Genomic DNA, 57,380 nt, shown 5'->3' with positions numbered 1-57,380 from the left:
ATCAGCCACTTTCAAATCTCCATCTTTGATGTAGTTTTGGTCAAGAAGGGCTTTCTCTTGGTCAAGTGAAGTGTTATCGCTGATGAATCTTTGCAACTTACCAGGTAAGATTTTATCCCAGATTTGCTCTGGCTTACCTTCAGCTTTCAATTCAGCTTTAGCATCTTCTTCTGCTTGCTTCAATACTTCTTCTGATAATTGAGAGTAAGAAACATATTTAGGTACATTTTTCAATGGCTTACCAAGACGCACCAATTCCTCATTATCTTTCTGGATTGTAGCGATACGAGCGTCTGTCTCTGCTGCTACAAACTCTGGAGAAAATTCTTTGTAAGAAAGCACCTCAGGGCTCATAGAAGCCACTTGCATAGAGATATTTCTTGCAGCCTCTGCACCACCTTCTACATTAGCAGAAAGAGCGGTAATAGCAGCAATCTTGTTTCCTGCGTGGATGTAAGCACCCAAGAAAGGTCCTTCGATTTTTTCAAAAGCACCGATTTCAATTTTCTCTCCGATAACTCCTGTTTGCTCGATAAGTTTTTCAGAAACAGAAATTCCCTCATAGTCAGAAGCCAATAATTCTTCTTTTGTAGAGAACTCAAGAGCTTTTTCAGCCAAATCATTAGCCAATTTGATGAAAGCTTCTCCTTTAGCTACGAAATCGGTCTCGCAGTTCAAAGAGATGACAGCACCTTTGGTGTTATCAGCATTTACTTTTGCAATTACAGCGCCTTCAGAAGACTCTCTATCAGCTCTGTTAGCAGCTACTTTTTGTCCTTTTTTTCTAAGGATTTCAATTGCTTTGTCAAAATCTCCCTCTGCTTCTACAAGAGCTTTTTTGCAGTCCATCATCCCTGCACCTGTTGTGTTTCTTAGTTTTGCTACATCTGCAGCTACTGGTGTGTACATATTTTTAATGTTTTTTATTAAAAAAGATTCTATTATGCCCCTTTTTTGAGCCTTGCAAAGATAATAAAATCTATGTAAACTAAAAATGGAATTTCTGCGTTAGATAACCATAAAATTTTATTGGTGATGAAAAAGTTTCTTTTAATACTATTGTTGGGAGCGAGTGGTCTTGTTTATTCTCAGAATTATACGGTAGAGCAAGTAGAAAAAACTAATGATGTAAAGGTGGTTGCCAACTTTATCAAGAATAATCCCAACCATCCTAAAACGCCTGAATTTAAGAGGAAACTCTATGCAATGCTGAATGGTGGCAATCCAGAAATAGCAAAGCCTACGATAACTCTGATGCAGAAAAAAACATCTGCTGCAAGTGCCAAAGGTGATGCTAAAAATAGAGGAGAAGTAAGTGGTGAGAATAAAAAAACAGCAGAGCTACTGACGCATTTGTTCAATAATGACCCAGCAAAGAAAGAAGCTTATATCCATATCAAAAATCTTTCTAAATGTAATCTTTTAGTGAAAATCAGTGGGAAAAAGTTTTATAATCTGACGGTTCCAGCAGCTAATAGCAACTATATCTTACTTCCCAAAGGGTCTTATACCATTACCACTATGGTATGCGATGCAAAATACTCTGAGGTGAAAAACCTCCAAAAAGATATGGAAATCGCCCTCAATGCTGTTAGTACTCATAGATAATAGAGAAAGGACTGAATAAAAAAAGCAGAAATCTTAATTAAATTGGTTAAGAATTTCTGCTTTCGTGTAAAAAATGAAAAAGGTTAGCCTTTAAACTCACCCATTGCAATGAATTTCTCTTGTCTTTGGGCAATGAGTTCTTTCTCTGAAAACTTACTAAACGCTTTGATGTTTTGTAAGATAGATTGTTTTACATTATTATACGCCACCTGCGGTTCATAATGAGCCCCGCCCAGAGGCTCTTCTATAATGCCGTCTATGATTTTTTGTTTCAGCATATCCTTAGGCGTTAGTTTTAGAGCATTGGCAGCATCTTCTTTGTGGTCCCAGTTTCTCCAAAGGATAGAAGAGCAGCTTTCTGGTGCTATTACAGAATACCAAGTATATTGTAGCATATAGACCTTGTTGCCTACCCCGATGCCCAAGGCACCACCGCTGGCACCTTCCCCTATGACATAGGAAAAGATAGGCGTTTTCAGCTGGGTCATATCATAGATGTTTCTAGCAATGGCCTCTCCTTGTCCTCTTTCCTCTGCTTCCAATCCTGGGTAAGCACCAGGCGTATCCATAAAGGTAATCACAGGGATTCTGAATTTCTCAGCTAGTTTCATCAGTCTATTGGCTTTTCTGTAGCCATCGGGATTGGGCATTCCGAAACGGCGTTGCTGGCGTTCTTTGGTGGTACGCCCCTTTTGGGTTCCAATGAACATTACCGTTTGTCCATCTATTTTGGCTAAGCCTCCTACCATTGCAGCATCATCTGCATAGGAGCGGTCGCCGTGTAGCTCTAGGAAAGAGCCTTTGTCTGCAATACCATTAATATAATCTAAGGTATAAGGACGCATAGGGTGTCTGGAAAGCTGTACCGTTTGCCAAGGCGTTAGGTTGCCATAGATTTCCTTTTTCTTTTGGATGATTTTGTCTTCTATTTGGCTACAAGCCAATTTAACATCTACGCCACTTTCTTCACCCACCAAGGAGCAGGTCTGGTATTGCTCCATTAATTCTTTTATAGGTAATTCAAATTCTAAATATTCCATATTGAGGTTTCATTCAAGTTTGTTAAGCCACCAAATTTATAAAATATTGTGGACTTATGAGATATGATTGATGGCATTTTTTATACGAGCCAAACTTTCTGCCTTGCCCAAGATGGCTAAAATGTCTGGTACATCTGGGCCTTTCAGCTCCCCCACTAAGGTTAAACGCAGGGGCATCATCACTTTGCCCATTCCCAGAGATTGGCTTTCTGCAAAGGTGTGAATGGCGTTTTTAAGGGCATCTGCGGAGAAATCGGTTTGCTCTAAAACATCGCAGAGTGCAGAGAGATGCTGGGTGGTATCTGCATTCCAAGCTTTTTTCAGAGCCTTTTCATCGTAAGATTTAGGAGCTTCAAAGAAGAAAGTACCATTGCTATAAATATCTTTCACGAAGGTGGCTCTTTCTTTCATCAGGGAAATAATGGTGAGTAGGGTTTCATCTGATAGGTTGGTAGCCTGCACTTCGCTAAGGTCTTTCAGTAGTGGCAATAGCTCTTCATTGGTTTTCTTTTGCAGGTATTGCTGGTTAAACCACTCTGCTTTTTCTTTGCTGAATCTGGCTCCTGCTTTGTGTACTTTGTAGAGGTCAAATTCCTGAATCATTTCTTCCAAAGAGAGAATTTCTTTGTCTTCGGAAGGCGACCAGCCTAGAAGGGTGAGAAAATTGATAAACGACTCTGGAAAGTAGCCTTCTTCTCTATAGCCTTTGGATACGCTTCCTGTGGCAGGGTCGGTAAAATTGAGTGGAAATACTGGAAATCCAAATTTATCTCCATCTCTTTTGCTGAGTTTTCCTTTGCCTTCTGGCTTTAGAATCAGGGAAAGGTGGGCAAACTGTGGTGCTTCCCAACCCATAGCTTCATAGAGTAGAATGTGCAAGCCTAAGGAAGGTAGCCACTCTTCACCACGGATAACGTGGGAGATTTTCATCTCGTGGTCGTCTATAATGTTAGCAAAATGATAGGTCGGCATTCCGTCATTTTTTACTAAGACCTTATCATCTAATGTATCGGTATTCACAGAAAAGGTACCGCGGATGATGTCTTCCAAAGTAAGGATTCTATCCACGGGCATCTTAAAACGAACCACATAAGGGGTATTTTCAGCCAAAAGTTTTTTCACTTCTTCCTCGGGAAGGGTAAGGCTGTTTCTTAGTCGGTTTCGGGTATAGTTGTTATAGGCAAACACTTCGCCTTTGGCTTCGTATTCCTTTCGGATGGTTTCCAATTCCTCTGGGGTATCAAAGGCAATGTAGGCATAATCTGTTTTTAGGATTTGTTCGGTATATTGGTTGTAGATAGCTCTTCGCTCACTTTGGCGATAAGGGGCGTATGGGCCGCCGTGTTTAGGGCTTTCATCTGGAATGATGCCACACCACTCTAAGGCTTCCATAATATAATCTTCTGCACCTTCTACATATCTTGTGGTATCGGTATCTTCTATTCTTAGAACGAAATCGCCACCTTTATTTTTAGCAAATAGATAATCGTACAGGGCGGTTCTTACCCCTCCTAAATGAAGAGGCCCCGTAGGGCTTGGAGCAAATCTGACTCTTACTTTACTCATTGTTTTTATTTTTTGAAGGTACAAATTTAAGGATTAAAAATAATTTGATAAGCCTAGTGATGAGGAATGTATGCAAGAAAGGGAAGAACGCGGGATTAATGAAGCTGGGTAAAGCGATGTGGAGCTTCTATGTTTATTGAAAAGAGTATATTAAACAGTTAGTGATTTTAGCCAATTTATAAAGCTATATTTTTGTACGATGTCATCAGATGGTTTGATATAAGGTTTTTGTAGGAAATTTATGATAGTCTCGTAATTGAGTTGGTCAATAGTATTGAAAACGAGATGGTTATTTTCGTGGTAAAAGTCCATATTCTTTACCGTTTCATTATTGGTGATGATTTTTTGTGAAAAATGTAGAGCCTCGAAGAAACGAAGCGATAATCCGTTGTGACAGCTCGTTTTTAGGTCAATAAGGACATTGAATTCGCTGGAGTTCTTCAAGATTTCTTTATACGATATTTCTCTATGAGTAATGTTTATGTCGGGGTGCTTTTTGCTTTGTTTTCCTGTAATGTCAAATAAAGTAAAAGAATTATTAAACTCACCTTGCTTTAGCATATTGGATATTCTAGTAATTACTTCTAGACGGTCATCTTGTAAAGTCCCAATATAGTAAAAATCGTATTTTTTTGCAGGAATAGGAAGATAATCAAAGTAAAAATTATTGGTGGAGATGAGATGGGGATACTGTGTAGAATATTGTTCAAAGTCATCATTGTCAAATACAGCAAAGGTATCATAGCTATTGATGATATTGTCGGTTAATTTAAACCTAGAAAAGCCATCCCATTGGTAAGCGATGATTTTTTTGCAGATTTTTTTTAGATATTTAGGAATATTTTCCCCGTATAAATCTGGGCGAATGACCAATGCGAAATCAAAAATGGGTTGAGAAGAATAAATATCTCTGACGAAAGCTTGCTCTCGATATTGCATTTTTAGGCGGTCTTTGTAATCTTTTTGTCCTAAAAAGGTTTTTCTAAAAAAATTATCTAATCGCTGACCAATACTTTTATACTTAAAATCTGGTTCACTAAAAAACGTAACATTGTAGCCTACATATTCTATATTTTTTATAATCAGCTCGTGTATGGAGGCGTGTTTGGGCATTATTAAAAGAACATTTTTTTTCATTTTATAATTCCATTTTTTGCTTTATAATTGCTGTCTTTCAGGGCTTTTTCCATAAGGGTATGATTGGCTTCTAGATTATCTTTAGAGTGTTCTTTATGATAGAGATGGTACTGTACAGCCGCTAATTTAACTTTTTTTCGGAAACACCCTTTCTTGATTAGTCGGATAACGATGTCTGAATCTTCTCTACCCCAACCTACAAAATCTTCATCGTAGCCGTTGATTTCCATTAAGTCTTTTTTCCAAAAACTCATATTACAGCCTCGTATTCTGCTGGTCATTTTTTCTATTGGGCTATTTTGAGGCTTGGAAAAGACATTGAAAAAAGGGCAATATATTGCATTAAATCTATTGCTGATACCCTTTGTAAACAGATTGAAATGAATGTTTTTTTTCTGAAAAGCGATAGCCGTAGTTTCTGGGCTTAAAAGTACTCGGGAACCTGTGATGAAACAATCTTTCTGTGCGAGTCTCTTGTGGTCGCCCACAAAATTAGGATGTAAAACCACATCACCATCTATCTGGATGATGTACTCATATTTTGCCTTTGCTATTGCTTTGTTTCTAATCGCAGATAGACGAAAACCCTCATCTTCGTGCCAAATATGATGAAGTGGAATAGGGAATATGTTCTGATAAGCCTCTATTAGCTGTCTGGTGTCCTCTCTGGAGCCATCATCAGCAATAAGAACTTCGTTGGGAAGTATTTTTTGTTTTAAAACACTTTTTAGGACTAATTCTAGAGCTTCTTTCCAATTATATGTGGCAATGATAAGGGAAACTTTCATTTAAAATGTCTTTTGGCAAAAATATGTATTTTTGTAAGAATATGGAAACTAAGTTATATGGATAGATACAGTAATGCTAATATAGGATTTTTCATCATAGATTATTCCTCGGGCGGGGGAGTAGAGCGTGTTACAGCCAATCTGATGCGAGAGTTTTCAGAACAAGGATTTCAACATCTGTATTTGATATCATTAAAAGCGGACAACCAGCAGCCAGCGATGGGTTATCCTGCGGTAAAAGATTTGAAAATTTTAGGTCGGAAAAAAGGCTTCGCGGAGGAATTTGGGAATTATTTGAAACAACAAAATATCCAGCACTTGATTTTTCAAGGCGATAATATGACCATTGGTTTGGAAGTTTTGAAAGCAGCAAAATTGGCAAACTGTAAAGCGTATCCGCAATACCACGGCTCGCCGTATGCTTATCTCAGAAAGTACCCCGATGCGGAACACGCTAATCTTTTGAAAAGACTATTGGCTAGTATTGTGTACCCGTTTAAAAAGAGCAAGCTTAGAAAATTTATTCAATCTTCCCCGCAAGGTCTATTCTGTGTAAGCAATGGCTCTGCTGATGAGCTGAAACATCTTTTCCGAGGAGAAAATACCATTGTCAATAAGATTAAAGTGATTCACAACCCGATATTGTTGAATGAACGGATAGCATCGAACAAGCAAAATCGGATTACTTTAGTTTCCAGATTAGAAAGTAGGCATAAAAATGCTTTCTTAGCATTAAAGGCTTGGGAATTGATAGCAGAAAAATATCCTAATTGGCGATTGGTCATCTTAGGAAGTGGTGGTTTAGAGTCTAAGATGAAAAGATATTGCGAAAGGTATAATGTTAAAAATGTTGATTTTAAGGGGTTTGTGAAGAATGTGGAAGCAGAATTGGCATTGAGTAAAATTTCCATCAATGTGTCCAATTGTGAAGGGTTTTCTATGGCTATTGCTGAAGCAATTACCCAAGGTAATGCTATTGCGATAACAGATAGCGATGGAGGCATCAGAGATATGGGAATACACTATGAAACAGCACTAGTATCTCCTAAAAACGATGCCCAAGATTTGGCAAAACATATTGCCCAATTAATCGAAGATAATAACCTTATGAAAAGGTTGTCAGAAAATGCCTACGAAAATTTAAGGCAAATGACATTAGAAGAAAAACCGTTTTCTTTATGGATAAAGATGTTTGCCAGTTAAAAACTTTCCCCCTTTCTAAAAGAAAGAGGGAAAATGTTGTTTCTATTTACCAAACTCTAAAATTGTTTTTTCAATAATAGCAATGCATTCCATCAGTTGCTCCTCTGTGATTACCAAAGGAGGTGCCAAACGGATGATATTGCCGTGGGTAGGCTTGGCTAATAAACCATTCTCTTTCAGAGCTACGCAGAGATTCCACGCTGTAGGGCTGTCTTGGCTATCATTGATGATAATGGCATTCAGCAGTCCTTTTCCTCTTACAGAATGTACCAAATCGGTTTTAGCGATGATTTTATTCATCTCTGAACGGAAGATGTTCCCCAGTTTTTCTGCTCTCTCGGAGAGTTGCTCTTCTTCTACCACATCTAGAGCTGCCATTGCCACGGCACAAGCCAACGGATTACCACCAAAGGTAGAGCCGTGCTGCCCTGGATGAATCACCTTCATAATGTTGTTATTTGCCAATACCGCAGATACAGGATACATCCCTCCAGAAAGGGCTTTTCCTAAAATAAGAATATCTGGCTGAACCTCCTCGTGATGACAAGCGATGAGTCTTCCCGTTCTGGCAATTCCCGTCTGTACCTCGTCTGCAATGAACAGAACATTGTGCTTTTTACAAAGCTCTGACGCACCTTTTAAGAACCCTTCATCTGGAACATAGACTCCCGCTTCACCTTGAATAGGCTCTACTAAAAATGCTGCAATATGTTCTGCATCGCCTGATAAAACCTCTTCCAATTCTTTCAAATCATTGTATTGAATTTTGATGAATCCTGGTGTGAAAGGGCCGTAATTGTTGTGAGCATCAGGGTCATTAGAGAAAGAAACGATGGTGGTAGTTCTTCCGTGGAAGTTATTTTCGCAAACAATGATTTTAGCGTTATTTCCTTTAATTCCTTTCACCTCATACGCCCATTTTCTGGCTAGTTTGATGGCGGTTTCTACCGCTTCCGCTCCCGAGTTCATCGGAAGTACTTTATCAAAACCAAACAATGAAGTGATTTTCTTTTCGTATTCTCCCAATTTAGAATTGTAGAATGCTCTAGAAGTAAGGGCTAGGGTCTGTGCTTGTTCCACCAAAGCATTCACAATTTTAGGATGAGAATGCCCTTGGTTTACAGCAGAGTAAGCGGAGAGAAAATCAAAATATTGTTTTCCTTCCACATCCCACACATACACGCCTTCTCCTTTGTCTAGCACTACAGGAAGAGGGTGGTAGTTGTGAGCACCGTGTTGGTCTTCAAGGTCTATGAAATACTGAGAATTTTTAGTCTTTTTTGTTGACATTTGTATGATATTTACTGGATTTAAATCTTTTATTTGATAAAAAACCGCCTCAAAAAGACGGTTTTAATGATTTTACATATCGTAATTTTTATCCATTTTAAAGGACTCCATAAATTTGGTGGTATAGTTACCTTCCACAAAATCTGGGTCATCCATCAGTTGTCTATGGAACGGAATAGTAGTTTTAATACCATCGATATAAAACTCTTCCAATGCTCGTTTCATTTTTGCAATTGCCTCTTCTCTGGTCTGTGCCGTAGTGATGAGTTTTGCAATCATAGAATCATAGTTAGATGGAATGGTATAGCCAGAATAAACGTGGGTATCAATTCTAATACCGTGCCCTCCTGGGATATTCAGTCCACTGATTTTTCCTGGGCTTGGACGGAAATCTGCATAAGGATCTTCCGCATTGATTCTACATTCTATAGAGTGCAGTTTCGGAAAATGGTTGATGCCAGAGATTGGCGTACCAGCTGCCAGTAGAATCTGTTCTCTAATCAAGTCGTAATCAATAACTTGTTCAGTGATAGGGTGTTCTACTTGGATTCTGGTGTTCATTTCCATAAAATAGAAATTTCTGTGTTTGTCCACCAAGAATTCAATAGTACCTACCCCTTCGTAGCCAATAAATTCAGCCGCTTTCACCGCAGCATCTCCCATTTTTTGACGAAGTTCATCGGTCATAAAAGGTGATGGCGTTTCCTCCACCAGTTTCTGATTTCTTCTTTGGATAGAACAATCTCTCTCCGAAAGGTGACACGCTTTCCCAAATTGGTCTCCCGCGATTTGAATTTCAATATGGCGAGGCTCTTCGATGAGTTTTTCCATATACATCCCACCATTGCCAAAGGCTGCCGTAGCCTCCTGAATGGCAGAATCCCAATGATCTTTCAGATCCTCTGCTTTCCACACCGCACGCATTCCTTTACCACCGCCACCAGCAGTAGCTTTTATCATCACAGGATAGCCTATTTCTTCTGCTATTTTTGCAGCTTCTTCATAAGATTCTATCAATCCATCAGAGCCAGGTACGCAAGATACACCTGCTGCTTTCATTGTAGCTTTTGCATTGGCTTTATCTCCCATTTTCTCTATTTGCTCAGGGGTAGCACCAATGAACTTGATACCATTTTTCTGGCAAATTCTGGAGAAATTAGCATTTTCAGACAAGAAGCCATACCCTGGATGGATGGCGTCTGCATTGGTGATTTCTGCAGCTGCAAGAATGTTAGGAATATTAAGGTAAGAATCCTTACTCATTGCAGGTCCTATACAAACGGCTTCATCTGCAAATCTCACGTGGAGACTATCTTTGTCTGCCGTAGAATATACTGCAACCGTTTTGATTCCCATTTCCCTGCAAGTGCGTAGAATACGCATTGCGATTTCACCACGATTGGCTATTAATATTTTTTTGAACATAATTTTAATTAGTTAATCTGATAATTAGTTAATTTAGTAATGTTTACCTTTTGAATTTGAGAATTTAAAATTATCTAATTAGCTCATTTTCAAATTACTAATTTCTAAGATGGATCTACCAAGAATAACGGTTGATCGTATTCTACAGGCGTTGCATCATCTACTAAAATCTTCACGATTTTTCCAGAAACCTCAGATTCTATCTGGTTGAAAAGTTTCATAGCTTCTATCACGCAAACCACTTTTCCTTCAGAAACAGCATCTCCCACATTTACAAAAGGGTCTTTATCTGGGGACGGTTTTCTGTAGAAAGTTCCAATCATAGGAGATTTAATGGTGATAAATTTACTATCATCTGCCGGAGTTTCTGCTTTTTCTGTAGCTACCGGAGTTGCAGGAGCTGCCGCTACTGGAGCAGGAGCTACTGGAGCCGTTTGGAAAACTTGTGGCTGAGGTACAAAGTTTACAGCTTCATTACCCGCCAATGGCGTTTTAATGGTAATTTCAAAATCTTTTGTTTTGTATTTAACTTCTGATACTTCAGCTTTAGATACAAATTTGATCAGGTTTTGTATTTCTCTAATGTCCATAATACTTATTTGAATAGTGCCCAAAAATACGAAAAAAAACAAAAAGCCACTCAATTTTTTAGAAAAATGAGTGGCTTTTGTATGAAAATGAAGTTTAACCAATGATTTTTAGTTCTCTTCAGTAGTTTCAGTTTCTTTTTCCATTACTACTTTTCCTCTGTAGTAAAGTTTACCTTCGTGCCAATGTGCTCTGTGGTAAAGGTGTAATTCACCTGTAGTTGCATCTTTAGCCAATTGAGGAACTACTGCTTTGTAATGTGTTCTTCTTTTGTCTCTTCTTGTGCTTGATTGTCTTCTCTTTGGATGTGCCATTTCTAATAATTTTTTTGATGAGCGATGAGATTCATCATCTCATCATATTTAAACTATTTATTTTATTTTTTTAATTTCTTTAATGCTTCCCACCTAGGGTCTATATGGTCTTCGGTGGAGTCTTCTTGCTCTTTGGGGCTGTACTGTTCTATTATTTCTAAATCTTCCTCTTTCAGGTTAGGTGAAAGTTTTTTCATCGGGATAGATAATATGATGCTTTCATAAATCATCTGGGCAATATTGAAAGCGTAGTCCGTACTAGGTATGGTAATCACTTCTTCATTGCTATCGTCATATTCTTCACCGAATTTTACCAAAAGTTTCATTTCGTTCTCTACATTATAGTCAAACGCATCATTGCTGATGTCGCATTGTAATGTAACCCAGCCTTTGGTGCTAATCCAAAACTCAAGAAAGGTAGAGTGTTTGTCCATTAGGATATTGGCTTCTACTCTTGGGTTAGAAAATTCTTGTTCAGTCTCAAAAAGTTCAAAGAACGCTTGTTTAATCTCAAATTGGAACTCGTGTTTTCCTTCCTTTAATCCAGAAAATACGATATCATAATTTTTAAACTTATCCATAAAATGAGGTTGCAAAGATATATATATTTTTTGAATTTGCAAATATTTATACCGCTGATTTTTTTGCTGCTACAAAAATAATGAAAAATAATGACTTAGGTGAGAATGAGAGAGAAGTTAAAAAAAAAATAAAAGGATTTGGCATATTGATTTTTTTTCTTATATTTATTGGCTGAAAGGTAACCTTAAAATTTTTGAAATATGAATGAGTTTATTTTAATGGTTTTGGTGTTAATGTTTTTAGTTTTAAAATGGAATAAAAAGTTGGAATTTCTTAAAACTAGAAATTGGCAGTTGGGGATTCTCTCTATATTGAGTGTATTTTTCCTATATCATTTAGGTATTTTAGTTTGGGAATCTCTTTATAGTCAAATTCTCAACTTGAAAATTTTCCAAATGCTACTTTTGTTATCAGCTGTACTTGTAATGAGTATTAAGCATTTTAGAAAAAAGTATCAAAATTAAAAATAATAGTTATGAAGAATATTTTTGTTATTATCTTAATGGTGAGTGGTTTTTTATCTGCTCAAAATAGGTTTCAGTATCAAGTGGTATTTAAAATAGATTCTCTGAATAGAGATTTTGTTCAGACAGAACTCTTTAACTTGGATTTTGCTGATGGAGAAACTATCTTCTATCCCGCCACTTATGTGAAGGCAGATTCTGTGATGGAGCGAGGCGGAAGAGCAAGTAGTGTGTTGAACCAAAAAATAGATTTTGTGGTAATGAAAAATCACAAAACGCAGGAAATGGGTTTTATGGATATGCTGGGAATGATGAGATTATCTACAGTGGAACCTCGTGAACTGAAATGGAAAGTTATCAATGAAACTAAAAAAGTAGAGCAATATACCTTGCAAAAGGCAATGACTCATTTTGCAGGAAGAGAATGGACAGCGTGGTTTTCAAAAGATGTTCAGATTCAAGATGGACCATATAAGTTCAAAGGATTGCCAGGATTGGTATTTAGTGTAGAAGATAGCAAGAAAGATTATGTCTTTGAACTTATTAATATTCAGAAAATTGAAAAGCCAATGAGATTGGAGTTTTTTGATAAATTGAAACTGAAGGCTATAAAAGTAGATTATGAGAAGTTTAAGAAGATGAAGCAAAAATATCAAGAAAATCCAGAAGCGTTTTTTCAACAACTTCCAGGCTTTTCAGAAATGCCAGCAGATGAGTTAAAGAATATTATTTCAACCTTTGTAGAAAGAGAGAAAAAACAGAATAATAAGATAGAACTTTCAATGAATTAAAACGCGAAGCGGTCATCAGACGATGACCGCTTCGCTATTATCCTTCGGGAATTTCTGGTAAATCTTCATCTACACCGCTATCAGCGGTGGTTTTTCTCGGTTGAAGTCGGTTTTTGAGAAGTTCCTGATACTCTTGTCTATTTCTAAAAATTTTAATTCCCGTGAAGATAGCTTCTGTAAGGCTTCTTTCATCGGCAATGTTTTTTCCAGCAATATCGTACGCTGTGCCGTGGTCTGGCGAAGTGCGGATGTACGGCAATCCCGCTGTGTAATTAACCCCCTCTTCGTAAGCCAATGTTTTGAAAGGTGCTAAACCTTGGTCGTGATACATTGCTAATACGGCGTCATAGTTTTGATACTTATTGGGCTGGAAAAAGCTATCCGCAGGGAAAGGGCCAAAGGCTAAAATGCCACTATCAAACATTTCATCTATTGCAGGGGAGATGAGGTCTATTTCTTCTTTTCCTATGGCACCGCCATCACCAGCGTGAGGGTTTAGCCCCAATACAGCAATTTTAGGTTTGACAATCTGGAAATCCTCTATCAAGGTTTGGTGGAGGAGTTTGATTTGCTTTTTTATTTTCTCTTTGGAGATATTTTGTGCTACTTCAGAGATAGGGATGTGGTGGGTAGATACAGCCACTTTCAAATCTTCCGTTACCAAAAACATCAGTCCTTTTTTACCAAATTTTTCTTCAAAAAAGCCTGTATGTCCAGCGTGTTTGAAACCCTGTTTCATCATCTCATCTTTATTGATGGGAGCGGTTACCAAAACATCTATATCTCCATTAATAAGGGCGTTGGTGGCGGCTTCTAGAGAATCTATTGCCATTCTGGTAGATTCTTCGGTAGGGGAGCCTAGCTCTACATTCACATTGTCTTTCCAGAGGTTCACCATATTCAGTTTACCAGATTGAGCTTGAGACGCTTCCGTGATATAGTTGAAATTAAGATTGAGCTTGAAGATGTTTTTCTGATAGGTGAATAGTTTCCCTGAAGCAAAAATAATGGGTGTAAAAAAATCTGTGATATGCTTATCTTTAAGGGCTTTCATAATGATTTCTGGCCCAATGCCATTAAAATCACCTACGGAGAAGCCTATTTTTATTTTTGGATGTTTAGAACTCATATTTATTAATTATCTTTGAAGAAGAATTTTTTATGATGTTACAAATTTAGCAAAAAGAATAATATGTTTACAGGAATTGTTGAAGCAATAGGAAAAGTAGAAGAAATAAGAAAAGAGGGAACCAATATTCATTTTACATTAAGTTGCCCATTTACGGGGGAATTGAAGATAGATCAAAGTGTGGCTCATAACGGTTGTTGCCTTACGGTGGTGGAGTTGCTAGGGGATAAGTATCGTGTAACGGCGATAGATGAAACGCTGGAAAAAACCAATTTAGGCACTTGGCAGGTGGGTACGCTGGTTAATTTGGAGCGATGTGTAAAGATGGATGGGCGTTTAGATGGGCACATTGTGCAAGGGCATATAGACGCTACTGCAAAAATTATTGGTATAGAAAACAAGAATGGCAGTTATTTTGTTACATTCCAATACGATTCTGAGGAGTTTATTACCGTTCCGCAAGGTTCTATCACTGTTAATGGGATTAGCCTAACGGTGGCGGAGAGTGGAGATGATACTTTCTCGGTAGCCCTTATCCCTTATACTTGGGAGTTTACCAATATGAAAACTCTAAAACAAGGTGATGAAGTTAATTTGGAGTTTGATATTGTGGGCAAATATGTAGCAAAATTATTAGAGAAACAAAATGCCATTAAGTAAATACAAAGGATATAGTTTACGAAACGGAATTTTCTGGGGATGTTTATTAGTTTGCTTGCTGAGTATTCTTGGCTCAGCTTTGGTGTCTTATAATGTCTTAAAAGAAAATGCGATAGAACAAAGTAGAACAGATCAACAGAAAAAATCTGATGCTCTGATGGCGGCGTTGGACTACGCTGTGAGCCACGAGCAAGCATCTACAGAAGATTTACCCAGAATATTAGGTAATAAAATTTTTGAAATATCAGACATTAGTGATACCGATGTTGTCATCTACGATTTGAAAGGGAACTATCTCTTGTCTAATAAAGATGCGGAGCAAGTAGCACAGAAAAAACTTTCGGATTTTTTGTTGAAAAGAATATTATCCGAAAAAGTAAGGGTGGATTTTCAGAGCTATGATACTCAGCTAAACTCTGAGGTTATTTCCTCTTATATGATTCTTAGAAACAATGTTTTAGAGCCTATTGCTATCGTTTATTATCCTTACTATCATAGTGATGATGTTTATCTTAATGTACTTAATAAGTATGTGAGAAATCTCATTATTGTCAATCTTTTGATTATTCTGATTGCGATAAGAATCAGTTGGAGAATTTCTAAAAACCTTACCAAATCTCTTACTAAATTTGCTGAACATACGAGTAAATTTACCCTTTTTGAAAGGGATATAAAACCTATTCGTTATTATCAGAAAGATGAACTGAGTATTTTGGTGAAATCTTATAACAGAATGGTACTTACAATACAAGAGCAGAGAGAGCGTTTAACCCTTTTGGAAAAAGAACAAGCGTGGAGAGAGATGGCAAAACAAGTAGCTCACGAAGTGAAAAATCCGCTAACGCCAATGAAACTGACCATTCAAAACTTTAAAAGAAAATTTGACCCGAATGACCCTAATATAGAGGAGAAAGTAGGGCAGATAGCAGATGCTATGGTACACCAGATAGATTCGATAGCTACTGTAGCTACCGCTTTTTCACAATTTGTACAACTACCAGAGAAGAATAATGAAGACATTGATTTAAAGCAAGAAATTACCAATATTGTAAAAGCTTTTGATGATGAGAATATTTTTGTCCACTCCAACCGAAACGAAATTTCAATAAAGATGGATAAAATTTATCTCAATCGTATTATGACCAATCTTATTACCAATGCACAACAAGCAGTTGTAGAGGGGCGAAAATCTATGATTAATGTAGATGTAGAACAGCATCAGAAAAGAGTTATAATTTCTGTAGAAGATAATGGTGTAGGTATAAAGGAAGATATGTATGATAGAATCTTTGAACCAAGTTTTACTTCTAAAAATTCTGGAATGGGCTTGGGGCTTACAATGGTGAGGAAGATGATAGAGGATTACCAAGGGTCTATTACCGTGAAATCCGAGTTGGGGAAAGGGACTAAATTTACCATTACACTTCCTGCTAATGTCTAGAGGGATGAAGCTATTTATATTCCAACAGTTTGATATCAAGCAGTCTTCGGAGGTGTTTCGGGTGGGGACAGATGGTGTTTTGCTTGGTGCATTGGCACAATGTGAAGGGGCGAGCAGAGCTCTTGAAATAGGAACGGGTACGGGGCTAATTTCCCTGATGCTGGCACAGAGAAACCCTGAATTGCAAATTTTAGCTTTGGATATTAATCCGCAGGCAGTGGCTTTAGCTCAGGAAAATTTTTTAGCTTCTCCTTTTTCATCACGATTGAGAGTGCAAGAGAGGGATTTTAAAATGTTTTCTTCCGAAAATCAATGGGATTGGATGGTTTCTAATCCACCTTACTTTGATGAAAATACCTCTCAAAAAGATGTCCTAGCGAGGCAAAAAATAGAATTAGAATTTTCAGATTTGATTCATAAATCTTCGGAGTTTCTTACGGAGCAAGGGGTATTATCGCTTATTATTCCCGCAGAAAGTGGGGCGGAAATGGTAAGGCTAGCGGCAGAATGCCATTTTCATCTCATCCGAAAAATCAATATACAAGGGATTAAAGGAGGTAAAGTGAAACGCTTCATTTTAGAGTTTTCCAAAACACCAAAACCGCTGAATGAAACCACCTTCACCATCGAAGAAAAAGCAAGGCAATATTCATCAGAATATTTAGAACTCACCAAGGCGTTTCATTGTTTTAATAAGAAATAAAAAATCCTACATATTGCAGGATTTTGTAGTATTTAGGATTCAAAAAGTTCTGTAGTATCCATTACCGTTACGGCACCATCTTCGCATTTAATGGCTTCCCCTGGGAAGTTGTGTATCATATGGTAATCGTGTGTCGCCATCACTACCGCAGAATTGTTTTCTAAAGCCACATTTTTCAGCAAGGTCATAATCTCATTGCTGGTTTCAGGGTCTAGGTTTCCTGTAGGCTCATCGGCTAAAATCAATTGAGGATGATTGAGTAATGCTCTTGCGATAGCAACACGCTGCTGCTCGCCGCCCGAAAGTTCGTGAGGCATTTTATGTTTTTTACTTTTCATTCCCACGCTGCCCAATACTTCGTTGATGCGGTCGTCTATTCGGGTCTTATCTTTCCAGCCTGTTGCCTCCAATACAAATTTTAGGTTTTTTTTCACCGTTCTATCAGATAGCAATTGGAAATCTTGGAAAACAATGCCTAATTTTCTCCTCAAATCTGGAATTTGAGAGGTTCTTAGTTTGGCTAAATCAAACCCTGCTACATTGCCATCTCCCTGAGCTAAAGGGATATGCCCATACAATGTTTTGAGCAAGGAACTCTTTCCAGAGCCTGTTTTCCCAATGAGGTAGCAAAATCTCCCCTTCTTAATGTTGAGATTAACATTAGAAAGCACAGTGAAATTTTTCTGGGCAATTTTAGCATTTTTAAGGCTGATGATGTCATCTCCTGAAATATTGCTGTGTGGCATAGCGTTTAGATTTTTATGAATTCCAAAAGTAAGGAAAACTTTATTTCGTTGCTAATTTTTATCAAATTTTAACAACAAAAAATGCTTGAAAAATGATTTCAAGCATATTCCGTATATGTGATGAGAATTATCTCTTTGCTCGAGAAGCACTAACAGTTAAGCTTTTTCTGCCTTTTGCTCTTCTTGCTGCCAAAACTCTTCTACCGTTTGGCGTGGACATTCTTTCTCTGAAACCGTGCTTGTTTCTTCTTTTTCTTTCTGATGGTTGGAATGTTCTCTTGCTCATTTCTAATATCTTTAAGTGTCAACTATTTTCTTATAAATTTCAGATTGCAAAAATACAAAATTATTTATACCACACAAATTAATTTCAAAAAAAATAATGCTTTAAACTAAAAAAGCTCTGAATAGGCTAGGGAAGGCTCATTAGAACATCGGTGCTGATAGTGTGATAATAGGAATCGTTCGTTATCAATTCATCCTAAAACATTACCTTTGCAAAAAATCAATAGTTATGTTTACACCTTCGGAACTTTCAGAGATTCGTCAGTTTTTAACACCAGAACGCAAGATAGTTATCATCACCCATTATAATCCAGATGGTGATGCTATAGGGTCTTCGCTTGGACTAAAACATTATCTGAAAACCAAAGGTATAGCAGCAGATGTGGTGGTGCCTAATGATTTTCCGAAGTTTTTGAAATGGATGCCAGAAGCTAAAAAAATTACCATTGCCGAGTATAAAAAGAAAAAAGCACACGAGTTGATAGATGCGGCGGATGTGATGTTTATTTTAGATTTCAATGCGGCACATCGTTCGGGGAACTTAGTGGCACCGTGGATAGAAAAAGCATCAGCGATTAAAATTTTGATAGACCACCACCAGCAACCTGATGCGTTTGATTTTGTCTATTCTGATACCACTATCCCAGCTACTTCGCAGATGGTGTACCACTTTATAGAAGCAATGGAGGATACTCAAAAGGTGAATCTGGATATAGCTCAATGTCTTTATACGGGGATAATGACGGATACGGGAGGCTTTAGATTCCGTTCTACTTCGGCTACTACGCACCGCATCATTGCAGAGCTGATAGACCACGGAGCAGACCCTGCTACCATTACCTCTAACACTTGGGATAATAATACCATTTCTCGTCTTCAATTGCTTTCCTTGGTTTTGGGAAGATTAGAGGTGGTGAAAGATGGTAAAGTAGCCATTCTCTATTTAAAACGAAAAGAATTGCAAGAATTAGGTTTTGAAAAAGGAGATACGGAAGGTTTTGTAAACTATGGGCTTAGCCTGATGGGCACTCGGATGTCGGCATTTTTTATGGAAGATTTGTATGAAGATTTCATTAAGATTTCATTCCGTTCCAAGGATGATGTAGATGTTAATCAGTTTGCGAGAAAGTATTTCAATGGCGGAGGGCATATCAATGCCGCAGGTGGCAAATATTTTAAAACCATTGAGGAAACCATCACCGATTTCAAGGAAAAAATAGAAATAGAGGATTTTTAATTTTTTATTAGTTAGTAAATATTTTTATCAGAAGTTTAATAATGTTTTTAAACTTCTGTTTTTTTTTTTTTTTTTTTTTGTACGGTGATTGATTGAAATTCAAACAATGTATTGCGTATAATTGAAAAATATTATATTATTGCGAAACGAAAAGAATATTAAAAATAAAAAGTGAAAATTTATGAAGAAACTATCAACATTATTGCTGTGCTTGCCACTTGTAGCAATGGCACAGACGGAAGAGCTAAGGAAATTGCCAAAAGTGGAATTGGGCTTCCAAGGAATTAACCTTGGCTATGAATTGCCTTTGGGTAAAAAATGGCTGGTAGAACCACAGATTGGTATGGGTGGTACGGTAGAAATCACGAATTCATCTATCAGCTACCGAATGGGGGCTACGGCATCTCAAAATTATTTTTCTCCTTTCGTGGGCGGGCATCTTCGCTATTATTTCAACCGAGATAGAAGAGAGAGCAAAGGGCATTCTTTGGCGAATAATGCAGGAAGCTATTGGGGGTTCCAAACCAAGATGGTCTATAATAGCAATGTAGATTCTGTATTGGTGAATGATTTCCATTTCGGACAGCAGTTGCCATTGGGCAAAAATTTTGTTTTCCGATACAATGCAGGTGTGGGAATGGGCTTCAATCTTGCGTATGGCTATGGGGCGATTTACCCAATCGTTGGGGCAAGTTTTGGCTATGCGTTTTAGGATAAATATCCCCGCTTCATACACGAAGTGGGGATTTTTGTTTTAGGTCGTTTGCAAACTTTTTAATTTTCTAACAACTCTGTATTTACAATAGCGGCACAGATTTCAGGTTTTTCCCAATGCCCGTTGTGTCCGCAATCCAGCGAATATATTTTGAGATTACTTCGCTGAGGTAATTCTGTGAGCCATTCATTTTTTACGGCTCCATCGTGGCGTCCTGATATGATGAGGATTTTCTTGTTAAATTGTTCTAATATAGCCACTCTATTAGGGCGTTCTATCATTCCGCGTTGGGCAGCTTTTACACCTTCAGGGTTTGTAGAGAGAGCCAGCGTTTTTGCTAAATCTATTTTATCCTTCAAGACATCGCGTTCATTAGGATTGAAGAGATTCGGGATGCTATTATTAACGAACATAGAAAACGCTTGGTCTATAATGCCAAGGCTTCGGTGTCGTATTTGTTTTTTCTCCTCGTCATCAGGCAAAGCTGTTGAGAAGAATAGCGTAAGACTTGCCAAACTATGGGCGTACTTCTCTGCAAAAGCCAAGGAAACATAGCCTCCCATAGAATGCCCTAAGAGATGAAATGTATTCAGCCCCAAGGCGTCGGTTACCTCTTTCACTTTCTCTGCCATCAGCTCCATTGTATGGGTTTGGGCATAGAGGTCGCTTCTGCCGTGCCCTGGCAAATCTATTTTGATGAGGCGAAACCGCTTAGAGAGTAGGTATGTCATATCTTCCCACATCAGGAGATTTTCCATAAAACCGTGTAGAAGTACCAAATTTTGACTTCCTGTTCCGTATATTTCGTAGTTGAGCATCGTATTTTTGTTTACAAAGATAGGGAAGTTTGCCTTGAGCAGGTTAATATGAGCATAAAGCACCAAAATATGAGCAAAATGCACTTCCGAAGCAAAGAAGTTCTTTGTTTTACGCTATGCTGATAAAAAAAGAGCCCTGATTTAGGACTCTTTTATTGAGGGATTATTTCTGTTGTTTAAACCAATTGACGCCGCATTCCAAAAATTGTTTAAAATCTTCTTTCGGCATATAGCCAGAGACGGGCGTATTAATCACCTTGCCATCGGGCGTTACCAGCACATAATGAGGCTGAGAATTATTGTTGAAATTCACCTGCTGAAACATACTCCATCTATCTCCAATGGTTTTGATTTTCTTCATCTGTCCGCCTCCCATATCTATTTTGGTTTGCTGCTCTGCAGGGAGTTCTTCTTTATCATCTACATAGAGCGATGCCAGTACTACATCGTTTTGTAGAATCGGTAAAATATCGGCTTCACTCCATACAAATTCTTCCATCTTACGGCAGTTTTCACAGCCATATCCTGTAAAGTCTATTAGGATAGGTTTGTTTTCCTTCTGGGCTAGTTCCACCGCTTTGAAATAATCGTGCTCTGGGTGCATTCCCAGTATTCCGTCTTTTTCGTTGTGGAAATAGCTTACATTGAGAGGTGGTAAAATCCCTGAAAGCATCTGGAGCTTCGGTTTTTCACTCGGAATCAAACCTTGGATTAGATAAACTAAAAACCCTACACTTAGCACACCAAATACCTTTCTGGTATTAGAGATTTTAGGCTTTTTATCATCGTGTGGAAATCTGATGATGCCGAATAGATAGAGTACCAGTCCCAGTGTGATGATAATCCAAAGGGCAATGAAAAGTTCTCTTTTGAGTAAAAATGTTTTGGAAACCAAATCGGCTTTGGAGAGGAATTTTAGGGCTAATGCCAATTCAATGAAGCCTAAAACTACCTTTACGGTATTCATCCATCCGCCTGATTTCGGTAAAGATTGTAATGCTTGTGGGAATAATGCCAATAGCCCGAATACTATTGCCCACGATAACCCAAACCCTGCTAATGCAAAGGTAAGTAGCATAGGGACATCGCTAGAGCCCGTTACAGCACTTCCCAATAAACTTCCCAAGATAGGTCCTGTACAAGAGAAAGACACAATCACAAGGGTGAGTGCCATAAAGAAAATCCCGATGAGTCCACCGGCTTCCTCTGCTTTAGAAGATTTATTGGCAATGGAACTCGGTAAAGTAATGTCGTAATACCCAAAGAAACTTCCTGCGAAGAAGATGAATATCGCAAAGAAGAATAAATTGAGCCCAACGGAAGTAGAGATTTCATTGAAAATATTTCCTGCAATGCCATCAATTAGATGGAAAGGCATGCTAAGCAATACAAAAATCAAAAGGATAAAAAATCCGTATAATAAAGCATCTCGCTTGCCTTTAGCTTTGTCTTTAGACCCTTTGGTGAAGAAGGATACCGTGAGGGGAATCATCGGGAAGACGCAAGGGGTAAGCAATGCGATAAGCCCCCCTAAGAAACCAAGGAAAAGGTAAGTCCAATAGTTCTCTTGCTGTGCTACTACTTCGTTGCCACAGTTGGTTAAAGGGTTTTTATAATCCAGAGAGTTGATTTTTAGATTTTTTGGATCTTGGGTGGTATTAGAGGTAGTATTGGCTACCATTACAGAGTCTTCCACAACGGCTGGTGTTGCGGTGAGGGAGTCTTTTGGAGTTTCCTCGGTTGGGGTTACTAGGGTTTCTTCTTCTTTTCCTGTGGGAGTGATGGATTTTTCAAACTCTAAGGTGTTTGGAGCAAGGCAAATGCGGTCATCACAGATTTGATAGGTAAATTCTGCTACCACTTGGGCAGGTTTAGAAGGGTCTTTTACTTTAAACTTTTGCTTAAAAGCAACTTGATTGGAGTAGTACACCATATCTGCGGCAAAAGCATCAGAATATTCTTGGATTTTTTTTCCCACTTCGGTGAATTTCCCTACCAGCTGGATATTGTTGCCCGATACATTCATCTCTGTAGGGATGGCTGTATCAGGAGCTAAATCTTTGGAATTGATATGCCAGCCTTTGTCTAATGTGGTTTGGATAACGGCTTCGTACTGACCGCCACCTAATTCTTTTACTTCAAATTTGAATTTTGCAGGATCTTTAATCTGTGCAGAAATGCTTGAGCAAATCAAGACCAATGCAAGAAAAAACCAATGTTTAAATTTCATTTTGTTTGTTTTTATTATCGTGTAATGGGTTAGGATTTATTTTTTATCGTTAATATTTGCTCTGTTGCTGTATGAGCAACCCATCTTCTGTCTTGTCGCATAGGGAGCACCCCGAGGAGGTTTCCGTTGCCATCGCACAAGATAGGAATTTTTGACTTTGCTAAATTAGAAATTTTTTTATCTTTAAAAAACTTTGACACCTTCTTTTTGCCTATCATTCCCATAGGAAAAAAATAATCGCCCTCTTGCTTGGTTCTTATTTTAAGGGGGAAGGTCAATTGTGAGGCATCATAATGCCATTCAAAATCAGTGGGATGTGGGAAGATGCTTGGTTCAATTTCAATAATTTTACTTTCTGGAATTTCTGTGCAAATTATTTTTTCTTCCCATTTTGGAAGGTTAATTTCTAATCGCGAATGGAGTAATAAATGTTTTCTATCAACTAATAAGGTGAAAGCGTTTGAATGAAAGTAACTCCCAATAGTTGAAGTGGTCATTTTAGCAATTTCATTTTCTTGGGAGAACCCAAAATCCTTTAAGAGTTCAAATTGTAAAAATAAACTCAATTTTGAAAATTGTTCCTTGTCAATGGAAAAAGAATCGGCGTTTTGGGATATGATGCTTTCTCTCAAGCTTTGCTTGTATTGTTCTAAAGCCTGATGTGTTTCGCCTAAAAGATGGAGGCTTTTACTGAAGTTTTCCAAAAAAGAGGGGTTCAGATTCATCAGTAAAGGTGAAATTTCGTTTCGGATTTTATTTCTCAGATAATCATTCTTTTGGTTGCTGTAATCCTCCCGAAATGGGATATGTTCTTCTTTCGCAAAACGGTAAAGCTCTTCCTTGGGAAAGGATAGCAGTGGTCTTAGGATATTATTGTCATTGGCGGGAATACCGCAAAGCCCTTTGATGCCAGAGCCTCGGGATAGATTGATGCAAAAGGTCTCCAATTGGTCATTCAGATGATGGGCGGTAACCAGATAATCTAGCTTTTCTCTGGCTTGTATCTCTCTGAAAAATCGGTATCGGAGTTCCCTTGCCCAGAGCTGGATAGAGCCTTCTGGCTTTTGGTCTTGTTCCGAAACTTCATAGGTATAGAAAGGGATGTTGTTCTTTTCACAAAAATCAGCAACCAGTTTTTGGTCTTGTTCAGAGTCATTTCCACGCAATTTGTAATTGATATGGGCAACGGCAAAGGGAAGGGGAGTAGTGCATTCTTCATCTTCCGAAGGTTGAAAGCTTTTTAAGAAAAGCCAAAGCAAAACCATAGAATCTACACCACCACTTACTGCCAATAGAAAGCGAGTCTTCTTGTAATTGCCAAGAAGTTGCTTCATAGAGGTCTGAAATGCGGGGAGTGTTAAATAACTCATAAAGTTGAATAATTTAGCAAATATAAGTGTTCTTTTTAAAAATGAATTTGTAAATTTGGATTTCGTTAAAATAAATAGAGTATGAAAATAGGAAAAATTTTAGCAGCAGTAGGCTTAGCTGTAACAATGGCAAGCTGTGTGAGTCAAAAGCAGTACGATGCCCTTAATCTCAACTACAAGCAGAGTTTAGAAAACTTAGCAGAAAGACAAAGAGAAATCCAAGATTTGAAATCGCAGAATACCGCTTTGACGAGCGAAAACAACCTCTTGAAAAGTCAGCACGATGCTTTGAAATCTTCATTGGATGCTTGTTTGTCTAATACAGGGAAATCTTCTGCAAACATCGATAAATTGGTAGGCGAAATCAATGCGTCTAATAAATATATCAAACAATTGATTTCTACCAACTCCCGAAATGATAGTTTAAATTTGGCTTTGTCTAATAAGCTGAAACGCTCTTTGGATAATGTGGCAGATCAGGATGTAGATGTAAAAGTATTGAAAGGGGTGGTAATGATTTCCCTATCCGATAAGATGCTTTACAAGTCTGGGGATTACAATGTGTTGCCAGCAGCCAGAGAAGTTTTGGGTAAAGTAGCAGCGGTGATTAACGACTATGATACTTACTCTGTACTGATTGAAGGGAACACGGATAATGTACCACTAAGCTCGGCTAATTTACCTAAAGACAACTGGGATCTTTCTGCCCTAAGAGCTACAGCTGTAGCCAAGATTCTACAAACGCAGTTTGGGGTGAATCCTAATAGAATTACCGCAGGCGGTAGAAGTGAGTACAACCCTAAAACTACGAATGCTTCCGTATCTGGAAGAGCAGAGAATCGTAGAACGGAAATCATCATTATGCCGAAGCTAGATGAGTTTATGAAACTGATGGATATAGCTCCTGTAAAGAACTAAAATCAACTTTTTTGAAAATAAAGAACCTTAGAAGTGAATATTTCTAAGGTTTTTTTTACTTTTGAGCAGCAAAAAAATATGAAACTTTTCCAATGAGCTTTTTCAGTGAACTAAGTCCAGAGATGGATGCCTATTTAGAAAATCATACTTCCTCAGAATCCAACCTTTTAACTCAGCTAAGAGAAGAAACCTACCAAGATGCACCACAATCGCATATGATTTCTGGCTTGCAGCAGGGGCGTTTCCTTGCCGTGATGTCCAAAATGCTTCGTCCGAGACGCATTTTAGAGCTGGGGACTTTTACAGGCTATGCTACGCTCTGTATGGCTGAAGGTTTGGCAGAAGATGGAAAAATCATCACCTTAGATATCGATGAAGCCTTGTCTTATTTGCCTAAAAAGTACTTTGCCCAAAGTGAATTTGCAGATAAAATAGAATTTCGCCTACAAGATGGAAGGGAATACCTGCAAAATACCGATGAGGTGTTTGATTTAGTCTTTGTAGATGCCAATAAAGGGGCTTATGTGGACTATTTTCATTTGGTAAAGCCCAAATTAAAGAGCGGTTCGGTGGTATTGTTTGATAATGTGCTTTGGTATGGAAAGGTGCTGGAAGAAAATCCCAAGAGTAAGATGACCAAAACCATCAAAGCTCTCAATGATTTGGTGGCAAAAGATGAAGATTTTGATAGTTTTATCCTACCATTGAGAGATGGGGTTACAGTTTTAAGAAAAAAATAAAAGAAATTAGAGATTAGAGATTCAGAATTGGAGAAGCGGCTTTTATTTTTTCTTCTTTTGTTCTGTTTTCTTTATTCTAAACAATAAATTTTGATAATTATGAAAGCAATTGCCAATATATCCGTAGTATCTGTTACTGCCCAGAGAGATGATGCTGCTCCACTGCTTACTCAGTTTTTATTTGGAGAGAGTATGGAGGTATTAGATAGCAAAGGAGATTGGCTTAGAGTGAAAGGACACTTTGATGGCTGCGAAGGTTGGGTTAATGCCCTGCAAGTTCAGCAGATTTCGGAGGAAGATTTCGCAAAAAGACAAACGGAGCTCATCACTACACAAGTTTTATTCTATAATCAGGGGGAGGATAGATATCTGCTGTCCTTAGGCTCGGAGGTAGAGCGAGAGAATCCCGAAGAAGTGCCTACGGATAGCCTTCGAGAGCGTATTGTAGCAGGAGTTTTGAGCTTTCTTAATGTCCCAAGCCTTGCAGGAGGGCGTAGTTTCTTTGGTGTAGATGCAGCAGCGTTGGTACAATTGGTGTTTAAGGTTAATGGCATTGCATTACCGCGTTTTGCAGACGCACAAGCTACCATAGGTGAGGCATTGACTTTCATAGAAGAGGCAGAATGGGGAGATGTAGCGTTCTTTGAAGATGGAGAAGGGCGTATCTGCCACTGTGGTATAATGCTGGAAGACCAAAAAATAATCCACGCCCACGGAAAAGTAAGGATAGATCACATAGATTCCATAGGAATTTTCAATAAAGACCTTAATAAGCACACGCATAAGCTAAGATTTGTGAAGAAAATGATATCAGTGTGATGATTAATATTATTCAGTTTTAGTTTTTTGATAAATATATTGTTATTTTCATCGATTAGTTTAATTTCCCTAATCTCAGGTTAGGGATTTTTTATTTTCCTTTATATAGAAACAATATTCAGTCAGCCGAATATTGTTTTTTATTAACTGAATATTGTTTTTGCTTGACTGAGTATTATTTCTATGTGACCGAATATCATTTTTTGATAACCGAATATCATTTTTTATTGACCAAATATTATTTCTATATGACTGAATATTATTTTTTACTGACTGAATATTATTTCTATATGACCTAATGTTATTTTTTATTTCCTTAATATAATTTCTATGGAAAAGAATAAAAAAAAGTAAATGAATTGCTTTGTGGTTTATTTCTGAATTGTTATATTTGTATGGTAACTATTGAATGAATGGTTGCTAAATATCACAAATTTTAAACTAAATGCTATTTTTATGAAAAATGAAGTAAATTCAAATGAGATGAGGTCTAAAAAGACTTCGCAGAGTGTTTATGCTTCGGTAGATGAGAAGATTTATCTAATGAAGCTAGCCTTTACTAATGCTAGTACAGAAATTATTTTGCCTAAGTTGGAGCCTATTGGTTATACTAAGGAAAAATTGGATGTCTATTTGCAAAAAGTAGCAGAGCTAGAAAATCTTTCTCAGAAGCAGAAGAAAGAATATGCAGATAAGTATGCAGAAACAGAGCGGATGAATAACCGCAAGATGGAGATTAATGAAATCTATATGAGGCATTTGGCTTTATGTAGGATTTTGTTTAAAGGAAATACTCAGGTGAGTAAGCTTTTAGAGTTCTCTGGTGAAAGAAAATTTGCTTATGGTGCCTGGTATCAGCAGGTGAATAATTTCTACGCACAGATTTTATCAAGTGATGAGCTTAAACAAAAAGTAGCGAGCATCAATATTAAAGAAGAAGACCTACAAGGTCAGATAGATGCTTTGGAGGAGCTATCTTTGCTGAAGAAATCTCAAAAAATAGAAATGAGTGAAGCTCAAAAAGCAACGAAGAATAGAGATATAGCATTAGATGAAATCTATTCTAATTACTTAGAGCTGATAGCCTATGCCAAAATTATTTTCCAAGACAGCCAAGATTTAGAAGCGTTGGGCATTGTAGTGAAAAGATGACTTATGGGGCAATTCTGTTGCCCCTTTTTTATAAAATCATAACTTTTAAATCATTAAAACGATGAAGCTATATAAAATTTTTAACCTTATTAGTCTTTTTCTCATCATTGCTACGGGTATTTATGCAGGGGTAGAATATCCATCATTACCAGAGCAAATTCCTACACACTTTAATCTGAGTGGTGAGACAGATAGCTGGGGTAGTAAAGCCACAATATGGATTTTGGTAGCAGTTTCAATATTTTTGTATTTTCTATTATCATTTTTGCCAAAGATGGATATTCTTGCTACTAATAATGTGATGAAAAATGTAGAACTAAGACAATTAATGGTTAATGTGTTATTATTTCTTGTATCCCTATTATTTTTCTATATAGTTTATGAAACCATTCAAGTAGGTAAGGGCTTAAAACAAAATTTAGGAAATGGAACTTTTGTATTCGTTGCTTTAATTCTTTTGGTATCTTTGGGATTTAATTGGTATGCTGCTAAAAAACAAAAAGAGGAAAATAATTTAAACAATGCCTTAGAAGAAAAAAAATAAAACAGAACTTTTTTTTCGGTAGTAGGATAGTAGAAGATTAAAAAACTTTTATGACTTTTGTGGTTTCAAGTAATAAGGAATGCAGTTCATCTATAATATATTCATCACACTTTTAGCTTTTGGGCTGAGGTTGCTTTCGTGGTTTAATGAGAAGGCTAAAAAAGGAGTGCAGGGGCGTAAGAAAAGTTTGGCGATAGTAAAGGAAAAACTTGCCAATCAGAAAGTAATCTGGATGCACGCTGCCAGTCTTGGGGAGTATGAGCAGGGCTTGCCTGTTTTGGAGCAGATTAGACAGCAGTTTCCTTCGCACAAAGTACTGGTTACATTCTTTTCGCCATCAGGATATGAAAATGTAGTGAAAAAACAGCATATTGCAGATGCGGTTTGCTATCTTCCCTTTGATAAAAAACAGGATATTAAGGCGTTTGTTTCAGTTTTTCAGACGGAGATATTCTTCACGGTAAAGTATGATTTCTGGTATCATCTTTTGAGGGGATTAAAAGAGCAGGGGGCTAAAATCTATGTGGTCTCGGCTTTGTTCTATGAGAAGCAGGCTTTTTTCAAACCTTACGGAAAATGGTTGGTACAGCAGTTGAAGCAAAATGTTGATTGGTTTTTCCATCAGACAAAGCATTCGGAGGAATTAGCAAAGAAGATAGGTCTTATAAACTCGTCTGTTTCGGGAGATACCCGCTTTGATAGGGTGAAACAAATACAGCATCGGGATAATACCGTTCCTTTCATTAAAAAATTTAAAGGAGATAGCCCTTTGGTGGTTTTTGGAAGCTCTTGGGAAGCAGAAGAGGGCATTGCAGACCGCGTAGCATCTCAATATCCTAATGCGAAAATCATTATTGCCCCTCACGATATTAAAAGAAACATTGGTTTAAAGCATTATCGTAACCCTTTATTAAAATATTCTGAACTGAATGAGAAATCTAATGACCTGTCTTTAGCTTCTAATATCTTGGTGATAGATTCCATTGGCTTGTTGTCAAAAATCTATGCCTATGCGGATATTGCGGTGGTAGGTGGAGGTTTTCATACGGCTGGTTTGCACAATATTTTGGAGGCGGCTACATTTGGTAAGCCCGTTGTCTTCGGAAATCATTACAAGAAAAACCCTGAGGCAGATGGACTTATTCATTTTGGTGGAGCACAATCTTTTTCTACTGAAGGGGAAGCAGCAGATTTTGTTTTGAAGCTTTTAAATGATGCAGGTTTGCGAGAAAAGATGGCTATAAAGGCAAAGCAATTTGTCCAAATGCAACCTAATGCTACGGAAGTGGTGGTTAAGAAGATTTTAGAAAGGTAAAAGAATTCCCTTTTTCCTGAAAAGTAGAAAAAAGGGGTGTATTGATTTGAAATGGATTAAGAATATATTGCTCTTTGATGAGTTTAAGTAGAATGAGTTTTAAGTATTATCCCTCAACCTTCAACTATCAACCGCCAACTATTAATTAAACCATTTAGAATACTTTTTAAATCCGTTAAAAGCCCAATGTGCCGTGTAGTATAGGGATTTCAGAGTGGAAAAGTGCATAAAATCTTTGTACACTAGATATTGGTCTTTGATGATATTGCTTTTCTTTCTAGATACACTATTGGCGTGCATACGGTATTTTGCCATTGTTTTGGGTAGGGGCTTTCCTTCGGGGATTTTTTTCAAAAGATTGAGCCACATTACATGGTCTTCGCGTTTACTACCCTTAGGGAAATACTCTTTGCCCACCCTTTGGGAGTCATACATTGAAGAAAGTAGAGAAAGCCTACAAGTTTTTAGCAAATTATCAAAAGTTACTATTTTATCGGCTTTAAAATCTTCAATCAGAGGCGTCATATTTTCATCACAGCGGGCATAGTTGGAGTAGGCGAGCTCTGCTTGTTCCTGAAGCATAAACTGCGTCATCTCTTCCAAAAATTCAGGGGACCAATAATCATCTGCATCTAAGAAAGTGATGAACCTTCCCGAAGCTTTTTCCAAAGCGAGGTTTCTAGCGTGCCCTGCACCACCATTGGTTTTAGATTCTATCACAATAATTCTGTCATCGTTCACCGCTTGGAGGATTTCTAAGGAGTTGTCAGAGGAATTATCATCCGTAATAATCCATTCCCAATCCGTTAGGGTTTGATTTTGTACCGCTTGTATGGTATCTTTTAGGAATTTAGCCGAATTATAGCACGGTGTGATGATAGAAACTAATGGCATTGCTTTGTGTTTTTGCAAAGATAGGATATTTTTATGACGGAATGTGAAATCTTCTTGTACGATGGTAAAAATCGGAAATCACTGATTATTTTTCAAACTAAAATATTAAATTTGTTGCTTAAAAAATAAGAAAATGTTTTACGACCATAAGACGATAGAGCAAAAGTGGCAGAAATATTGGCAAGAAAATGAAACCTTCAAAAGCCAACAGCCATCTACCAACCAACAACAACCTAAGTATTATGTCCTAGATATGTTTCCGTATCCTTCTGGGGCGGGTCTGCACGTGGGGCATCCGCTTGGGTATATTGCTTCGGATATTTATTCCCGATATAAAAGGCATCAGGGCTTCAATGTATTGCATCCAATAGGCTATGATAGTTTTGGGCTTCCTGCGGAGCAATATGCGATTCAGACAGGGCAGCATCCTGCCATTACTACCGAGCAAAATATCAACCGATACGAGGAACAATTGCGTAAAATAGGCTTCTCATTTGATTGGAGTAGAGAATTGAGAACCTCCGATGCGTCTTATTATAAATGGACACAATGGATTTTCATTCAATTGTTTAACTCTTGGTATAATAATACTTCTAATAAAGCAGAAAGCATAGAAACGCTCGTTCAGCATTTTGAACAATACGGAACCGAGAATCTCAATGCGGCTCAAACTGAAGCGTTGTCTTTCTCTGCTGAAGAATGGCGAAACGCTTCAGAAGAAGATAAGCAAGATATATTACTTAATTATCGTTTGGCATTCCGTGCAGAGACTACGGTAAACTGGTGTCCTGCCCTTGGAACGGTTTTAGCCAATGATGAAGTGAAAGATGGTAAGTCTGAACGCGGAGGCTATCCTGTCTATCAAAAGAAAATGATGCAATGGAGTATGCGTATCACAGCGTATTCTGAAAGATTGTTGCAAGGTTTAGATCAATTGGATTGGAGCGATGCTGTAAAGGACTCTCAACGCAATTGGATTGGAAAATCTGTAGGAGCTTCTGTGTGGTTCCCCCTATCCCCCGAAGGGGGAAAAAATGCTAATTCTTTGATTTCACAAGAAGAAGCTGGCTCATCCGAAAAGAAAGGGAAGTATGGATATATGACAGGGACTAATTGTCCTCATTTGTTGTTGGAGAAAGCTCAGGAAATGAGAGATAATCCTACAGCAGCTGAAATGGCAATGTGGGAGGTATTGAAGTCTAAAAATCTAGGTGATAAATTTCGTCGTCAGCATCTGGTAGGAGATTTTATTGCTGATTTTGTATGTCTTTCTAAAAGGCTAATTATAGAAGTGGACGGTGGTTATCATCATACTGATGAACAACAAGTTTTGGATGAGGAAAGAACGATAGCATTAGCAGATTTAGGATATGAAGTTATTCGTTTCAATAATGAAGAAGTTATAGGAAATATTGACAATATGATTGCTCAGATACAGGAAAAACTGTCTTCAAGAAATGTTGTTCAGAATGATGATAATGAGGTTTTCCCCCCTTCGGGGGACAGGGGGATTGAAGTTTTCACCACCCGTCCTGATACCATTTTTGGAGTTTCGTTCCTTACTCTTGCTCCAGAACACGAGTTGGTAGCGAAAATTACCACGCCAGAACAGAAAGCAGAGGTGGAGGCTTATGTAGAAGCTACTTCCAAGCGTTCTGAAAGGGAAAGAATGGCAGATGTGAAAAACATTACAGGCGCTTTTACGGGAGCTTATGCGGAGCATCCACTTACTAAAGAACCTATCCCGATTTGGATTGGCGATTATGTTTTAGCAGGCTACGGAACAGGTGCTGTAATGGCAGTTCCTGCGGGTGATGAGAGAGATTATGCCTTTGCAAAACATTTTGGTTTACCGATAAAAAATATTTTCAATCAAGATATTTCTGAAAACGCATTTTCAGAAAAAGAAGGTTTTGTATTAGAAAACTCCGACTTCCTTAATGGATTAGGCTACAAAGAAGCTACAGGAAAAATCGTAGCAAAATTGGAAGAATTAGAGGTTGGAAAGGCGAAAATCAATTACCGACAAAGAGATGCTATATTCTCTCGTCAAAGATATTGGGGAGAGCCTGTCCCTATTTATTATAAAGATGGATTGCCTTACACTTTGCCAGTTTCAGCTCTTCCTTTAGAATTGCCAGAGGTGGAAAAATACCTCCCAACAGAAGATGGCGACCCACCATTGGGGAATGCGAAAAACTATGCTTGGGATAGTGAAAAAGAAGCTGTTGTAAGCACAGATTTAATTGACAATAAAACCATTTTCCCTTTGGAACTTTCCACAATGCCAGGATGGGCAGGAAGCTCGTGGTATTTCCTTAGATATATGGATTCTAAAAACGAAGATTTTTTCGTGGATAAAAACTTGGTAGATTATTGGGGGCAAGTGGATTTATACATTGGAGGAAGCGAACACGCTACGGGACATTTGCTGTACTCCAGATTTTGGAATATGTTTTTATATGATAGAGGATTCATTTCTCACCAAGAGCCTTTCCAAAAAATGATTAATCAAGGGATGATTTTAGGTGTTTCAGCGTTTGTTTTCCGTGTGAATGGAACTAATCAATTGGTTTCTAAAAACTTGTCAAAGGATTATGATACTCAAAAAATTCCAGTGGATATTTCTCTAATTCAAGGTAATGATGAATTGGATATTGAAGGATTGAGAGCGTGGCGACCAGAGTTCAAAGATGCGGAATTTATCTTGGAAGATGGAAAATACATCTGCGAAAGAGAGGTGGAAAAAATGTCCAAATCCAAATACAATGTGGTAAATCCTGATGATATTTGTGAGGAATATGGAGCCGATTGCCTTCGCCTTTATGAAATGTTCCTCGGGCCATTGGAGCAATCAAAACCTTGGAATACACAAGGACTTTCCGGAGTTTATGGCTTCTTGAAAAAGTTCTATAACCTGTATTTCGATGGAGATACCTTTAGTGTTTCGGAGGAAGAGCCTACCAAAGAAGAGTATAAAGTATTGCACACGCTCATTAAGAAAGTGGTGTATGATATTGAGCATTTCTCATTCAATACTTCTGTTTCCTCTTTTATGATTGCCGTAAACGAATTACAGAAATTAAAATGCAACAAGAGAGCGATTTTAGAGCCATTGGCAGTGATTATTTCGCCGTATGCACCTCATATTTGTGAAGAACTTTGGCAGCTTTTAGGGCACAGCACTTCTATTGAATATGTAAAGTTCCCAGAGCTGAACGAAGCTTATTTGGTAGAAGATGAGATAGAATATCCAGTAAGTTTTAATGGGAAGATGAAGTTCAAAATGAAGCTGCCTGCGGAGTTATCACCACAGGAAATAGAGAAAATTGCATTGGCAGATGATAGGGTGAAAGCACAACTTGGTGAAAATTCTCCGAAAAAAATCATCGTAGTTCCGAAAAAAATTATTAATATTGTATCATAATTTTGAGTTTTCGGGACTTAGAAACCTTTGTTTAATTGATAAAAAAAAGTTTTGTTTTTTTTCTAAAATTTTGAACTTGGTTTTTTAGTAAGGAAAATTAAATAAAAAAAAGAGGTGAAAATTATACATTATCTAATGTTAATAAAAATTCACAATGAAAAAAAATAAAGGGTATCACAAAAAAACTATTGCATAATAAAAATTTTAGCCTTTATTTTACAACTTGAAAATTTTAAAAAAATAATTTATAATTTAGTTTAATATGGAAATGAATGTTTCAAACACAGAGGAGCAAGTAGTTGCTAGAAAAAAGAGCGGATTGAATCCTGCAGTTGTTTTACCTATTCTATATGTAGTAGCTTTAGGTATTTATTTATTCATCTTTGGTAATCCTGCCAACTTCAAAGAAGATGCAAGGCTTACGGGAGCATCGGTAGCTTTCGCAGACATTGAGTCTAAGGAGTTGCACCCAGAGTCTTTTATGGGAATCATCTATATGGGTGGACCTGTAGTACACATCTTGGTATTGTTTATGATTACCGTTATTGTGTTCTCTATTGAGCGTTTCTTCGTTCTAAACAAAGCACAAGGAAAAGGAAACTTGGACAACTTTGTATTGAATGTAAGAAGCCTTTTGAACCAAAACAAAATTGACGAAGCTATCGAAGAGTGCGATAGACAACAAGGTACAGTAGGTAATGTAGTAAAAGAAGGTTTGACGACTTACAAAGCTTTGGCAAAAGATACTACTTTGAACAAAGAGCAAAAAATGGTAGCATTGAACAAGGCTATTGAAGAAGCTACAACTCTTGAAATGCCAATGTTGGAGAAAAATATGATGATCCTTTCTACATTAGGTACAGTAGCAACACTCGTGGCACTATTAGGTACGGTAATCGGGATGATTAAAGCGTTCTTCGCTTTAGGTTCTGGTGGTGGTACTCCAGATGCTGCTGCACTTTCTATCGGTATCTCTGAAGCCTTGATCAACACGGCATTAGGTATCGGTACTTCCGCTATCGCGATCATCCTTTACAACTACTTTACATCTAAAATAGATGGTATGACATACAAGATTGATGAAATCTCTATGTCTATCCAGCAGTCATTTGCTGAGTTTAACTAAGATAAGGCAAGATTCTTGCAGTCTTAAGTGGACAAACAATTTTAGAAAATTAGTAGTTAAAATTAATAGTATTTAAAATGGCGAAAGTAAAACCAAAAAGACATGGAGTAGTGACGGATATGACGGCGATGTGTGATGTTGCCTTCCTACTACTTACATTCTTTATTCTCACCACAGAGTTTAAGAAACCTGATGTTGAGATGATAAAACCGCCATCTTCCATCTCAGAAAAACTCTTGCCAGATGCAAGTCTTATGACGGTGAATGCTACCGCTGAGGGTAAATTTGTATTCCAACCAGTGTCTAACCAGTCTGAAAGAATTCAGCTATTAGATAATATGGGTAAAAAATACAATATGCAATTTACAGATGCAGAAAAAGTAGCTTTTACTAAAGTGCAATCCGTAGGCGTACCAATGAGTAAGCTAAAAGCTTATCTCAATTTGAGCGAAGATGAGCAGAAGAATTATAGCGACCCTGTAGGGGTGCCAATGGATAGTACCAAAAAAGAACTTATCGATTGGGTACAACAAAGTTTGGCGGTGAACCCAGACTACAAGCTCGCTGTGAAAGGGGATGTTCAGACAGAATATCCTAAGGTGAAAAACTTATTTGAAGGACTTAGAGAAATAGACTTCCTTAAGTTTTGGTTGATAACAACACAAGAGGTTAATAATTAATAATCAATTTAGAAATGGCAGAAGTACAAGTACAAGAGAAAGGCGGCAAGGAAGGAAAAGTCCGCTCGAAAAAGCAGAGTACGAGGGTAGATATGACACCTATGGTGGACTTGGGATTTCTATTGATTACATTCTTTATGTTTACCACAACATTTAGTAAACCCAATGTGATGGATTTAGGACTTCCTGCAAGACCAAAGGACGGTCAGAAAGCTCCTGAAACCGAGATTAAACTTTCCAATTCTATTTCAATCCTTTTGGGTAAAGACAATAGAGTGTTTTGGCATCAACAAGACCAAGCTGGTCTTAATGACGCTACACTTAACGAAACCACAATGGATAGAGAGGGATTGAGAAAAGTGATAGAGCAAGCAAAAAATCGTGCGGCAGATCAGTCCAAATTTACGGTGATTATTAAGCCAACCGATGATGCGGTGTATAAAAACTTTGTGGATGTTTTAGATGAGATGGCAGTTACCAAAAATGAGCAGTATGGGGTTACCGATATTAAAGCTTGGGAGAAGCCAATCTATGAAGCTAAAGTAGGAAAACCAGCCACAAATTAATAGATTAAAAATTTTAGTATGGCAGATGAAACAAGATACGATGATAATCTAACCTTAGATGAAATCGTATTTGAAAACCGAAATAAAGCGTATGGTGCGTATGATCTTCGTACTTCATACCCGAAAATTCTAACCAAAGCGTTAGTAATAGGGACTTTGCTTTTCGTGACTTTCGTGGTAACGCCTCTCGTTGTAGCAAGGATTAAAGCATTGAACGCTCCAGAAAAAACGGAAGTAGATGCAAATCTTATGGAGATATTAGAGGAAGAGCCTATAATAGAAGAGGTGAAGGAGAACGAGCCACCGCCACCACCGCCACCACCAAAAGAAGAACCGGAACAAATAGAGGTGATTCAGAATGTGGTGCCAGAACCTAAGAAAGAGCCTAAAGTGGAAACTCCTCCACCGCCAATTACCAAGCAGTTGGAAACTACTACGGGGTTGGTAGCTCAGGAGGGTGTAAAAGCTCCATCTTATACACCGCCACCACCACCGCCATCCACAGGAACCAAGCAAACTACTGTAGAGGTAGCAAAGCCAGCTCCAAGTACTACTGAAATTTATACCTCAGTGGATCAGGAGTCAGAGTTTCCAGGAGGTATTAATAGTTTTAGAAATGAGGTTTCTAATAACTTTGATGGCTCAGCAATGGAAGGTGGAGAAGGTACTCTTAAAACAGAGATTACTTTCGTAGTAGAGAGAGATGGTTCTATTACGCAGGTTAAAGCTACGGGGTCTAACTCAGATTTTAACAGAGAAGCGGAAAGAACAGTGAAGTCTATCAGAAAGAAATGGACTCCTGCAAAAATCAATGGGCAACCGGTTCGTTCTAGATTTAGGCTTCCGTTGACAATGAATTTTGAATAGAATTCTTTATAATAATTTTAAAAGAGAGGCTTCGGCTTCTCTTTTTTTTATATATTTGTTGTTATGATTTTTAATTGGTTATCCTTAGTTACAGGTTTTTTCTATATCGTGATGGGTGTTTTTGTAATACTTTACAAATTTTTCATCATTACCTTAGAACCTGCTGTCGCTTACGCTCTTGGAGCACTATTGGTTATTTATGGTTCCTTCAGAATCATTAGAGCGATTTATAGATTAAAAAATAAAAATGATGAGTAATTTTAAAAGAACGCTTGGGATTGTATTTTCTTTATTTTTGTTATTAGGAGGATTCGCCTCTTGCTCAAAAGAAGAACAATCCAAGAAAGATTTTGTATATAATAAAGGGAAGCTCACCATTCTTACAGATGATGCTTTCAAGAGTGTTGCTACTGCTATCGCGGAGGCTTACGCCATAAGATATCCAGAATCTGAAGTGAAGGTAGAAGTGAAGAAAGAAGATTTAGCATTTTTAGACTTGCTGAATCACCAGTCTAAGTTGGTGATTATGTCTCGTCAGCTATCAGAGAAAGAGATTAAAGAATATGAAAGGGTGGTAGATTTAAAATTTAATCCTGCTCATTTTGCCGCCGATGCTGTAGTTTTTGTGGTACCGAAGGATTCGCCTAAAGAGTTTATCACAGAAGAAGAGATAAAACAGGCGTTAAACTCAGAAGATAAGCCTTTGGTTTTTGATGGAACTAACTCTGGTAATCTCAATTTTGTAGCTCAGAAGTTTAATAAAAAGCCTACGGAGCTGAAATTTTCCACCATTTCTGGAAATGAAAATGTAATCAAAGAAATCTCTAAATACAGTGGTAAAATAGGGGTGGTGAGCCTTAATACCATCAGCCGCCCGTATGGTAAAGAAGCGATGAAGCTGAGGGAAATGGTAAAGGTATTGCCTGTGAAAAAAGATGGAAAACTCATTCAGCCAATGGCTCAAAATTTAATTGAATTTCAATATCCTTTTACCCGTGTGTTATACTTTTTATCCAATGAAGGAAACTTCGGGATTGCCAATGGGGTGATGCGTTTTGCGTGTACTCAGATAGGGCAAATTGTAGTAGAAAAAGAGGGATTGCAGCCCTATTACCTATTCAAGCGAGAGGTGGAAATGCGATAAATATCAGGTTTTGGAATGATAATTGTGTAAAGAATAAACATTAAGTGTAGATATAAAAATTAAAAATGAAGATTAATATGATTCAAGTTTCAAAGAAAATTGGTTTAGCGTCAGGCGTTTTATTATTCACCAACTTTGCTTATGCTCAGACTTTGCAAGATGGGATTGCTAGTTTAGATAGTCATAAATATGCAAAGGCTAAACAAATATTCACGGAGATGATAGCAAAAGCTCCTACGAATGCGGAAAATTATTTTTATTTAGGAAACTCTTATTTGTCCCAATTTGAACCTAATTTCGCTCAAGCGGAAGAAAATTTCAAAAAAGGATTAGCCGCTGATAGTAAAAGTTATTTGAACAGGATAGGTTTGGCTTCTATCAAGTTAGGAAAAGGTGATCGCTCTGGGATTGCAGACATTCAGAAAGTGGTATCAGATTCTAAAGAAAAAGATGCGGAAGTCCTTTTCAGAGCGGGGGAGGCTCTTACAATGTTTGAAAAGACCAATGCTGCAGACCTTGCCGTAGATTATCTGAACAAAGCTATAGAGAAAGCTCAGAAAGGTGGAGTGCCAGCCCATTATTATTACACCTTGGGAGATGCATATAGAATAAAAAAAGATGCAGGAAGTGCAATGACGGCTTATGACAAAGCTTCTGTAGTAGCAAAGAATAAAGCTTCTGTTTTCACAAGAATGGCAACGCTTTGGATGGCTGCTAATCAGTATAAATTAGCCGATGAAAACATCAAGAAAGCCTTGGCTGTAGATGCTACCTATGCACCAGCTTATAAGGCACAAGCGTTATACAACTATATCTTCCACGAAAATGCGAAGATGAAACAAAGCTTGGTAGAATATACTAAATACGCAGATGAAGACCCATATACCTTGTTGGAAATTGCCAAATTGCACTTTACCAATGAAGATTATGCTAACTCAAAATCGGTATTGAATTCTGTATTTGATAAAGTAGAAGATCCAATAAAGTATAAGCTGAGAGCTTATTTGGATTATGCTGATAAAAACTATGCTTCTGCACAGGAGAATATGAATAAATTTACCACAGTGGTAACGGATAAATCCAGAATACAGCCAGCAGATACGGGACTTCAAGGGTTGATTACTTTAGCAATGGCACAGACAGAGCAGGATGAGGCTAAGAAAAATCAGATGATAGCAGAAGCTCAGTCCAAAGTAGCTGTAGCGAAAAAGGCAGAGGATAAAACAATGGATTGGGATGCCGAGATGATGAAGGCACAAGGGGGAGCTATAAGCCAAGCCAGCGTAGATGCAGGGCCTACCAACGCCAAAATTGAAGAATGGAAAGCTAAAGTAGCAGCTAATCCAAAAGATGTGGATGCATTGGTGCAATTGGGAGCAGCATATCAAGAGGCTCAAAACTGGAATGGAGCGGTGGTTACTTGGGATAAGCTGATTGCCCTTACCCCTACTTGGGCTTATTCTTACTATGCGAAAGGTGTTGCGTTTCAGCAGATGCAAAGCCACGATTTGGCAGAAAGTGCTTACCAAAAATATATTGATGTGGTAATGGCTCAGAAGCCAGAAGAGCAGGCACAGAGTAAGGAAACTTTATCTTATGCTTACTTCTTGGTAGCATTCTACAATCAAGATAAGAATGTGGCGAAAGCAAAAGAATATGCAACGAAAGCTGTAGAATTGAATCCATCTTATCAAGATGCCATCAATCTGAAACAAGCGTTGGACGCTAAATAATAGATTTAAAATTATTTTAATCAAGCATCATCTGTAAGGGTGATGCTTTTTTTATGGAATGGACTTTTGAAATACAATGTTTAAATTCGTGAAAAATCATACCATTTAAACCTTTTCATTTCCCTTATTTTTCGTATACTTGTATATGGGAAGAAAGAGAACCTAGCAGAGCTTAAGAGTTACATACCTAAGGTGAGAGGATACAAATCGTCTAAACGCTTAGAAAGTTTGGTTCTTATCAAGTCAGACCAATATAAAAAATTGGAAAACTATGCCACCCGAAAAGGTGTGGATATAAACTATGCCAGAAAATGGCTAATGCCTAACTTAGCCGATTAGTAATAATTAATCCCTTCTCCATAGCGAGAGGGGATTTTTGGTATTTTGTTGTAAATATTTTTATATTTATCATCATTCATTGATGAACAGAGAATGATAGTTAAGTGATAATAGATTTATAGTATGCAAAAAGAAGATTTTTTACTTAAACATATAGAATTTTTCTTCAATTTACTGAAAAAAATTGTAGGGATAAATTTTGAAGATATTAAAATGGAGGAGTTAGAATCCATATATGATGAGTTTCTACGAAAGAACTTTGGTGTTAAAATTTATGAAATTGATGAGATAGAGATAGAGAAGTACAAGCATTTACTATTTGATGAATCTCATAGAAATATTATGGTTTTGTTTTTCTTGAGAATTTCAAAATTTTATCGGAAGAATCAACCAATACTTTCTGTAAAATATTTTGAACTTGCGAAAAAGATATCAGAATATCATTACAAAAGTGTAAAGCTCATAAAAGATAAAATAGATTTAGAAGTGGAGGAGCTATTCGAGGAATTGAAGCAAGATTAGGATGCTAGTGCCCTTTATCACTAAGAAGCTTTTATACTTATAAACTATGATGAAAAGATTTCCGTCCCAAAGGAATCGGGTATGTGAAGTTGGATATGGTTGAGTCCTTTGGGGCGGAAATGAGAAAGCTAAGATTTATTTGTTATCTTAGATGGTTGTTGTAAGTGATTGATATTTAACCTTTACCTTTGCTTGTGTTTTGTGATCTATCCATCAATTGTAAATTGGTTTCAGAAGTAATTAACTTTAACTCCGATAACAAATCTTGAATAGAAATGGTCTGTATGAATTCACTAAGTTCTTCAATTCGACTAGCTTCACTTAAATTTTTATAATCAATTTTATCTTTGATATATTCTCTTAACTTTTGGCTAATGAGATAGATGATAGGTAGTTGATTTTTGTTCGAGATCATTATATTGTAAAGAGGAGGATCATGGTCGATAGCTATTTGAGCTAATGTGTTTGTTTTGAGAGGGATTAGCGTAGTGTTATCAGATAATTTTGTGTAAACCATCTCTTTTGTGTTATCTTTTGTAATGATATATACCGCTTCGTTTTCTATAATCAGAGATGAAATTTGTGATAAGGATGTAGTGCCTTTTTCTGTAAAAACGATGATAGAATTGAGTAGATTGCCGAGCCAATCTCTAAAAATGTCTTGTTTATTTTGTTCCCTGAAAACACGAGTAATAAATCTAATAGGAAAAAAAATATCGGCATAACAACGATCTTGTGTTTTAATTCTACTGCTGAACACCTTGAGTAAATCTTTTTTAGGGTATTCTTGTATAATCTTTTTTTGAGATAATTCTTTGGAAGGTGTATCAACTTCTATACTGTCGGATATTTGATTTTTAATGTCATCGGAATCAGATGCAAATTGCTCAGCAAAGAAATCCAAGTAACTGAATAAAGCACTTTTATAGTTCTGAAGACTTTTTTTTGCTCTTCCTAAAATTTTATCTGCATCTTTACGAGATAAGGCATCAATAGCAGCTGTGATGTATTGAGATAGGATATTGTGATTTTTATTTTTGAATTCGAGATTTAATATTTCGAAAAAGCTAAATTTTTTTTCATTATGATTAAAAACAATAAGTTTGTTTACACTAGTAATGTAGCTCAAATATGACTTTGCTGAACTTTCTGAAGTTCTTTCCGTTCCAATGAGCCAGTTTTTGAATTCATCTTGTAGTAAAAAAGATTTCATTTTGTTGGAGTTTTAGATTAATATGATAAGTGGATGATAGTTGAAATATAGACCTTTTTAATAAAATAAAAAAAAGCTGACCGAAAAGTCACAATCCGCTTTATTTGTAATTTGTAAAGTGCTTATATACAAATATTTAAAATTATTAAAATTTCAAATTCGACACTTTTCGGACAGCCTCTTGTTGATTGTTTTTATATTGTAGTTAATCTTAAGGTATTGGTTCTGCCTTTTTCTCCAGCAGGCATCGCATTGAGATTGATAACGAAATCGCCATCTTCCACATAGCCCATATCTCGTACGATGGTATTCACTTGAATGATGGTTTCATCAGTAGATTTGTTGCTTTCATAGAGTACCGCTCTTACGCCCCAAAGGAGATTGAGCATCGTTACTACACGAGGATTTGAGCTAAATACAATAATGTGAGAATCTGGACGATGTGCGGAGATTTGGAAAGCCGTATAGCCAGAGTTGGTAAGTGTAACGATGGCTTCTATGGAGGTGGTTTTCGCAATTCTTACCGCTGCAAGACAAATTCTATTGGTGATGAAACGGTCATCTATACAATTAAACTCTTTCTCGATAGGTTCATTTTGGTTTTTATAGAAGTGGGTATTTTCAATATTCTTTACAATTTTAGCCATATTAGTTACCACCTCTACTGGATATTTCCCTACGGAAGTTTCCCCAGAAAGCATCACCGCATCTGCCCCGTCTAGCACGGAGTTGGCAACATCGTTTACCTCTGCACGGGTTGGGGTAAGGCTGGTAATCATCGTTTCCATCATTTGTGTAGCAATGATTACAGGCTTGGCATAGCGTCTTGCTTTTTCTACAAGATTTTTTTGGATGGCAGGGACTTCCTCCATTGGTACTTCCACACCAAGGTCCCCTCTCGCTACCATTAGCCCATCACATTCTAGAAGGATTTCGTCTATATTTTTTACGCCTTCTGGTTTTTCTATTTTGGCGATGATAGGCGTCTTTTGATTGTTGGTAGGGTGATTAGCGATTAATTTTTTCAAATCGATGATGTCCTGAGCGTGTCTTACGAAGGAAAGGGCAATCCAATCCAATTCTAAATCCAACATAAAATTGGCATCTTGGATGTCTTTCTCGGTAAGTGCAGGTAAAGATACATTGGTGTTAGGCAGGTTTACCCCTTTTTTAGAGCTTAGTGGTCCTCCTTGGATGGTAACTGCTCTTACGGTATCTCTTTCATTGGTCTCAATTACTTGAAGTACCAGTTTACCATCATCAATTAGGATTCTTTCGCCAGCTTTTACATCTTTTGGAAATTCTTGATAGGTCATATAGACTCTTTGAGAGTCCCCTTCTATTTTTTCATTGGTAAAGGTAAGAATATCGCCTGGATTAAGGTAAGAACCTTCTTTTACTACGCCAATTCTTAGTTTAGGACCTTGTAGGTCTCCTAAAATTCCCACCGAAGTACCCAGCTCTTTGTTCACTTCTCTAATGGTGTTCACATTGGTACGCACCAAGTCATAATCTGCGTGAGAGAAGTTGATTCGGAAGATATCTGCTCCCGCTTTGATAAGTTCTTTAATGGTTTCTTTGTTGGAAGAAGTAGGGCCTAATGTGGCAATTATTTTGGTCTTTTTAAGATATTTATTCATAATACTGTATGAGTTGATAGAGCTCATCATTGGAGCTTAGTCTATAGTCTTGAATTTGAAACAATAAAGATTCAGGGAGCAAAATTACGGAAAAATCAGCAAATGTATCAGAGGTTTTTATAATGTAATCTACATCTTTGTGTGTAGGAAGTAGCCATTGGGTTTCTTCTTCTTCTATGAAAAGCTCTGTAATCTCTTGTATTTGTTTGAACTCTGAGGACTGATTGGCAATAAATTGAAGGCAAGTCTTAGCTTCTGGAATATTAATTTCAAACCTTGGATAGCTATGTTGATAATAGGTGTTAGATATCTTTAGGTCATCAATTCTTTTAAACTGATTGCTGTTGATTTGATTGATGTGGAAAAATAACTCATAGTCTGGGAGGTGTTTGGAAAGCCTTACCAGTCCCCAAGTGATGATTTCTTCATCTTCGTCATCAAGAATCAAGTTTAGATTTTTCAAGGATATGTTCTTTTTTATTTAAGGTATAAAATGCCCTCTGAGCGGCTTTTTCTTCTGCTTTTTTCTTGGAGGATTCTGTAGCACAAGATATTTTTTTTCCATCAATCCATACACAACTTTTAAAACTAATGTGCTTGTTTTGATGCTCTTCTTGTGTATCATATCGCAGTTCCACCTTCTTTTTCTGCGACCATTCCAATAGGATGCTTTTATAACTGGCTATTTTGTTTTCAAGTTTTAATAACTCCTGCGGAGGAAGCAATTTTTTCAAGAGGATGTCTTGGCAAGTTTCATAGCCTAAATCCAAATAAATAGCTCCTATAAGTGCTTCAAATAGATTTCCCGAAATATTTTCACTTAGCACAGAAGTATTTCCAGCTTGGATAAGCTGGACAAGTTTTAGATTATCTCCAATTTTGTTTAGATTTTTTCTATTGACAATCTTGGATTTCATCTGTGTGAGGTAGCCTTCATTGGCATCGGGGTAGGTTTTGAATAGGTAGCAAGATATGGTACTTCCTAAAATGGAATCTCCTAAAAATTCTAATCTCTCGTAGTTTTCACCTTTTTTTGAAGAGGCTTTTAGAGTAAAAGCTTGGCGATATAGGCTTATGTCTTTAATCTCTTGTGCTATCATTTTAGAAATGTTAGTACTTAGAGCCAAGTCTTTTTCGGAGAGTTTCTTTCTTCGTTGTTTGATGAATTTAGAAAAGTATTTTCGCAACTCCATCTAAGAAATTTAAAAAATTAGATTTCCTTAAATAGAACGCAAGCGTTATGACCTCCAAATCCAAAGGTATTACTCATTGCTACTTTTACTTCTTTTTCTACCGCGTGGTTGAAAGTAAAGTTGAGACGGCTGTCAATTTTCTCATCATCGGTAAAGTGATTGATGGTAGGAGGCACCACATTGTGAATAATGGTATTAACAGCTGCAATAGCCTCTATAACGCCCGCAGCACCTAAGAGATGCCCCGTCATAGATTTAGTAGAGTTGATTTGAATATCGTAGGCGTGTTCTCCTAATAGTTTAGAAATGGCACTAGACTCTGCAATATCTCCTAACGGTGTGGAAGTACCGTGCATATTGATATGATCCACCTCATTGGCAGAAATACCAGCGTCTTCCAAGCAATTTTGCATCACAAGGTAAGCTCCTAAGCCTTCTGGATGTGGAGCGGTCATATGATAAGCATCTGCACTCATACCACCTCCTTTTAGTTCTGCATAGATGGTGGCACCGCGTTTTACAGCGTGTTCATACTCTTCTAGAATAATACAGCCTGCACCTTCACCCAACACAAATCCATCTCTGTCTTTGTCAAATGGTCTAGAAGCTGTGGTAGGGTCATCATTTCTCGTGGAAAGTGCCATCAGGGCATTGAAACCACCTACACCACTTGCCGTAACTGCTGCTTCTGAGCCACCACATACAATAACATCTGCCTTGCCTAGTTGGATAAGCATTTTAGAATCTATAATAGCATTGGCTGATGATGCACAAGCAGATACCGTAGTGTAATTAGGCCCGTGGAAACCATACTCCATAGAGATGTGTCCAGGGGTAATATCTGCAATCATTTTAGGAATAAAGAAAGGGTTAAAACGAGGAATATCGGTATTTGCCCAGCCCAAAACTTCTGTTTCAAAAGTTTCAAGACCACCAATGCCAGAGCCCCATATAACGCCAACTCTATTCTTGTTCAGCTCACCATTGAGAATGCCAGAATGTTCCACGGCTTCTCTAGCCGCTACAATTCCCAGCTGCGTGTTTCTATCCATTTTCTTGGCTTCTTTTCTATCGAAATGAGCCAAAGGATCAAAGTTTTTTACCTCGCAGGCGAACTTAGTTTTGAAGTTTGTGGCATCAAAAAGAGTAATTGGAGCAGCACCGCTCTTACCTGCTATGAGGCTTTCCCAGTATTCTTTTGCATTATTACCAATAGGTGTTATCGCACCAAAACCTGTTACAACTACTCTTTTTAATTCCATAACTTTAATTTAATCTGTAAAAAAATAAATTATTTGTTTACTACTTCTTCAATGTAAGCAATAGCGTGACCTACAGTTGTGATTTTTTCTGCTTGATCATCAGGGATTTGAATATTGAATTCTTTTTCAAATTCCATAATCAATTCCACAGTATCTAATGAATCAGCCCCTAAATCGTTAGTGAAGCTCGCTTCTGCAGTTACCTCTGTTTCTTCCACGTCAAGCTTATCAGCGATGATAGCTTTTACTCTTGATACAATGTCTGACATAATATTCTAATTTTAATAATTGTTAATTATGGTGCAAATATAAAAAAAACCTTTATCATAAATCATCTTTTTTTTACTTTTTGCTTCTGATGCAATTTTTTTCCCTTCTGGAGCAATTTAAAACCGATGGAATTTATTTCTATTTTTAAAAATCCGTACATTTGTGTTTTAATATCCTTATATAATATTATGAACAGTTTCGATAACGATGATGATGTGTTTACAGGGAAAGATCACACACCCCTAAGGGAAGATGCCTTCCAAATGTCACCCAATGAAAAAGTGGCTAAAATTGAAAGTCTTTTCGAGGAAATTATGCAAACACTCGGCTTGGATATGACCGATGATTCTCTGAAAGATTCCCCAAAGCGAGTGGCGAAAATGTATGTGAACGAAATTTTCGGAGGATTGCTTCCTGAAAATAAACCAAGCATCTCCACTTTTAAGAATAGCTATAAATACCGCCAAATGCTGGTGGAAAAAGATATTACGGTGTATTCTTTCTGCGAGCATCACTTTTTGCCAATCATCGGGAAGGCTCACGTAGCTTATATTTCTAATGGAGAGGTGATTGGTCTGTCAAAAATTAATCGTTTGGTAGATTATTATGCGAAACGCCCACAGGTGCAGGAGCGTCTTACGATGCAGATTGTTTCTGCCTTGAAGGAAGCTCTCGGAACCAAAGATGTGGCGTGTATTATAGATGCTAAACATCTCTGTGTGAACTGTAGAGGGATAAAAGATACGGCAAGTTCCACCATTACGGCAGAGCTTAGTGGTATATTCCGTACCAATCCGATTACTCGACAAGAGTTCTTACACTATGTAGGGATTCACTCGAAGTTGGATTAGGTGAAATTAAAAAAAATCAAATGTGGATGTGATAAAACTCATTAGGAAACTGAATGATAAAATAAATGAAATATGAACTGCAAAATATCCTTTCAGGAAAGAGCAAGATTAAGTATGGCGATGCTATCCAAACAATCATCAACTTCCTTAGAAGAAGCCAAGAAGCAGGCGGAATGGCTGAAAAGAAACAGCAAAATAAAAAACAAGAAGAAGAGAAGCTCATAGCGTGGATTGAGGATAATAATTTTTGGTGTTCGGAAATAGATTTTACCAAGTTTGTTTCAGAAGGTGCCGAGCAAAAAGTATATCTTAATAGCGATGAAGATGTAATTAAATTGAATGATTCTATTTATTATGAATTTTGGCTAGATTACTTTTATAATTTATTACTTAACAATTATTTTTTTCCAGATACAGCCTATGAACTTTTGGGTTTTTGTTTCAAAGATGATGTGCTCTACGCTGTTGTAAAACAAAAATATGTGAAAGCAACAGAACATACTAATCTAGAAAATGTTAAAAGTTTTATGCTGAATAATGGATTTAAACTCATTCGAAATAACGATTATATTAACGAAGATTTGGGAATTATTCTCGAAGATTTACACGATGAAAATGTATTGACATCCAATGGGATTTTAGCGTTTATTGATACTGTTTTTTATATCAATGAAAACTTTTGGATTTAATATTTTTTTTAATCATTTAATAATAAAACAATGCAACTCAAAATATACAACTCTCTTACGGGAGAAAAGGAAATTTTCAAGCCGATATTAGAAGGTAATGTTGGGATGTATGTCTGCGGGCCTACGGTGTATAGCAATGTGCATATGGGCAATGTGCGTACCTTTATGTCTTTTGATTTTATCTACCGAACGCTGATGCATCTCGGTTACAAAGTACGCTATGTAAGGAATATTACCGATGCTGGGCACCTTACCGATGATGGTGATGTGAATAATGACCGCTTTGTAAAACAATCTCGATTGGAGAAGCTAGAACCAATGGAAATCGTGCAGAAATACACGGTGGATTTCCATAATGTCTTAAAAACCTTCAACAATCTTCCTCCTAATATAGAGCCAACAGCAACGGGGCATATCATAGAACAATTGGAATTAACTAAAAATTTAGTTGAAAAAGGATTGGCATATGAAAGCAACGGTTCCGTTTACTTTGATGTGCTGGAATATAATAGGAGAGGACTCAATTACGGCGAACTATCCAAACGAAATATTGACGAGCTATTCGCTAATACCCGAGATTTGGATGGGCAACACGAAAAGAAAAATCCACAAGATTTTGCCCTTTGGAAAAAAGCTTCGCCAGAGCATATTATGAAATGGCCTTCCCCTTGGGGAGAAGGTTTCCCGGGCTGGCATTTGGAGTGCACAGCAATGAGCACTAAATATTTAGGTGAAACCTTTGATATCCACGGTGGAGGAATGGATTTGAAATTTCCACATCACGAGTGTGAAATAGCTCAAGGAAAAGCTTGCTATGGACACGCACCTGTGAACTACTGGATGCACGCCAATATGCTTACCCTCAACGGGCAGAAAATGAGTAAATCCACAGGGAATACCATTTTGCCAATGGAATTAATTTCGGGGGAGAATAACTTTTTCGAGAAAGGTTTTCATCCATCGGTGGTGCGGTTTTTCTTCCTTCAGGCTCATTATAGAAGCGTGGTAGATTTGTCAAACGATGCCCTTATTGCGAGTGAAAAAGGCTTTAATAGATTAATGGAAGCGGTAAAAATAGTCAATAGCCAACAGCCAATAGCCAATAGCCAACAGCCAACAGCCAACAGCGAATGGCTAAACTCTTGGAAACAAAAATGCTATGATGCTCTTACCGATGATTTTAACTCTCCGATTTTGATTTCACACCTGTTTGAAATGGTAAGTTTTATTTTCAAATTGAAAGATGGTAAAGAATCCATTTCGAAAGAAGATTTAGAAGATTTGAAAGCCACACTAAACGCTTTTGTATATGATGTTTTAGGACTTCAGAATGTGGAAGAAAGCAATAGTGAAAAGCTAGATGGTACATTGCAGGTCTTGATAGAGCTTCGCAATCAGGCTCGTAAGGCGAAAAATTTTGAACTTTCTGACCAAATTCGGGATAAGCTTCTTGCGGAAGGTATTGAACTGAAAGACGGTAGAGAAGGAACTACTTATGTGATTAATTAGAATGTATAAAAGCCTGTTGAAACTGTGTTCAATCAGGCTTTTTTTAGTTGTAAAGAGATGAAATCGTTATACGCTTGTTGTTTTAGTTTATGGTGTTTTGTGAATGTTATTTCACAAACCAAGGTTAATCATCACGAGGAGCAAGTCTGGATAGGCTATATGACGACGGCAAAACTATCAGAACGATTTGGCCTGTGGAATGATGTGCATTGGGCAAGTGAAAATTTTTTCATATCAAGGCACGGGCTTACTTATTCGTTATTGCCTAATATGTCTGTAGCGGGCGGCTTTGCTTGGGGTTTTTTGGGTGTTTCAGATGGTTCTTTAGAGAGGTTAGAGCTTAGACCTTGGGGGCAAGTGGTTTGGTCGCAATCGTCAAGGGATGATTGGCAGATACAGCAACGCATTCGCTACGATGCTCGGTTTAAGCAACAATATGTACAAGGAAATTTGATTGATGGTGCATTTGATTTTAACCATCGGGTGAGGTATATGCTGAGCGTTAAGAAAAGCTTAAACGGGCAACCGCTGAGGGAAACCCCGTGGTTTGCAGCGTTGAATAATGAGGTGCTTCTCAATTTTGGCGATACCATCAAAAATAATAATCTAGACCAGACAAGGACGAGTCTATTTATAGGAAAGAATTTCAAAAAAAGTACGGTGCAGGTAGGCTATATGTATCGGTATGTTCCTCAGAGTACACCTGCTACTTATAAGCGTTATCACGCTCTTACATTGTGGATTTTCCAGAATTTTGATTTTAGAAAAAATAAGAACACTGAAGTCGCTCATTGATGTTGATTCTTTATGAAGTTTTGAATGAAAAGTGTTTTGAAAAAAAACTTTAACTATTAATAATCAATTGATTGTATGGTGGTGTGGAGAGGGTGCTTCGGTTTTTGCGAGCTGTATTAACGCTTTGATAAGGGATTGATAACTAAATGTTAAACTATCAAAAATCATATCTTGAATAAGAAATTGTAAGAATATATTTGGTAAATTGCGTACTCAAATGTATTGTTTATGAAGCTTTATTTTAACATAAATTTCAATACCAAGTTGGGCGAGAAACTTCAGCTTTTGGTTTTGGAAGAAGGACAAGCACCTCAGATTCATTTCTTGAACTATTCGGAAAATGGCAATTGGAAAGCGGAGGTAGATTATTTTTCAAAAACTTTGGAATATAAGTATCAATTGACCGATGAAGGGGGTAATATCTTGGATGAAGAGTTGGCTTACCACCATCTCAATCTGGTGCATAACTATGATGAATACCGTATCTTTGATGCTTGGAACTCAAAGAATTTTCCAGAAAATTATCTGAACAATAAGATTCTGAAAAATAAATTAAGCCACTTCAAACCAGAAAAGGTATCGGTGCTGAAAAAGCATACCCATCTCTTTCGTATAGAAGCACCTATCTATAATCCTAATTGGCGGGTGGTGCTATTAGGTAGTGTGGAGGCTCTTGGGCATTGGGAATATCTGCGAACCGTTCCTATGATGCAGACGGATTTTGGTATTTGGGAAGCTATTGTGGAAATCCCAGAAAATACCATTATTCACTACAAATATGGATTGATGGATGTGCATAGTGGAGATGTTTTTGATGTAGAATATGGTGGCAATAGAGAGGCGCTTCCTAATACTGAAAGTAATGTGTTACAAATTCAGGCAGACCATTATTTCAGATTCAAGGCCAATGAGCTGTACCACGCAGCGGGAGTTGCAGTACCTGTTTTTGCATTGAGAACAGACAAAGGCTTTGGGGTGGGAGAGTTTTCAGATTTAAAAGAATTAGCAGATTGGGCAAAGGACACCAATTTGGGGATTATTCAGATTCTTCCTATCAATGATACTACTGCCAATTTTACTTGGACAGATTCTTATCCTTATGCTGCCATTTCGGTATATGCCTTGCATCCACAGTATTTATCCATAGAGCAATTAGAATATGCTTTACCGAAGAATTTAGAGAAAGAATATCAAACTAAAAAAACAGAGCTCAATGCTTTAAGTCTTATCGATTATGAGCAAATGATTTCTGGGAAATGGAAATATGTTCGTGCGATTTTTGATGCCAATAGAGAGAGTATATTAAAAGATAAGAACTTTAAAAAATTCCAAAAGGAAAACGAAGCGTGGCTGTATCCTTATGCTGCGTTCTGTGTTCAGAGGGATAAATACAACACGCCTAATTTTAACGATTGGAAAACGCACAAGAAATATGTGGCGGGTAAAGTAGCACCATTGTTCAAAGACAATCATAAAGAATATGCAGAGGTAATGTTGCATTGCTGGGTACAATATCAGCTTCATTTGCAGCTTAAAGATGCTATAGATTACACCCACAGTTTAGGGATTTCGGTAAAAGGTGATTTACCTATCGGAATATACCGATATTCTGTGGAAGCGTGGACAGAGCCAGAGCTCTTCGGAATGGATTTCCAAGCGGGAGCACCACCAGATCAGTTTACAGATTTGGGGCAAAACTGGGAGTTTCCTACCTACAATTGGGAAGCTATGAAGGCTGATGGCTATCAATGGTGGAAAAACAGATTCAAAGCATTGGAACAGTATTTTGATGCGATGAGGATAGACCATATTCTCGGATTTTTTAGAATTTGGCGTATGCCGATTTCTGCTACCCAAGGGATTTTAGGGTATTTTTATCCTGCTATTCCTGTAAGGATAGAAGAGTTCCAAGCAAGACATATTCCTTTTGATTACAACAGATATTGTAAACCTTACATCAATGATCAAATGCTTTGGGATTACTTCGGTTATGAAAAAGATGTGATTCAGAATCATTTTATGAATAACCACTTTGATGGTACCTACACCTTCAAAGAAGCGTTTGATACCCAGAGAAAACTGAAAGATTATTTTGAAAAGCATCCGCACGATTGGGTGGAAGAGAAGCTCATTGCTCTGTGTGCCAATGTACTGTTCTTAGAAGAAGAGAAAGACAATGGTGAGAAAGTGTATCACCCAAGGTTTAATGTAGCCAAAACGGATTCTTACAGATACCTTTCCGATTGGGAAAAACAAGCCATTGATGAGCTTTATGTAGATTATTTTTTCCGTAGACAAGATGGGCTTTGGTATCAGAGTGCAATGGAAAAATTACCAATGATTCTGAATGCTACAGATATGTTGATTTGTGGAGAGGACCTAGGTTTGGTGCCAGATTGCGTACCTATAGTAATGGATAGATTGGCGATTACCGCTCTGAAAGTGCAAAGGATGCCAGCTGATGATTCTCTTTGGTATGATCCTAAAAATGCGGGGTATCTCAATGTAGTGACGGCATCTTCGCACGATAGCTCTACACTTCGCCAATGGTGGTATGAAGATAGAGATTTGATTCAGAATTATTTCAACAATCAGTTGCATCAGTTTGGTTCAGCACCAGGGGAATTGCTTCCAGAGTTGGCAGAGATTATTATGCTCCAGCATTTGTATAACGATGCGATGCTTGCTATTTTCCCAATCCAAGAATTTTTAGCAACAGACTATCATTTGAGAAATGAAAAAGTAGATGAAGAGCGTATCAATATCCCTGCGATATTTCCACATTATTGGAGGTACAGGATGCACCTTAGTCTAAGTGAACTGAAACAACAGACCGATTTCAATCAGAAAATTGCCCATTGGGTAGAAGATTCTGGAAGGAAATAGTTTTTGAAGTGTTTAAAGGATGAAAATCAGACCTATATTTTGGGTCTGATTTTTATTTTGCGACAGAGCGTTGTTTAACTTTTATATTCATATCACATCAAAAGATAGAAGATGAAAAAAGGCACGAAATTAGTAGTGTCAATACCGAAAATAATTTTAATAATAAAAACACTGAAATGAAAAATATATTTTTAACCTTAGGGATAGGACTTTTGGCTACAAGTTGTGTGATGTATAGCGAGCCCAATGCAGGAAATGTCTATCGTAATGGAGGATACGCGGACAATAACCAGTGGAATAACGGCTATAGCAACAACGGTTATTTCCCAGATGATTATTATTATGAATATCCAAACGATTATTATAGAGATGATTACTATCAAAGTTTTTATAATGATTATCATCAAAGTATTGCAATGGTCAATTGGAATAGTTTTTTTAGAGAAATGAGCTTAACGCAGATGCAGATTAATGCCATATTGGATTTGAATAATCAGTTTGCTACATTTGGCGTTTGGAATAACTATTATAGGATGAATCCTAACCGATGGTATTATGATAGATTCTATGCCTTAGAAAGAATTTTGGGAAGTAGAGTGTATGCAGTCTATATCAATAGATATTACCGGGGAGTGAGCCCTGTAACTTTTTATGTAAATTATTGGCAAACGCATTATCGCCCAAGGTATTACAATTACTATGTGGTGCCGCAATATAGAAATGTGAATATCAATAATTATCGAGTAGATAGAGAGGTTTATCATAGAAATGTAGGAACTAACTATGGCTGGAATCAACCAAGAAGCAATTCTTATAACCCGGGTGGATTCAAGGAAAATAATAGCAGAACATATTCTGGAAGCAATACCAATACCCAGCGAGTAGGAGGTTTTAGAACGGAAACTAATGCTACAGGGCGTACAGCACCACAGCCATCTACGCAGAGCAGTAGAAGCGGAGGCTACCGAGCAGAAACAACTACCAGAACGCAAACCCCTGCTAATAGTAATAGAAGTGGAGGTTTCCGAACCGAAAGTTCGTCTCAAAGTAGCACGGCACGCCAGCAGCCTTCATCTAATAGTAGTAGAAACTCTGGGATGAGAACGGCTCCATCTAATGGCAATAGAAGTACAAGCGGTACATCAAGCTCTTCTTCACGCAGTGGCTCTTCATCTGGAAACAGAACAGGAGGAGGAAGATTTTAAAAACTAAATCAAAAGAAAGGCTGTCTCAAAAGTGAGGCAGCCTCTTTTTAGTATTTCGTAGGAAAACTTATTTCCATTTGATATTGCAACCTAAGCTTGGTTTTTGGAATTCCTCTTGAGGTTCGCCTGCCAAGAGATTTTCAAAGGCTACAATGAGGTCTTCGCCTGTGATTTCTTTGGTATTTCCTGGGCGGGAATCGTCCATTTGTCCACGATAGATGAGGTCTAGTTTTTCATCAAAAAAGAAGAAATCTGGCGTGCAAGCAGCATCATAAGCCTTGGCAATGCTTTGGCTTTCATCGTAAAGATAAGGGAAATCAAATTTTCTTTCGATTTGAAATTCTATCATCTTTTCAGGAGAATCCGCAGGATATTTTTCCACATCATTAGAATTGATAGCGATGAATTCTATACCTTTTTCATTATAATCCTCGTAAAGTTCCGTTAGTTTATCAATAATATGAAGCACGAAAGGACAATGGTTGCACATAAAAATCACCAGCGTCCCCTTTTCACCTTTCAAGTCTTCCAAGGATTGTATTTCATTGCTATGCGAGGGGTTGGGAAGTTCAAAGAAAGGGGCTTTTGTTCCCAAAGGAAGCATATTAGATGGAGTATCTGCCATTTTTTTTCAATTTAAAATTAAAAATTAAGTTTTTCTGAAAGCAAAGATAAGGATTCTTTCAATGGGTTTTGAAAATTTACCCAATGAATATGCTCTTCTTTTCGGTACCAAGTAAGCTGGCGTTTGGCAAATCTTCTAGAATTTTTTTTAATCTCCTCGATGGCAAAATTCAAATCCCACGCCCCATTAAAATATTGGAAGAGTTCCTTGTAGCCTACGGTTTGTAGGGCGGTTTTGTCTTGATAAGGAATGAGTTTTTGGGCTTCTTCCAAAAGTCCATTTTCCATCATCTTGTCCACGCGTTGATTAATGCGTTCGTAGATGGTTTCTCGTGGAGCTTCAATACCGATTCTGATGGTACGGAAGGCTCTTTCGTGTTTGGGTTGGGCAATAAGTTCTGAATATAGGGAGCCTGTTTGCCAGATGACATCTATCGCTCTGAGTAGCCGCCGTGGGTTGTTTTTATCCACGATGCAGAAATAAGGCTCATCCAATTGTTTCAGTAATTGTTGTAATGCTTCTATGCCTTCTTCTTGCCATATTTTTAGAAGCTGTTTTTGGTTTTGTTCATTGGCGTCGGGTAAATCGTTAAGCCCTTCTATCACCGCTTTTTCATACATCATACTGCCTCCTACCATAATGATGGTGTCGTGTTTTTGAAACAGTGAATCTAATTTTTGAAGGGCATCGATTTCAAACTGACCGATGGAATAATCATCAGTTACGGATAAATTTCCGATGAAATGATGCGGAATTTCATTCAGCTCTTCGGGGGAGGGTGCTGCCGTGCCAATGGGCATTTCTTTGAAAAACTGCCGAGAGTCGCACGAGATGATTTCTGTGCTGAAATGCTTTGCCAAGTCTATGCCCAATCGGGTCTTGCCAATGCCTGTGGTGCCAACGATGGAGATAAGGTTTTTCACTCTACAAAGGTCTTGATTTTTTTATAAATAAAAAATATAGTCTTTACTAATAAAATTTGCTCATTTCCAAAAAACTCTTACCTTTGCCCCATTCTTATGAAACACAATATCCACACATTACAAATTTCTGAAAAAAACTACCTCAATAATTTGGTGGTTTCGGATAATTGTGTAAACACACACACACACACACACACACACACACACACACACACACACACAGACTCACCGTCGCTATACCTTAGTATAGACGCGTGCCTGTGCGTATTTTACAAAAATAATTTTGAAATAACAAATAAGCCCAAAAAATATTTTTTGGGCTATTCTGCTATCCAAAAGTCTTCAGCCCCCTTTCCCCCGAAGGGGGCAAAGGCTCTAATACTATTACCACTCCCTTCAACTAATTCTCCACCTTCGGTGAGACAATGGAGCTTATCCTTCACGGTAATAGATATTTCACCGCCAAGACGCGAAGTTGGTTGATTGCTATAAATTTAGAGATTAGAGGTCAGATGCTAGATGTTAGAAAAAAGTCTTTTCTCTTTCTTCTTTTCTCTTTCTTCAAACCAACTCAAAACTTAAAACTCAGCACTCAAAACTTTTAAAAATATGCCAGTAAAATTTAAAACCATTCAGAAGTCGCAGCCAGGTGTTGCTGGTGGAGGCGATAAGAAGTTCTACGCGAGCCCTGTCTATACAGGTGAAATTACGCTAGAACAACTCACAGAAAGAATAGAAAAAATCTCTACCGTAAGTGGTGCAGACATCCGTGCGGTGCTGTATGCCTTGGTAGATGTAATCCCCGCAGAGCTTGCCAATAGCCAGATAGTAAGGGTGGGAGACTTAGGCTCTTTCCGACTGAGCATCGGCAGCGAGGGCAAAGAGAAGGAAGAGGAGGTTACCGCATCAGGTATCAAATCTTCCAAAATTATCTTTACCCCAGGTAGCAAAATCAAGGCGATGCAAAACAACTTGAAATACGAGAAGGCATAGGCTGAAAAACGCCAAGCTTGCCGAGGAAGATTTCCTAGTTAGGAAATTATATTTTCCTAGTTAGGGAATTTTCTGGGAGTTAGAGGTTAGATGCTAGAAGTTAGAGGTTAGAGGTTAGAGGTTAGAAGGATAGATAGTTACTAGTTGACGGTTGTCGGTTGATTGTGAAAACTTAAAATTGTTAAAAAGCTAGAAGGATATAAAGCTAAGAAGTTAGAAAGATAGATGGTTGATAGTAAAAACTCAGCACTTGATAAAAGTCTTTTCTCTTTCTTCAAATAAAACTCAAAACTATAAAAAAGCTAAGAGGCTAGCACACTGATAGAGCGTTAAAAGAAGGAAAAAATGATTTTTTCGTTCGTGTTTAAAAAGTTAATAAAGTTGTGTGTTAAAAGTTTTATCAGACTAGC

57 protein-coding genes (1 of these 57 running past the window's edge) are annotated in these 57,380 nt (G+C 37.5%); 32 read left to right on the top strand and 25 right to left on the bottom strand.

Annotation, left to right across the window (positions count from 1 at the left end; all coding sequences use genetic code 11):
- Positions 1-909 carry the 5' portion of a translation elongation factor Ts gene (gene tsf, locus ACFFUE_RS03620; RefSeq protein WP_327985228.1) on the bottom strand. 60 nt of this gene lie to the left of the window's left edge, so the window shows 909 of its 969 coding nt (coding positions 1-909); the start codon lies at positions 907-909; its stop codon lies beyond the left edge, outside the window.
- A 126-nt stretch (positions 910-1,035) separates the two neighbouring features.
- Between tsf and ACFFUE_RS03615 the strand changes: the two genes are divergently transcribed.
- A complete protein-coding gene (locus ACFFUE_RS03615) occupies positions 1,036-1,608 on the top strand; it encodes a DUF6759 domain-containing protein (protein ID WP_376832849.1) in 573 nt (190 codons plus the stop codon).
- Positions 1,609-1,691: 83 nt separating this feature from the next.
- On the opposite strand, the gene ACFFUE_RS03610 is transcribed toward ACFFUE_RS03615, so the two are convergent.
- The 4 genes from ACFFUE_RS03610 to ACFFUE_RS03595 all read right to left on the bottom strand — a co-directional run bounded on the left by ACFFUE_RS03610 (position 1,692) and on the right by ACFFUE_RS03595 (position 6,139).
- Positions 1,692-2,648 carry an acetyl-CoA carboxylase carboxyltransferase subunit alpha gene (locus tag ACFFUE_RS03610; RefSeq protein WP_376832848.1) on the bottom strand — a complete coding sequence of 319 codons (957 nt, stop codon included), beginning with the start codon at positions 2,646-2,648 and terminating at the stop codon, positions 1,692-1,694.
- Between the two features lie 54 nt (positions 2,649-2,702).
- The gene (gltX, locus tag ACFFUE_RS03605) at positions 2,703-4,214 is read right to left on the bottom strand and encodes a glutamate--tRNA ligase (protein ID WP_376832847.1); all 1,512 of its coding nucleotides are present in this window, start codon (positions 4,212-4,214) and stop codon (positions 2,703-2,705) included.
- Between the two features lie 150 nt (positions 4,215-4,364).
- Positions 4,365-5,351, bottom strand: a complete 987-nt coding sequence (locus tag ACFFUE_RS03600) for a WaaS/CpsH family glycosyltransferase (protein WP_376832846.1) — start codon at positions 5,349-5,351, stop codon at positions 4,365-4,367.
- On the bottom strand, positions 5,348-6,139 hold the full coding sequence (locus tag ACFFUE_RS03595; RefSeq protein WP_376832845.1) for a glycosyltransferase family 2 protein: 792 nt from the start codon (positions 6,137-6,139) through the stop codon (positions 5,348-5,350). The genes ACFFUE_RS03600 and ACFFUE_RS03595 overlap by 4 nt, the downstream gene beginning before the upstream one ends.
- A 57-nt stretch (positions 6,140-6,196) precedes the next feature.
- Here ACFFUE_RS03595 and ACFFUE_RS03590 point away from each other — a divergent pair, with 57 nt between their 5' ends.
- Positions 6,197-7,342: a glycosyltransferase gene (locus tag ACFFUE_RS03590; protein WP_376832844.1), complete on the top strand. Its 1,146-nt coding sequence runs from the start codon at positions 6,197-6,199 to the stop codon at positions 7,340-7,342.
- Positions 7,343-7,384: 42 nt separating this feature from the next.
- On the opposite strand, the gene rocD is transcribed toward ACFFUE_RS03590, so the two are convergent.
- The 5 genes from rocD to ACFFUE_RS03565 form a co-directional block, all read right to left on the bottom strand.
- A complete protein-coding gene (gene rocD / locus ACFFUE_RS03585; RefSeq protein WP_376832843.1) occupies positions 7,385-8,632 on the bottom strand; it encodes an ornithine--oxo-acid transaminase in 1,248 nt (415 codons plus the stop codon).
- 72 nt (positions 8,633-8,704) lie between these two features.
- Entirely contained in the window at positions 8,705-10,057 is a 1,353-nt protein-coding gene (gene accC / locus ACFFUE_RS03580) for an acetyl-CoA carboxylase biotin carboxylase subunit (protein ID WP_376832842.1), read from the bottom strand.
- Positions 10,058-10,161: 104 nt separating this feature from the next.
- Positions 10,162-10,647 (bottom strand): acetyl-CoA carboxylase biotin carboxyl carrier protein, encoded by a 486-nt coding sequence (accB, locus tag ACFFUE_RS03575; RefSeq protein ID WP_376832841.1) that lies wholly within the window; start codon positions 10,645-10,647, stop codon positions 10,162-10,164.
- 108 nt (positions 10,648-10,755) lie between these two features.
- A complete protein-coding gene (rpmF, locus tag ACFFUE_RS03570; RefSeq protein WP_376832840.1) occupies positions 10,756-10,959 on the bottom strand; it encodes a 50S ribosomal protein L32 in 204 nt (67 codons plus the stop codon).
- A gap of 62 nt (positions 10,960-11,021) precedes the next feature.
- Entirely contained in the window at positions 11,022-11,540 is a 519-nt protein-coding gene (locus ACFFUE_RS03565; protein WP_376832839.1) for a YceD family protein, read from the bottom strand.
- A gap of 201 nt (positions 11,541-11,741) precedes the next feature.
- Between ACFFUE_RS03565 and ACFFUE_RS03560 the strand changes: the two genes are divergently transcribed.
- Complete coding sequence (locus tag ACFFUE_RS03560; protein WP_376832838.1) at positions 11,742-12,005, top strand: hypothetical protein; 264 nt, start codon at positions 11,742-11,744, stop codon at positions 12,003-12,005.
- 11 nt (positions 12,006-12,016) lie between these two features.
- On the top strand, positions 12,017-12,796 hold the full coding sequence (locus ACFFUE_RS03555; protein WP_376832837.1) for a GLPGLI family protein: 780 nt from the start codon (positions 12,017-12,019) through the stop codon (positions 12,794-12,796).
- Between the two features lie 37 nt (positions 12,797-12,833).
- Here the strand turns inward: ACFFUE_RS03555 and pdxA are convergent, their stop codons facing one another.
- Positions 12,834-13,925 (bottom strand): 4-hydroxythreonine-4-phosphate dehydrogenase PdxA, encoded by a 1,092-nt coding sequence (gene pdxA / locus ACFFUE_RS03550; RefSeq protein WP_376832836.1) that lies wholly within the window; start codon positions 13,923-13,925, stop codon positions 12,834-12,836.
- 63 nt (positions 13,926-13,988) lie between these two features.
- Between pdxA and ACFFUE_RS03545 the strand changes: the two genes are divergently transcribed.
- The 3 genes from ACFFUE_RS03545 to ACFFUE_RS03535 are packed head-to-tail and all read left to right on the top strand — an operon-like array spanning position 13,989 to position 16,729.
- Positions 13,989-14,585, top strand: coding sequence for a riboflavin synthase (locus ACFFUE_RS03545; protein ID WP_376832835.1), 597 nt, complete (start codon positions 13,989-13,991; stop codon positions 14,583-14,585).
- A complete protein-coding gene (locus ACFFUE_RS03540; protein WP_376832834.1) occupies positions 14,572-16,026 on the top strand; it encodes a sensor histidine kinase in 1,455 nt (484 codons plus the stop codon). The genes ACFFUE_RS03545 and ACFFUE_RS03540 overlap by 14 nt, the downstream gene beginning before the upstream one ends.
- Before the next feature lie 4 nt (positions 16,027-16,030).
- Positions 16,031-16,729, top strand: a complete 699-nt coding sequence (locus tag ACFFUE_RS03535; protein ID WP_376832833.1) for a tRNA1(Val) (adenine(37)-N6)-methyltransferase — start codon at positions 16,031-16,033, stop codon at positions 16,727-16,729.
- Between the two features lie 32 nt (positions 16,730-16,761).
- On the opposite strand, the gene ACFFUE_RS03530 is transcribed toward ACFFUE_RS03535, so the two are convergent.
- Both ACFFUE_RS03530 and rpmH read right to left on the bottom strand, forming a co-directional pair.
- Positions 16,762-17,475 (bottom strand): cell division ATP-binding protein FtsE, encoded by a 714-nt coding sequence (locus ACFFUE_RS03530; RefSeq protein WP_376832832.1) that lies wholly within the window; start codon positions 17,473-17,475, stop codon positions 16,762-16,764.
- A gap of 127 nt (positions 17,476-17,602) precedes the next feature.
- On the bottom strand, positions 17,603-17,761 hold the full coding sequence (gene rpmH / locus ACFFUE_RS03525; protein ID WP_007843334.1) for a 50S ribosomal protein L34: 159 nt from the start codon (positions 17,759-17,761) through the stop codon (positions 17,603-17,605).
- Positions 17,762-17,989: 228 nt separating this feature from the next.
- Here rpmH and ACFFUE_RS03520 point away from each other — a divergent pair, with 228 nt between their 5' ends.
- Both ACFFUE_RS03520 and ACFFUE_RS03515 read left to right on the top strand, forming a co-directional pair.
- A complete protein-coding gene (locus ACFFUE_RS03520) occupies positions 17,990-18,997 on the top strand; it encodes a DHH family phosphoesterase (protein WP_376832831.1) in 1,008 nt (335 codons plus the stop codon).
- Positions 18,998-19,178: 181 nt separating this feature from the next.
- Positions 19,179-19,709 (top strand): hypothetical protein, encoded by a 531-nt coding sequence (locus tag ACFFUE_RS03515; RefSeq protein ID WP_327985211.1) that lies wholly within the window; start codon positions 19,179-19,181, stop codon positions 19,707-19,709.
- 62 nt (positions 19,710-19,771) lie between these two features.
- Here the strand turns inward: ACFFUE_RS03515 and ACFFUE_RS03510 are convergent, their stop codons facing one another.
- The 3 genes from ACFFUE_RS03510 to tilS form a co-directional block, all read right to left on the bottom strand.
- Positions 19,772-20,530 (bottom strand): alpha/beta fold hydrolase, encoded by a 759-nt coding sequence (locus ACFFUE_RS03510; RefSeq protein WP_376833276.1) that lies wholly within the window; start codon positions 20,528-20,530, stop codon positions 19,772-19,774.
- Positions 20,531-20,693: 163 nt separating this feature from the next.
- Positions 20,694-22,760, bottom strand: coding sequence for a protein-disulfide reductase DsbD family protein (locus ACFFUE_RS03505; RefSeq protein ID WP_376832830.1), 2,067 nt, complete (start codon positions 22,758-22,760; stop codon positions 20,694-20,696).
- A 29-nt stretch (positions 22,761-22,789) separates the two neighbouring features.
- A complete protein-coding gene (tilS, locus tag ACFFUE_RS03500) occupies positions 22,790-24,130 on the bottom strand; it encodes a tRNA lysidine(34) synthetase TilS (protein WP_376832829.1) in 1,341 nt (446 codons plus the stop codon).
- A gap of 81 nt (positions 24,131-24,211) precedes the next feature.
- Here tilS and ACFFUE_RS03495 point away from each other — a divergent pair, with 81 nt between their 5' ends.
- The 6 genes from ACFFUE_RS03495 to ACFFUE_RS03470 all read left to right on the top strand — a co-directional run bounded on the left by ACFFUE_RS03495 (position 24,212) and on the right by ACFFUE_RS03470 (position 29,618).
- Entirely contained in the window at positions 24,212-25,048 is an 837-nt protein-coding gene (locus tag ACFFUE_RS03495; protein WP_376832828.1) for an OmpA family protein, read from the top strand.
- A gap of 92 nt (positions 25,049-25,140) precedes the next feature.
- Positions 25,141-25,788, top strand: a complete 648-nt coding sequence (locus ACFFUE_RS03490; protein WP_376832827.1) for an O-methyltransferase — start codon at positions 25,141-25,143, stop codon at positions 25,786-25,788.
- Between the two features lie 99 nt (positions 25,789-25,887).
- The gene (locus ACFFUE_RS03485) at positions 25,888-26,607 is read left to right on the top strand and encodes a C40 family peptidase (protein WP_376832826.1); all 720 of its coding nucleotides are present in this window, start codon (positions 25,888-25,890) and stop codon (positions 26,605-26,607) included.
- Positions 26,608-27,063: 456 nt separating this feature from the next.
- Positions 27,064-27,759, top strand: a complete 696-nt coding sequence (locus ACFFUE_RS03480) for a PQLLE family protein (RefSeq protein ID WP_327985206.1) — start codon at positions 27,064-27,066, stop codon at positions 27,757-27,759.
- Between the two features lie 61 nt (positions 27,760-27,820).
- A complete protein-coding gene (locus ACFFUE_RS03475; RefSeq protein ID WP_376832825.1) occupies positions 27,821-28,303 on the top strand; it encodes a DUF1648 domain-containing protein in 483 nt (160 codons plus the stop codon).
- Between the two features lie 79 nt (positions 28,304-28,382).
- On the top strand, positions 28,383-29,618 hold the full coding sequence (locus ACFFUE_RS03470; protein ID WP_376832824.1) for a 3-deoxy-D-manno-octulosonic acid transferase: 1,236 nt from the start codon (positions 28,383-28,385) through the stop codon (positions 29,616-29,618).
- 141 nt (positions 29,619-29,759) lie between these two features.
- Here the strand turns inward: ACFFUE_RS03470 and ACFFUE_RS03465 are convergent, their stop codons facing one another.
- A complete protein-coding gene (locus ACFFUE_RS03465; RefSeq protein WP_376833274.1) occupies positions 29,760-30,512 on the bottom strand; it encodes a glycosyltransferase family 2 protein in 753 nt (250 codons plus the stop codon).
- Positions 30,513-30,645: 133 nt separating this feature from the next.
- Here ACFFUE_RS03465 and leuS point away from each other — a divergent pair, with 133 nt between their 5' ends.
- The 10 genes from leuS to ACFFUE_RS03415 all read left to right on the top strand — a co-directional run bounded on the left by leuS (position 30,646) and on the right by ACFFUE_RS03415 (position 40,916).
- Positions 30,646-33,939 (top strand): leucine--tRNA ligase, encoded by a 3,294-nt coding sequence (gene leuS, locus ACFFUE_RS03460; protein WP_376832823.1) that lies wholly within the window; start codon positions 30,646-30,648, stop codon positions 33,937-33,939.
- A 262-nt stretch (positions 33,940-34,201) separates the two neighbouring features.
- Positions 34,202-35,065 carry a MotA/TolQ/ExbB proton channel family protein gene (locus tag ACFFUE_RS03455; protein ID WP_327985202.1) on the top strand — a complete coding sequence of 288 codons (864 nt, stop codon included), beginning with the start codon at positions 34,202-34,204 and terminating at the stop codon, positions 35,063-35,065.
- 77 nt (positions 35,066-35,142) lie between these two features.
- Positions 35,143-35,745, top strand: coding sequence for a biopolymer transporter ExbD (locus ACFFUE_RS03450; protein ID WP_327985201.1), 603 nt, complete (start codon positions 35,143-35,145; stop codon positions 35,743-35,745).
- 14 nt (positions 35,746-35,759) lie between these two features.
- Complete coding sequence (locus ACFFUE_RS03445; protein ID WP_376832822.1) at positions 35,760-36,311, top strand: ExbD/TolR family protein; 552 nt, start codon at positions 35,760-35,762, stop codon at positions 36,309-36,311.
- Between the two features lie 18 nt (positions 36,312-36,329).
- Entirely contained in the window at positions 36,330-37,178 is an 849-nt protein-coding gene (locus tag ACFFUE_RS03440) for an energy transducer TonB (RefSeq protein ID WP_376832821.1), read from the top strand.
- A 63-nt stretch (positions 37,179-37,241) separates the two neighbouring features.
- On the top strand, positions 37,242-37,436 hold the full coding sequence (locus ACFFUE_RS03435; protein ID WP_327985198.1) for a C4-dicarboxylate ABC transporter: 195 nt from the start codon (positions 37,242-37,244) through the stop codon (positions 37,434-37,436).
- A complete protein-coding gene (locus ACFFUE_RS03430) occupies positions 37,426-38,322 on the top strand; it encodes a PstS family phosphate ABC transporter substrate-binding protein (protein ID WP_376832820.1) in 897 nt (298 codons plus the stop codon). The genes ACFFUE_RS03435 and ACFFUE_RS03430 overlap by 11 nt, the downstream gene beginning before the upstream one ends.
- Before the next feature lie 65 nt (positions 38,323-38,387).
- A complete protein-coding gene (locus ACFFUE_RS03425) occupies positions 38,388-40,055 on the top strand; it encodes a tetratricopeptide repeat protein (protein WP_376832819.1) in 1,668 nt (555 codons plus the stop codon).
- 192 nt (positions 40,056-40,247) lie between these two features.
- Positions 40,248-40,394, top strand: a complete 147-nt coding sequence (locus tag ACFFUE_RS03420; protein WP_376832818.1) for a hypothetical protein — start codon at positions 40,248-40,250, stop codon at positions 40,392-40,394.
- Between the two features lie 123 nt (positions 40,395-40,517).
- A complete protein-coding gene (locus tag ACFFUE_RS03415) occupies positions 40,518-40,916 on the top strand; it encodes a hypothetical protein (protein WP_376832817.1) in 399 nt (132 codons plus the stop codon).
- A gap of 175 nt (positions 40,917-41,091) precedes the next feature.
- On the opposite strand, the gene ACFFUE_RS03410 is transcribed toward ACFFUE_RS03415, so the two are convergent.
- From ACFFUE_RS03410 to ACFFUE_RS03385, 6 genes are all read right to left on the bottom strand, one after another.
- Positions 41,092-42,129: a hypothetical protein gene (locus ACFFUE_RS03410; protein ID WP_376832816.1), complete on the bottom strand. Its 1,038-nt coding sequence runs from the start codon at positions 42,127-42,129 to the stop codon at positions 41,092-41,094.
- Positions 42,130-42,323: 194 nt separating this feature from the next.
- Positions 42,324-43,769 carry a pyruvate kinase gene (pyk, locus tag ACFFUE_RS03405; protein WP_376832815.1) on the bottom strand — a complete coding sequence of 482 codons (1,446 nt, stop codon included), beginning with the start codon at positions 43,767-43,769 and terminating at the stop codon, positions 42,324-42,326.
- Positions 43,762-44,232: an IPExxxVDY family protein gene (locus ACFFUE_RS03400; protein ID WP_327985192.1), complete on the bottom strand. Its 471-nt coding sequence runs from the start codon at positions 44,230-44,232 to the stop codon at positions 43,762-43,764. Before ACFFUE_RS03400 ends, pyk begins: the two co-directional genes overlap by 8 nt.
- Positions 44,207-44,962 (bottom strand): ribonuclease III, encoded by a 756-nt coding sequence (gene rnc, locus ACFFUE_RS03395; RefSeq protein ID WP_376832814.1) that lies wholly within the window; start codon positions 44,960-44,962, stop codon positions 44,207-44,209. Before rnc ends, ACFFUE_RS03400 begins: the two co-directional genes overlap by 26 nt.
- Positions 44,963-44,979: 17 nt before the next feature.
- The gene (gene fabF, locus ACFFUE_RS03390; protein WP_376832813.1) at positions 44,980-46,224 is read right to left on the bottom strand and encodes a beta-ketoacyl-ACP synthase II; all 1,245 of its coding nucleotides are present in this window, start codon (positions 46,222-46,224) and stop codon (positions 44,980-44,982) included.
- A gap of 29 nt (positions 46,225-46,253) precedes the next feature.
- On the bottom strand, positions 46,254-46,493 hold the full coding sequence (locus ACFFUE_RS03385) for an acyl carrier protein (protein ID WP_327985189.1): 240 nt from the start codon (positions 46,491-46,493) through the stop codon (positions 46,254-46,256).
- A gap of 189 nt (positions 46,494-46,682) precedes the next feature.
- On the opposite strand from ACFFUE_RS03385, the gene folE reads away from it, so the two are divergent.
- The 6 genes from folE (at position 46,683) to ACFFUE_RS03355 (ending at position 54,429) form a co-directional block, all read left to right on the top strand.
- On the top strand, positions 46,683-47,345 hold the full coding sequence (gene folE / locus ACFFUE_RS03380) for a GTP cyclohydrolase I FolE (RefSeq protein WP_376832812.1): 663 nt from the start codon (positions 46,683-46,685) through the stop codon (positions 47,343-47,345).
- A gap of 65 nt (positions 47,346-47,410) precedes the next feature.
- Entirely contained in the window at positions 47,411-48,034 is a 624-nt protein-coding gene (locus ACFFUE_RS03375; protein WP_376832811.1) for a putative polyvalent protein kinase domain-containing protein, read from the top strand.
- A 30-nt stretch (positions 48,035-48,064) separates the two neighbouring features.
- Positions 48,065-49,543, top strand: a complete 1,479-nt coding sequence (gene cysS, locus ACFFUE_RS03370) for a cysteine--tRNA ligase (protein ID WP_376832810.1) — start codon at positions 48,065-48,067, stop codon at positions 49,541-49,543.
- Positions 49,544-49,600: 57 nt separating this feature from the next.
- Positions 49,601-50,338, top strand: a complete 738-nt coding sequence (locus tag ACFFUE_RS03365; protein WP_376832809.1) for a DUF2490 domain-containing protein — start codon at positions 49,601-49,603, stop codon at positions 50,336-50,338.
- Between the two features lie 228 nt (positions 50,339-50,566).
- Positions 50,567-53,224 carry a 4-alpha-glucanotransferase gene (locus tag ACFFUE_RS03360; RefSeq protein WP_376832808.1) on the top strand — a complete coding sequence of 886 codons (2,658 nt, stop codon included), beginning with the start codon at positions 50,567-50,569 and terminating at the stop codon, positions 53,222-53,224.
- A gap of 176 nt (positions 53,225-53,400) precedes the next feature.
- Positions 53,401-54,429, top strand: a complete 1,029-nt coding sequence (locus ACFFUE_RS03355; RefSeq protein WP_376832807.1) for a hypothetical protein — start codon at positions 53,401-53,403, stop codon at positions 54,427-54,429.
- Between the two features lie 67 nt (positions 54,430-54,496).
- On the opposite strand, the gene ACFFUE_RS03350 is transcribed toward ACFFUE_RS03355, so the two are convergent.
- Positions 54,497-55,054: a thioredoxin family protein gene (locus tag ACFFUE_RS03350; protein WP_327985183.1), complete on the bottom strand. Its 558-nt coding sequence runs from the start codon at positions 55,052-55,054 to the stop codon at positions 54,497-54,499.
- A gap of 17 nt (positions 55,055-55,071) precedes the next feature.
- Positions 55,072-55,977, bottom strand: a complete 906-nt coding sequence (miaA, locus tag ACFFUE_RS03345) for a tRNA (adenosine(37)-N6)-dimethylallyltransferase MiaA (protein ID WP_376832806.1) — start codon at positions 55,975-55,977, stop codon at positions 55,072-55,074.
- A gap of 609 nt (positions 55,978-56,586) precedes the next feature.
- Between miaA and ACFFUE_RS03340 the strand changes: the two genes are divergently transcribed.
- The gene (locus ACFFUE_RS03340) at positions 56,587-56,970 is read left to right on the top strand and encodes an HU family DNA-binding protein (protein WP_376832805.1); all 384 of its coding nucleotides are present in this window, start codon (positions 56,587-56,589) and stop codon (positions 56,968-56,970) included.
- The last annotated feature ends 410 nt before the right edge of the window (positions 56,971-57,380 follow it).

The organism is Bergeyella porcorum (genome assembly GCF_042427575.1).
Classification (GTDB): domain Bacteria; phylum Bacteroidota; class Bacteroidia; order Flavobacteriales; family Weeksellaceae; genus Bergeyella; species Bergeyella porcorum.
The sequence above is the reverse complement of the archived record's forward strand: the minus strand, read 5'-3'. Positions and strand labels throughout refer to the sequence as shown.

Coding starts and splice junctions, on each gene's coding strand:
- ACFFUE_RS03615 (WP_376832849.1), top strand. CDS start 1,036: ATGAAAAAGTTTCTTTTAATACTATTGTTGGGAGCGAGTGGTCTTGTT.
- ACFFUE_RS03610 (WP_376832848.1), bottom strand. CDS start 2,648: ATGGAATATTTAGAATTTGAATTACCTATAAAAGAATTAATGGAGCAA.
- gltX (WP_376832847.1), bottom strand. CDS start 4,214: ATGAGTAAAGTAAGAGTCAGATTTGCTCCAAGCCCTACGGGGCCTCTT.
- ACFFUE_RS03600 (WP_376832846.1), bottom strand. CDS start 5,351: ATGAAAAAAAATGTTCTTTTAATAATGCCCAAACACGCCTCCATACAC.
- ACFFUE_RS03595 (WP_376832845.1), bottom strand. CDS start 6,139: ATGAAAGTTTCCCTTATCATTGCCACATATAATTGGAAAGAAGCTCTA.
- ACFFUE_RS03590 (WP_376832844.1), top strand. CDS start 6,197: ATGGATAGATACAGTAATGCTAATATAGGATTTTTCATCATAGATTAT.
- rocD (WP_376832843.1), bottom strand. CDS start 8,632: ATGTCAACAAAAAAGACTAAAAATTCTCAGTATTTCATAGACCTTGAA.
- accC (WP_376832842.1), bottom strand. CDS start 10,057: ATGTTCAAAAAAATATTAATAGCCAATCGTGGTGAAATCGCAATGCGT.
- accB (WP_376832841.1), bottom strand. CDS start 10,647: ATGGACATTAGAGAAATACAAAACCTGATCAAATTTGTATCTAAAGCT.
- rpmF (WP_376832840.1), bottom strand. CDS start 10,959: ATGGCACATCCAAAGAGAAGACAATCAAGCACAAGAAGAGACAAAAGA.
- ACFFUE_RS03565 (WP_376832839.1), bottom strand. CDS start 11,540: ATGGATAAGTTTAAAAATTATGATATCGTATTTTCTGGATTAAAGGAA.
- ACFFUE_RS03560 (WP_376832838.1), top strand. CDS start 11,742: ATGAATGAGTTTATTTTAATGGTTTTGGTGTTAATGTTTTTAGTTTTA.
- ACFFUE_RS03555 (WP_376832837.1), top strand. CDS start 12,017: ATGAAGAATATTTTTGTTATTATCTTAATGGTGAGTGGTTTTTTATCT.
- pdxA (WP_376832836.1), bottom strand. CDS start 13,925: ATGAGTTCTAAACATCCAAAAATAAAAATAGGCTTCTCCGTAGGTGAT.
- ACFFUE_RS03545 (WP_376832835.1), top strand. CDS start 13,989: ATGTTTACAGGAATTGTTGAAGCAATAGGAAAAGTAGAAGAAATAAGA.
- ACFFUE_RS03540 (WP_376832834.1), top strand. CDS start 14,572: ATGCCATTAAGTAAATACAAAGGATATAGTTTACGAAACGGAATTTTC.
- ACFFUE_RS03535 (WP_376832833.1), top strand. CDS start 16,031: ATGAAGCTATTTATATTCCAACAGTTTGATATCAAGCAGTCTTCGGAG.
- ACFFUE_RS03530 (WP_376832832.1), bottom strand. CDS start 17,475: ATGCCACACAGCAATATTTCAGGAGATGACATCATCAGCCTTAAAAAT.
- rpmH (WP_007843334.1), bottom strand. CDS start 17,761: ATGAGCAAGAGAACATTCCAACCATCAGAAAGAAAAAGAAGAAACAAG.
- ACFFUE_RS03520 (WP_376832831.1), top strand. CDS start 17,990: ATGTTTACACCTTCGGAACTTTCAGAGATTCGTCAGTTTTTAACACCA.
- ACFFUE_RS03515 (WP_327985211.1), top strand. CDS start 19,179: ATGAAGAAACTATCAACATTATTGCTGTGCTTGCCACTTGTAGCAATG.
- ACFFUE_RS03510 (WP_376833276.1), bottom strand. CDS start 20,530: ATGCTCAACTACGAAATATACGGAACAGGAAGTCAAAATTTGGTACTT.
- ACFFUE_RS03505 (WP_376832830.1), bottom strand. CDS start 22,760: ATGAAATTTAAACATTGGTTTTTTCTTGCATTGGTCTTGATTTGCTCA.
- tilS (WP_376832829.1), bottom strand. CDS start 24,130: ATGAGTTATTTAACACTCCCCGCATTTCAGACCTCTATGAAGCAACTT.
- ACFFUE_RS03495 (WP_376832828.1), top strand. CDS start 24,212: ATGAAAATAGGAAAAATTTTAGCAGCAGTAGGCTTAGCTGTAACAATG.
- ACFFUE_RS03490 (WP_376832827.1), top strand. CDS start 25,141: ATGAGCTTTTTCAGTGAACTAAGTCCAGAGATGGATGCCTATTTAGAA.
- ACFFUE_RS03485 (WP_376832826.1), top strand. CDS start 25,888: ATGAAAGCAATTGCCAATATATCCGTAGTATCTGTTACTGCCCAGAGA.
- ACFFUE_RS03480 (WP_327985206.1), top strand. CDS start 27,064: ATGAAAAATGAAGTAAATTCAAATGAGATGAGGTCTAAAAAGACTTCG.
- ACFFUE_RS03475 (WP_376832825.1), top strand. CDS start 27,821: ATGAAGCTATATAAAATTTTTAACCTTATTAGTCTTTTTCTCATCATT.
- ACFFUE_RS03470 (WP_376832824.1), top strand. CDS start 28,383: ATGCAGTTCATCTATAATATATTCATCACACTTTTAGCTTTTGGGCTG.
- ACFFUE_RS03465 (WP_376833274.1), bottom strand. CDS start 30,512: ATGCCATTAGTTTCTATCATCACACCGTGCTATAATTCGGCTAAATTC.
- leuS (WP_376832823.1), top strand. CDS start 30,646: ATGTTTTACGACCATAAGACGATAGAGCAAAAGTGGCAGAAATATTGG.
- ACFFUE_RS03455 (WP_327985202.1), top strand. CDS start 34,202: ATGGAAATGAATGTTTCAAACACAGAGGAGCAAGTAGTTGCTAGAAAA.
- ACFFUE_RS03450 (WP_327985201.1), top strand. CDS start 35,143: ATGGCGAAAGTAAAACCAAAAAGACATGGAGTAGTGACGGATATGACG.
- ACFFUE_RS03445 (WP_376832822.1), top strand. CDS start 35,760: ATGGCAGAAGTACAAGTACAAGAGAAAGGCGGCAAGGAAGGAAAAGTC.
- ACFFUE_RS03440 (WP_376832821.1), top strand. CDS start 36,330: ATGGCAGATGAAACAAGATACGATGATAATCTAACCTTAGATGAAATC.
- ACFFUE_RS03435 (WP_327985198.1), top strand. CDS start 37,242: ATGATTTTTAATTGGTTATCCTTAGTTACAGGTTTTTTCTATATCGTG.
- ACFFUE_RS03430 (WP_376832820.1), top strand. CDS start 37,426: ATGATGAGTAATTTTAAAAGAACGCTTGGGATTGTATTTTCTTTATTT.
- ACFFUE_RS03425 (WP_376832819.1), top strand. CDS start 38,388: ATGAAGATTAATATGATTCAAGTTTCAAAGAAAATTGGTTTAGCGTCA.
- ACFFUE_RS03415 (WP_376832817.1), top strand. CDS start 40,518: ATGCAAAAAGAAGATTTTTTACTTAAACATATAGAATTTTTCTTCAAT.
- ACFFUE_RS03410 (WP_376832816.1), bottom strand. CDS start 42,129: ATGAAATCTTTTTTACTACAAGATGAATTCAAAAACTGGCTCATTGGA.
- pyk (WP_376832815.1), bottom strand. CDS start 43,769: ATGAATAAATATCTTAAAAAGACCAAAATAATTGCCACATTAGGCCCT.
- rnc (WP_376832814.1), bottom strand. CDS start 44,962: ATGGAGTTGCGAAAATACTTTTCTAAATTCATCAAACAACGAAGAAAG.
- fabF (WP_376832813.1), bottom strand. CDS start 46,224: ATGGAATTAAAAAGAGTAGTTGTAACAGGTTTTGGTGCGATAACACCT.
- ACFFUE_RS03385 (WP_327985189.1), bottom strand. CDS start 46,493: ATGTCAGACATTGTATCAAGAGTAAAAGCTATCATCGCTGATAAGCTT.
- folE (WP_376832812.1), top strand. CDS start 46,683: ATGAACAGTTTCGATAACGATGATGATGTGTTTACAGGGAAAGATCAC.
- ACFFUE_RS03375 (WP_376832811.1), top strand. CDS start 47,411: ATGAAATATGAACTGCAAAATATCCTTTCAGGAAAGAGCAAGATTAAG.
- cysS (WP_376832810.1), top strand. CDS start 48,065: ATGCAACTCAAAATATACAACTCTCTTACGGGAGAAAAGGAAATTTTC.
- ACFFUE_RS03365 (WP_376832809.1), top strand. CDS start 49,601: ATGAAATCGTTATACGCTTGTTGTTTTAGTTTATGGTGTTTTGTGAAT.
- ACFFUE_RS03360 (WP_376832808.1), top strand. CDS start 50,567: ATGAAGCTTTATTTTAACATAAATTTCAATACCAAGTTGGGCGAGAAA.
- ACFFUE_RS03355 (WP_376832807.1), top strand. CDS start 53,401: ATGAAAAATATATTTTTAACCTTAGGGATAGGACTTTTGGCTACAAGT.
- ACFFUE_RS03350 (WP_327985183.1), bottom strand. CDS start 55,054: ATGGCAGATACTCCATCTAATATGCTTCCTTTGGGAACAAAAGCCCCT.
- ACFFUE_RS03340 (WP_376832805.1), top strand. CDS start 56,587: ATGCCAGTAAAATTTAAAACCATTCAGAAGTCGCAGCCAGGTGTTGCT.